Genomic DNA, 56,233 nt, shown 5'->3' with positions numbered 1-56,233 from the left:
TGAGAGCGCGCGCTATTACAGGAAAGGCCGCGCCAAGGCAAGGAAACCCTGCGGATTCGGGCGAAGGCGACGCCCGGCCCGCGATCGCGCCCCGCGCGAACCGCCCGAAAACCGGGCGCTCGAACAACTGTCATACAAAATTGGCGGACAGGTGCTTTGGACGCGCAAAGGCTTGTGCTATCGGGGGTTCATGGGGTTTCGCACGCTCGCTTCCTTGATCGCGGTCACGGCCGCGACTGCGGTCCTCGCCGATCCGGCGGCGGCCCGCGAGGTGATCCGCAAGCCCGACCTGTCGGTCTGGGGCTCGGACGGCCACTTCCAGGGCTATTCCGCCGCCCAGACCCTGGACCTGTCCAGCGACGTCGAGAACGCCACCTTCACCGCCAAGGTGGCCGGCTCCATCGACGATCCGACCTATAATTTCGAGCTGAACCTGAACCAGAAGCCCGACGAGCAGGTCGCCGCGAACCGCGCCCTGGGCGTCGGCGCGTCCTGGAACGCCCGGGAGGCGGCGATCCGCTCGTCCCTGGCCCGCTCGTTCGGCTTCGGCCTGCTGCCCAAGGCCAACTATGTCCGCCTGTCGATGGACATGAACGCCACCCAGCCGGTCTATGTGCGCGGCCGCATGCCCGAGACCCGGGCCAACGTGCGGTCCGAACTGACCCTGGACGGCCGCCCGGTCGCCTCGATCGCCGTCGGCGGCGGCACCACCGGCCAGGAGGGCGTCGACTTCAGCCTGACCCGGCCGTTCGACATCCCCGCCGAGTTCACCGTCAGCCTGCGCGCCGCCGACGAGCGGGTCCAGGACGGGCGGCTGATGGTCAAGCTGGTCCGCTCGACCTGGTAGGGTTCAGGCCGCCTCCGCCATCACCTCGCGCCCCGGACGGCACACCGCCGCCGCGAACCGCTCCAGGTAGCGCGGGTTCTCGGTGCCCATCCATTTGTCCCACCAGGTGAAATAGAGCCCGTAGTTCCAGCCCGCCTGGGCGTGGTGCAGGTCGTGGTGGGTCACCGTCGTCAGCCAGGGCAACAGCGGGCGGCCGTCGCGGGTGGCCGGGAACAGCTCGTAGCCGCTGTGCCCCAGGGTGTTGCGGACGATCTGGTGCAGCATGAACAGGCCCGCCACGGGCCACTGGGTGGGGACCAGCAGCATCCACAGCGGCACGAACAGCGCGTTGATCGCCGCCTCGCCCAGGTCGAAGCTGTAGGCGGTGAACGGCGAGGGGCTGTTGGACCGGTGGTGGCGGCGGTGGAAGGTCCGGAACAGCCGCCGGTCGTGGATCAGCCGGTGCGTCCAGTAGAACCAGGCGTCGTGGGCCACGACCATCAGGACCAGGCTGGTCCAGAACCAGACCGGGCCCAGGCCCCGGGCGATGTACGGGCCGGGCATCAGGCCGGCGCGGAAAAGGGCGAAACTGATCAGGCCGACTGTCGAGAAGATCATGATCGAGCGGATCGAGCAGGCGAACTCGATCAGCAGCTGCCGAGCCGGCGGCCGGCCCTCGCGGATCTTGCGCCCGGCCAGGGGCGCGGCCAGCACGACCCACAGGGTCAGCCAGACGCCGACCGCGAAGGTCACGTAGCGGCTGACGTCGGTGAAGGCGGCATGCAGCCAGTTGTCCGCCATCGCGGCGAGATAGGGGAGCATCGGACTTCCTCGGTTGGACGATGACCCGAGGCAAGAACGGCGCGGCCGGTTCGTCGCGCCGATCGCGAAATCAGGCGGACTTGTCGGCTTTCGGCGAAGGATCGCCGCTTTCGACCAGCCGCAGGCGGGCCGGGGCCGGGGTGTTGGCGGTCCGCCATTCGGTGGGGGTGACGCCGGTGGCGGCCCGGAAGGCGCGGTTGAACGGCCCCAGCGAGGCGAAGCCCAGGTCGTAGGCGATGGTCGAGATCGACTTCAGGGCCAGGTCGGGAGCGGCGAGGGCGGTCTTGGCCGCCTCGATCCGCCGGCCGTTGACGTAGTCGGCAAAGTTGCGATGGCCTAGCACGCCGTTGATCAGCCGGCGCAGGCGATGCTCAGGCGCACCGACCAGGGCCGCCAGGGCAGTGATCGACAGGTCCTCGCCGCGCCAGACCTCGTCATCGTCCATGGCCGTCTCCAGCCGCGACAGCACCAGCCGGTCGGCGGGCGACAGGTCGTGGTCGGCCAGGGGCGCGATGCCAGGCGGCCGGTCCTCGGCCTCGGGGACGGCGGCCAGGGCGGGTTCGGCCCGCAGCAGGGCGACCGAGCCGGCCAGGGCCAGGACGGCCAGCACCAGGGCCTGGGCCAGGCGCCCGTGGCCGAAACCCGACAGCCCGGCGTTGGCGGCCAGGTTCTGGACGCTGAGCAGCAGGATATAGCCCGCGGCGGCCAGCATGATCGGCCCGCGCATCCGCCGGCGCTCGGCCACCAGGTCGCCACGCCAGCCGCGCCAGATCACCAGCAGGGCGTGCAGCACGATCCCGGCCGAAGCCAGGTTGAAGACCAGCCAGAAGGGCTCGCAGATCGGCGGCGGCAGGGAACGCGCCAGCAGCCACCAGGCCGCCAGGCCCACGGCCGGCCACAGGCGGTGGAGCGAAAAGCGCCGCTCGTCGGCGAACAGGGCGTAGGCCAGGGTCCAGAACAGGCCCGTGGTCGCCACCGACATCAGGCACAGCGGCAGCCAGGCCACGAGCACGCCGCCCGGCCGGTAACCCTCGACGACATGGGCGGCCGCGCACAGGAAGAACAGCGCCCCCACCCAGCGGACGGGCGAGGGGCGGCGGTCCACGGCCAGGCCCAGCCCGGTGGCGGCGAACCCGCCAATGGCCACGCCGCGCGCGAGAGTCTCGAGAAGGATCGTGTCGACCATGGCCGTGATCCTAGGATCAGGCGGGCGGGACCGCGCTGGTCCCGCCGCGCCGATTTCGGAAGAGTCTGGCCGAAAGCCGGTCTATTTGTGCTTTCCGGCCTTGTAGGCCTTCACCGCGTCCATGGTCTGGGTCACGTGGCCCTGGAAGTTCAGGTCGCTGTAGGCCAGCAGGATCTTGCCGCTGGGGGCGATGACGTAGGAGGTGCGGTTGGACAGGTTGTCCTTCATCGGCAGCACCACGTCGTAGGTCTTGATCAGGGCTGGATTGGCGGCGGCCACCGCGAACTTGTCGCGGCAGTGCTCCTTGGAGAAGTCCTTGATGCGGTCGACATTGCCGGCCGTGACGCCGATCACCGTCGCGCCCAGCTTCTCGAACTCGGGCGTCGCCTCGGCGAATTCGTGGGCCTCGGCCGTGCAGCCCGACGTGTAGGCGGCGGGGAAGAAGTACAGCACCACCGGCCCCTTCTTCAGCGCCTTGGACAGGGTGAAGCTGAAATCGTTGCCGGCCAGGGCGGCCGGGGCGGTGAAGTCCGGCGCCTTTTCGCCGACCTTGAGGGCGGCCAGGGCGGGAGAGGCGGCCAGCAGGGCGCCGCAGAGGGCGAGACCGGTGAGCAGGCGTTGCATGCGGGAGGCTCCGAGGGAAGGCGAGGCGCAGCCAAGTGCGTCGTCGATTCAATAACCCCATTCTCGCGCCTTCCAAACGCCGACCTTCGTCGAGGCGGCGGATGCTTCGGCCGTCGCGTTCGGCCTCGCGCCATGGTAGAGATGAGCGACAGACGGAGGCGGCTCGAATGCGCGGCGCGATCCTTTCCCCGGCGGTGCTTTCCATAGCGGTGCTTTCCATAGCGGTGCTGGCGGCCGCCGCGACGACCCTGGCCCAGGCGGAGACGCCGACGATCCGATCGTTCCGCGCGGTCTCGTCGTCCCGAGTCGCGATCCCGGCCACGCCGCGCCCGCCGATGACGCCTTCGGTCATGCCCAGGGCGATCCCGGCCGCCACGCCGCCGCACTGTCCGCCGCCCAAGCCGCCGCTGTCGGTCAGCATCCCCAAGCCCGACTACAACAAGCGGACCATGGCGCTGATCCAGCAGAACATCGTCATGATGGCCGCCATGCGGGCCGCCGAGACGCCGCGCCCCTGCGACCCGTCCTGGAGCGCCAAGAAGCTGGCCCGCAAGGGCTGCCCGCCGGTCCAGCTCTCGCCCGAGATGATCGTGGCGAACGCGCACGAGGCCGCGTTCGACCCCGTTCCCGGTCAAAACTGATCCTTGCCCGTGGCGCGGTGATCCCATAACCCTCCCGCCCTTGGATTTGTAACGACGGAGCGGGCCCATGAGCATCGCCTTCATCTTCCCGGGACAGGGCAGCCAGACGGTCGGCATGGGCGCCGATCTCGCCCAGGCCTTCGCCGCCGCCCGCGAGGTCTTCCAGGAAGTCGACGACGCCCTGAACCAGAAGCTGTTCCAGCTGATGACCGAGGGGCCCGACGGCGACCTGACCCTGACCGAGAACGCCCAGCCGGCCCTGATGGCCGTCAGCCTGGCCGTAACCCGCACGCTGGAGAAGGAATTCGGCGTCGGGATCGACCGCGCCGCCTTCGTGGCCGGCCACAGCCTGGGCGAATACAGCGCCCTGGCCGCCGCCGGCGCGATCACCCTGGCCGACACCGCCCGGCTGCTGAAGCTGCGCGGCCAGGCCATGCAGCGCGCCGTGCCGGTGGGCGAAGGCGCCATGGCCTCGCTGATCGGCCCCAAGACCGACCTGGCCCTGGCCGAGGCCGCCGCCGCGGCCGGTTCCGAGGTCGGCGTCTGCGTGGTGGCCAACGACAACAACAACGGCAACGTGGTGATCTCCGGCGCCAAGGCCGCCGTGGACAAGGCCATCGAGAAGGCCAAGGAACTGGGCGCGCGGGCCATCCCGCTGAACGTCTCGGCTCCGTTCCACTGCCCGCTGATGCAGCCGGCCGCCGACGAGATGGCCGAGGCGCTGGCCAAGACCACCATCGTCTCGCCCCGCGCCCCGCTGGTGGCCAACGTCACCGCCGCGCCGGTCCACGATCCCGACGTCATCCGCAAGCTGCTGGTTGAGCAGGTCACCGGCCGCGTCCGCTGGCGCGAAAGCATGACCTGGCTGGCGGGCGAGGGCGGCGTCACCCGCTTCGCCGAGGCCGGCGCCGGCAAGGTGCTGTCGGGCATGGCCAAGCGGATCGCTCCGGACGCCGAAGCCGTTCCCCTGAACAGCCCGGCCGACCTCGAAGCCTTCGCCAAGTCGCTCTAATTCCAGGATATCAGATCATGTTCGATCTCACCGGCAAGACCGCCCTCGTCACCGGCGCCACGGGCGGCATCGGCGGGGCCATCGCCAAGGCCCTGCACGAGCAAGGCGCCCATGTCGTGCTCTCGGGCACCCGCGAATCGGCCCTGGCCGAGCTGAAGGCCCAGTTCGGCGAGCGCGTCTCGACCGTGGCGGCGAATCTCTCGGACGCCGAACAGGTCGACGGCCTGGTCGCCAAGGCCGAGGAAGCCGCCGGCGCGCCGCTGGACATCGTGATCGCCAACGCCGGAATCACCCGCGACGGCCTGATCGTCCGCATGAAGGACGAGGACTGGGACACCGTGATCAAGGTGAACCTGGAAGGCTATTTCCGCCTGGCCCGCGCGGCCGCCAAGGGCATGATGAAGCGCCGTTCGGGCCGGATTATCGGCATCACCTCGATCGTCGGCGTCACGGGCAACCCCGGCCAGACCAACTACGCCGCCTCCAAGGCCGGCATGATCGGCTTCTCCAAGGCCCTGGCCCAGGAACTGGCCAGCCGGAACGTGACGGTCAACTGCGTGGCTCCCGGCTTCATCGCCAGCCCCATGACCGACGCCCTGAACGAGCAGCAGAAGGCCGGCATCCTGTCGACCATCCCCGCCGGACGTCTGGGCGAGGGGAGCGATATCGCCGCTGCGTGCGTTTACCTCGCCAGTGACCAGGGCGGCTACGTCACGGGTCAGACCTTGCACGTCAACGGCGGCATGGCCATGATCTAGACGGGCCGTCTTTTCCTGGGCTCCGCGCCTTTCTGCTTGGAAAGACGAAAGCCCACATTTCTAATCGGACGTGCCGCTAGTCACTCGAAAAGGAACGTGATAGGCGGTGGCCCGACAATTCCCGTGGGGGCGAGGTTCGTCCGAGCCTCCCGCGGTACTGCAAGATTCAAAACGAGGGACTAACAGAATGTCCGACATTCTCGAGCGCGTGCGTAAGATCGTCATCGAGCACCTGGACGCCGATCCGGAAAAGGTCACCGAAAAGGCCAGCTTCATCGACGACCTGGGCGCCGACAGCCTCGACAACGTCGAGCTGGTCATGGCGTTCGAAGAAGAATTCGACATCGAAATTCCGGATGACGCCGCCGAGCACATCCAGACCGTCGGTGACGCCGTGAAGTTCATCACGGAAAAGACCGGCGCCTAAGGCGTCGGGTTCGCGTATTTCAGCGAACGGGACTATCAACCGCCGCGTCGCACGGGCTCTTGCCATCGTGCGCGCGGCGGTTTTCGTATGTGGCCGAGATTCGAGGTCGGGGGGCTGTCCGAGTCGTCAGCATCCCCATATGACCGCGATGCGAAGGTTGGGAGTGATCCATGCGTAGAGTTGTCGTCACCGGGCTTGGCCTCCTGACCCCTCTGGGTCAGGGCGTCGATGTCACCTGGAAGAACATCCTGGCCGGCAAGTCCGGCGCGAACAGGATCTCGGCCTTCGATCCGACCGAATACGCCTGCCAGGTGGCCTGCGAGGTTCCGCGCGTCGACGGTCGCGGCGGCGGCGGTCCGGACGTCGAGGGATCGTTCAACCCCGACCTGACCATGAGCCCGCGCGACCAGAAGCGCGTCGACGACTTCATCCTGTACGGCATCGCCGCCGCGGACGAGGCCGTGAAGGACTCGGGCTGGGTCCCGGAAACGGAAGAGGACAAGTACCGCACCGGCGTGATTCTCGGCTCGGGCATCGGCGGCCTGTCGACGATCGCCGACACGGCTCTCGAGCTGGAAGCCAAAGGCCCGCGCCGCGTCAGCCCGTTCTTCATCTCCTCGGCCCTGATCAACCTGATCTCGGGCCAGGTCTCGATCCGCTACGGCTTCAAGGGCCCCAACCACGCCGTGGTCACCGCCTGCGCCACCGGCGCCCACGCCATCGGCGACGCCACGCGCCTGATCAAGTACGGCGACGCCGACGTGATGATCGCCGGCGGCGCCGAAGCGGCCGTCTGCAAGGTCGGCATGGCCGGCTTCATCGCCTGTCGCGCCGTGGCCACCGCCTTCAACGACACCCCGGAAAAGGCCTCGCGTCCCTATGACAAGGACCGCGACGGCTTCGTGATGGGTGAGGGCGCCGGCGTCGTGGTGCTGGAAGAGTACGAGCACGCCAAGGCGCGCGGGGCCAAGATCTACGCCGAAGTCATCGGCTACGGCCTGTCGGGCGACGCCTATCACATCACCGCCCCGTCGGAAGACGGCGACGGCGGCTTCCGGGCCCTGTCGGCGGCCGTGAAGGACGCCGGCCTGGCGCCGTCGGACATCGATTACGTCAACGCCCACGGCACCTCGACCATGGCCGACGGCATCGAGGCCGGGGCCGTCGAGCGCTTCCTGGGCGACCACGCCAAGAACGTGGTGATGTCGTCGACCAAGTCGATGACCGGCCACCTTCTGGGCGCGGCCGGCGCGGTCGAGGCGATCTTCTCGGTCCTGGCGATCCGCGACCAGATCGCCCCGCCGACCATCAACCTGGACAATCCGGACGTGAGCGTCGCCATGAACCTGGCGCCGAACAAGGCCGTGCCGCACAAGATCGACGTGGCCGTGTCCAACAGCTTCGGCTTCGGCGGCACCAACGCCTCCGTCGTGTTCCGCAAAGTCTCGTGAGCCGGAAGCCCTCGCCGCAACGCCGGACCCCGCGGCCGGCGCCGAAGACGGGGGCTCCCCGCAAGGCCAATCCGCGCCGGCGCGAAACCGCGCCGGTCGGACGCCGCATCGCCGCCACGGGCGCGGGCCTGCTGACCATGCTGGGCCTGGCCGCGATGGTGGTGGTGCTGGCCGCCGTGTGGATCTACCAGGGCCCGGGGCCGGCCGCCCGTTCGGGCGACGTCACCACCGTCGTCTTGCGGCGCGGCGCCAGCCTGCCCGAGATCGCCTCCAGCCTGGAGCAGGCCGGGGTGATCCGCTCGTCGTCGCTGTTCCTGACCGCCGCCCAGACCACCGGCGCGGCCCGCAAGCTGAAGGCCGGCGAATACGAGTTCGCCTCCAAGGCCTCGCTCAGCCAGGTCCTGGCCAAGATCCGCGACGGCAAGATCGTCCGCCACCAGGTGACCATCGCCGAAGGCCTGACCTCGGACATGGTGGTCGACATCCTGATGCGGGCGCCCGAGCTGACCGGTACGGTCGCGACTCCGCCCGAAGGCTCCATCCTGCCCGAGACCTATCAGGTCCAGCGCGGCGAGGACCGTTCGGCGGTGCTGCAGCGGATGATGGACGACCGCGACGCCCTGCTGGACAAGCTGTGGGCCGCGCGCCAGCCGGGCCTGCCGTTCGAGACCAAGGACCAGGCCGTGACCATGGCCTCGATCGTCGAGAAGGAAACCGGCCTGGCCCGCGAGCGCCCGCACGTGGCGGCGGTGTTCATCAACCGCCTGCGCCAGGGCATCCGCCTGGGCAGCGACCCGACGATCATCTACGGCCTGACGCGCGGACGGCCCCTGGGCCGGGGCATCCTGCAGTCCGAACTGCAGCGCGAGACGCCGTACAACACCTATCTGATCACCGGCCTGCCGCCGACCCCGATCGCCAACCCGGGCAAGGCCGCTCTCGAGGCCGTGCTCAACCCGATGAAGAGCGACGACCTCTATTTCGTCGCCGACGGTACGGGCGGCCACGTCTTCGCCTCGACCTACGAGGAACACGAGCGCAATGTCGCCAAGTGGCGGCAGATCGAGCGCTCCAAGGCGGCCGGTCCTGTCACCTCCAAGACCCCGCTCGCCGGAGGGTAGGATGGCGCTGTCAGGCATGACCGGCTTCGCCCGCGTCGAGGGCTCGCACGGGGCCTGGTCGTGGGCGGTGGAGGCGCGCAGCGTCAACGGTCGCAACCTCGAGACCCGCTTCCGCGGCCCGCCGGGCTTCGAGGGCCTGGATCGCGCGGCCCGCGACGGCGCTCAGGCCCGCTTCCAGCGCGGCCAGCTGACCGTCAACCTGCAGGCCAAGCGCATCGAGGCCCAGGCCGCGGTGCAGATCAATGTCGAGGCGCTGGAGCGCTATCTGAAGGCCGGCGCGCCCTATGTGGCGACCGGCATGGTCGCCAAGCCCACCTTGGACGGCCTGCTGGCCCTGCGCGGCGTGATCGACGCCCGCGACGAGGACGACGCCGCCGAGGACCGCGCCGAGGTCGAGGCCGCCATGTCCGCCACGATCGCCCACGCCCTGGACGGGCTGAAGGCCGCGCGGCTGGAGGAGGGGGCCGCCCTGGCCCCGATCCTGACCGGCGCCGTCGACCGCATCGAGGCCCTGACCGTCCTGGCCTCGCAGGAGGCCGCCGGCCAGCCGGCCGTGCTCAAGGAGCGCTACGCCCGCAAGCTGACCGAGCTGATCGGCGAGGCCGCCTCGGAGGAGCGCATCGTCCAGGAAGCCGCCGCCATGGCCGTGAAGGCCGACGTGCGCGAGGAGCTGGACCGCCTGGCCAGCCACGTGACCGCCGCCCGCGCCCTGCTGGCCGCCGACGCGGCCGCCGGCCGTCGCCTGGATTTCCTCTCGCAGGAGTTCATGCGCGAGGCCAACACCCTTTGCAGCAAGTCGGCCCTGACCGCCTTGACCGCCCACGGCCTGGATCTGAAGGCCACGATCGAGCAATTCCGGGAACAGGTTCAGAATGTCGAATAACCCGCATGGACGCACGCGCGGCCTGCTGATGATGGTCGTGGCCCCGTCGGGCGTGGGCAAGACCTCGCTGACCCGCCGCCTGGTGGCCGACCACAACGACCTGCACCTGTCGATCAGCGCCACCACCCGCGATCCGCGCCCGGGCGAGCACGACGGCCGCGACTACCACTTCGTCACCCGCGACAAGTTCCAGGTGATGATCCAGGACGACGCCTTCCTGGAATGGGCCGAGGTCTACGGCAACCACTACGGCAGCCCGCGCGGGCCCGTCGTCGAGGCGCTGGAGCGCGGCGAGAGCGTGCTGTTCGACATCGACTTCCAGGGCGCGATGAAGGTCCACGCCCAGCTGCCGGACGACTCGGTGCTGATCTACGTCCTGCCGCCGTCGCTGGCCGAGATGAGCCGCCGCCTGCACGCCCGCAGCCAGGACAGCGAGGAAGTCATCGCCCGCCGCCTGTCGCGCGCCAAGGACGAGGTCGCCGACTGGGAGCGGTTCGACTACGTCATCCTCAACGACGACTTCGACAAGGCCTATTCGGACCTGGCCCACATCTACCACGCCGAACGCCAGAAGCGGGCCCGCAACCCGTGGATCGGCAACCTGGTGGCCGACCTGCTGAAGGAAGAGGTCTAGAGGGCTCGGCAAGCGTTGCCTTAAGTTCGCGCGTGGGTAGCATGCGAACATGAAAGCGCTTCGAACAATGCTCGCCGCCGCCGCGTTCGCCCTGGTCGCAGCCGGGGCCTGGGCGCAGGGCTTCGACTACGACGCCTTCCAGCCGACGACGCTATCGAAGGCCCGGGCCGAATTCGTCGAGGTCGCGAGCCAGCCCATCCCGGGCCGGCCGGGCGCGTTCCTGACCAGCTACTTCAATCAGGGCGGCCAACGTTGGCGGACCCCGGCGACCTATACCGGGCAATCACGTCCCCTCGACGCGGAAGAGCTGAAGTTCATCCGCGATTGGCTGAAGAGCAGCCAGCGCGAGAACCTCGCCGGCATTTTCACCGACAGCTATCTCTTCACCCTGGACGGCGCGGAGTACTGGCTGCCGGTCCAGGCTCCGGTCGCGACGTTTTTCCCGAAGGAACTCAGGGCTGGGGACAAGATCGACCTCTATCTGGTCGAGATCGGCGGTACGCGGCGCGGCGATCGCTGGCTCTGGCTGCCCCTGGTCTCCGAATTCCGGGCGATCGAGGAGGGGCGCTAGCTCGCCGATCAGGCCTCCAGCAACGCCCGCGCCAGGTCCTGGAACCCGGCCACGTCGATCGTCTCGGCCCGGGCGTCGGGATTGATCCCGGCCTTTTCGCACAGCGCCGCGCCGCCCAGGCCCTTGAGGCTGGAGCGCAGCATCTTGCGGCGCTGGCCGAAGGCGGCGGCGGTGATCTTCTCCAGGGCCGCGACCAGGGCCTTGTCGGGCGCCGGCTCCAGCGGGACCAGGCGCACCACGGCCGAGGCCACCTTGGGCGGCGGGGTGAAGGCGCGGGCCGGCAGGTCCATGACCACCTTGGCGCTGCAGACGGTCTGTGACACCACGGCCAGGCGGCCATAGGCGTCGTCATCCGTATCGGCGGCGATGCGGTCGGCGACCTCCTTCTGGAACATCAGGGTCATCGACAGCGGCCGATACGGGCCCGTCAGCCAGTTGATCAGCAGCGGCGTGCCGACATTGTAGGGCAGGTTGGAGACCATGTGGGCCGGGCCGCCGGCGATGGCGGCCATGTCCACCTTCAGGGCGTCGCCCTGGACGATGGTCAGGCGGCCGTCCGCCGCGGCGCCCAGTTCCTCCAGCAGCGGGATGAACCGCTTGTCCATCTCCACCGCCACGACGCGGGCGCCGGTCTCCAGCAGGGCGCGGGTCAGGCCGCCGGGACCGGGGCCGACCTCGATCACCACGTCGCCTTCGCCCACCTCGGACAGGCGGGCGATCTTGCGGGTGATGTTCAGGTCCAGCAGGAAGTGCTGGCCGAAGCTCTTGTTGGCCAGCAGGTCATGCTCGGCGAGAACCTCGCGGAGCGGCGGCAGGTCGGCGAGGCTCATCGGGACTCGAGGGTTCTAGCGGCTCAGATATCTGGAGACTCAGGCGATCGAGCGCCGGTCGGCGATCTCGGCGGCCAGGCGGATGGCGGCGATCAGGCTGTCGGCCCGGGCCAGGCCCCGACCGGCGATGTCGAAACCCGTACCATGATCGGGCGAGGTGCGCACGATCGGCAGGCCCAGGGTGACGTTCACCCCGGCCCAGAAGTCCAGCATCTTGACCGGGATCAGGGCCTGGTCGTGGTACATGCACAGCACCGCGTCGTAGGTGGCGCGGGCCTCGGCGTGGAACAGGGTGTCGGCGGGGGCGGGGCCCTTGACCTGCACGCCCTGCGCGCGAAGGGCCTGGACCGCCGGCTCGATGATCGCCGCCTCCTCGCCGCCCAGCGCGCCGCCTTCGCCGGCGTGGGGGTTCAGGGCCGCCACCGCCAGGCGGGGGACGGCGATGCCGAAGTCCTTGCGCAGGGCCTCGACCGTCACCAGGCCGGCGTTGACGATCGCCTCGACCGACAGGGCGGCGGGCACGGCCGACAACGGGGTGTGGATCGTCACGAGGGTGGCGCGCAGGTCGCGGGCCGCCAGCATCATGATCGGCCCGTGCGGCGGCTGGCGCTCGCCCACATGGGTCAGCTCGGCCAGGAACTCGGTGTGACCCGGAAAGGCGAAGCCGGCGTCGTAGAGCGGGGCCTTGGCGATGGGGGCGGTGACCAGGCCGGCGACGGCGCCGGACAGGGCCAGGCCGGCCCCGGTCTCGATCCAGCGGATCACCTGGGGCGCGTGGGCGCTGGACGGCTGGCCGGCCACGACGGGCGCCTGCAGCGGGATGTCGAGGACGGGTAGGGCCTCGCCGAACACCTTGATCGCCTCGACCGGTCCGGTGACGGGACGGACCTTCACCCCGCCGCCGGCCGAGGCCAGCAGCTGGGCGTCGCCCACCACCATGAACGTCGGCCCTTCGGCGCGCAGGACCGACCAGGCCTTGGCGATGATCTCCGGCCCGATGCCGGCCGGATCGCCCGCGCTCAGGGCAAGGGCGGTCGTCTTCACCGGGTCTCGATGGTCGCCGAGTTGCGCAGGTCTCGCAGGTAACGTTTGGAGATCAGCGCAAGCTGTTGGCCGCGCAGGCGATTTTCGATCTGATCGTGGGTTGGGGCCTGGGCGCCCGACTGGCGCTTGCCGCAGACCGCGATCAGGTGGAGGCCCGCGTCCGTGCGGATCGGGTCGGAGACCTGGCCGACCTTGAGGCTGTTGGCGGCTTCCTGGAAGGCGGGCGCCAGATCGGTGATCTCGGCTTCGCCCAGGTCGCCGGCGACCGCGCCGTCGACCTTGCCGGCCGTGGCTTCCAGGGTCTCGCAGCTGGTGATCTTCGGCTTCAGGTCGACCAGCAGCTTGTTGGCGGCGTCGACCTGGGCCTGGGGTGCGTCCTTGGGCAGGGCCACGGCCACCTGCTTGAGGTCGACCAGGGCCGTCTTCGCGCCCGAGCGCTTGTCGCGCAGATACAGGATGTAGACGCCGTCGCGCACCGGGATCGGGGCCGACAGCTGGCCGGGACGCAGCTGATCCAGCGCCGCGTCGACCTCGGGCGGCATCTCGCCGGGGCTGACCCAACCGGCGTCGCCGCCGTTGGCCGCGGTCGGCGAGGCCGAGAACTGACGGGCCACGGCCGGGAAGGGGGCGCCCTGCTGCATCTGGGAGATCAGCTGCTTGGCGCCGTTCTCGGCCACTTCCATGCCGCCCACGCGCTGGGCGTCGATGAACACTTCGCTGACCTGGTACTGCGGCTTGCTGGCGGCTTCCGCCTGGCGGCGCTCGAAGGCCTTGATCTGGTCGTCGCCGATGCGCAGGCGCGAGCCGTAGCGGCCGCTGATCCAGGCCTGCCAGCTGCTGTCGGCGCGGATCTGCGCCTTCCAGGTGTCGATTCCGACACCTTGGGCGGCCAGCTGCTGGGTCAGCTGGTCGGCCGTCATGTTGTTGCCCTTGGCGATGTCCTGGATCTGCTCCGCGACCTCCTGGTCGGTGGAGATGATCGTGATCTTCTGAGCCTTCTCGACCCGACGCAGTTCCTGCATCTGGACGTGCTCGTCGATCAGCGAGCGCAGGGCTTCCTGCTCCAGCTGGGGCAGGTTCTCCTGGGTCGGCTGCATGCCCGAGGTCACCATCAGCAGGCGCATGCGCTGCATCAGATCGTAGCTGGAGATGATGTCGTCGTTGACGACGGCGGCGACGCTTTCCGACAGCGGGTTGGCGCGCGGCGCGGCGGCCGCGGCGGGGGCGTCCGCCGACGGAGGCGCGGCCTCCTGGGCCTGGACCGCCGAACCAAGGCTCGCCACGGTCAAGGCGAGGATGGAAGCGGTGCAGGCCGCCAGTTTCGTCACGCTACGCGCAGACCGCATCGGTATTGTCGTTCCTCTAGACGCGTCCAAAGGAAGGCGCGCGCTTAATCGCGCGTCCCCCGACGCGGTGACATTCTAATCGCTGTACAGTGTGTCGCCCAATGTGGCGAGCGTTAGGCGCAGGACCACGGATTGATCCGCCCTCAGTTTCAGGCCGGCATTGGACGTCTGGGTGTAGCGATCCTCGTTCTGGTAGATCACATCCAGCCGGATGCAGTCGTCCTTGTAGTAGACGCCCAGGTCCCGCCGGGTCCACGACCACTTGCTGGCGTTGGCCGAAAGACCGAAGGCGCGGGCGTCCTGATAGGCGAGACGTCCGAGGGCGGTCACGCCCCAGTGCTCGCTGACCATGTAGTCGCCGATGAAGTCCAGGTTCTCCTGGCGCAGGCCCGAGGTGTCCTTGTTGTCCTTCAGGTAGCGCAAGGAGGCGAAACCTTTCGCGCCGGAATAGTCGAGGCCGGCCTCGAGGCGGTTGAGCTTGCTGGTGTCGTCGTCGAAACGCGCGCGGGTGAAGGCCGTGACGCCTCGGATCGGGGTGACGGTAGCCGCCACGATCCAGTCGGACGCCTTCTGGTCGAGGCCCGCGCGGGTGGGCATCAGCGGATCGACCTTGGTGCGCAGGCTGCGCCCGACGAGGACGCTGCCGCCGCGGCCGTCGGCGAACTTCACCGTGGCGCGGCCGCCAAGGTTCATGCGCGTGCCGCCTTCGTAGAGGTCGAAGCCGGGCGACTTGTTGACGTCGAACAGGTTGGTTTCGTCGAGCTCGAAGTTGGTGCTGTCTTCGTTGAAGTAGATCGGATTGCCGGCGGGATCGCGCGCCACGACGATCGGCACGCGCGAGCTGTCGGAGCCGGTGGCCAATTGGGCCAGAGGTTCGAGGACGATGCTGCCGCCACCCTTCAGGGGCTTGAAGAAGGGCATGCTCAAGTCAACGCCGGCGACGCCCAGGCCGCGCGAGTAGTTGATGTTGGTCGTCGTGTCGCCCGCGGCCAAGGCGCTGGGCGGCAGGAAGACGTCGCGGACGCGGTAGCTGTCGCCGCGCGCCTGCGCGAAGGGCTCCACGCGCACGCCCGGCCCCACGACGACGCTGGCGCGCCAGTCGCCCTCGATCGTGCCGCGCGCCGAGTCGACGCCGTCCTGGCCTTTGTAGGCCGCGTAGGCGTAGGGCGGCTCACCGAACTGGGATTCCGAACGGGTCAGGACCACGCCCGAGCCCTGGACGCGCAGGCGTCCGCCCAAAACGGGCGACTCCGGCTCCCAGCGCCCTTCCACCAGCGGGCCGATCAGGGGGAAGGCCCCGCTGTTCTCGAACTGGTTCGCCAGGCCGGTGGAGCTGACCTGCACGACGCGCAGCCCCTGGACGGACACCATCGAGGCCGAGAACCAGGACCGGTCCGACTGACGCGTGGCGTAGATCTGCGACATCAGGCGATGGTCGTCGCCCGTGAACATGCCGCGCTGCTGGTAGACGTCGCCGATGTCGTAGTCGTCGAAGATCAGCGCCTGCGAGGCCCGCTCGGCGGTGAAGCCCCACTTCCACTTCTCGTCGATGTCGAACGCGCCCTTGGCCAGGATGTAGCTCTTGGCCGTGGCCTCGCCGAAGCGGTCGCCGTGGTTGTCGAAGTCCTTGTCGTAGGTGGCGCCGACCCGCGCCTCGACGTAGCCCGAGTAGAAGCGCTTGCGGTAAGTCGCGTTCAGGAAAGGATTAACTTTCGTGTTGATTTGGGGACTTACGACCAAATCCTGAGACGGCGAGATCACGAACAGATAGGGCTGCTGGTAGACCAGGCCGCGCTTCTTCGAGACGCCGATCTTGGGCACCAGGAAGCCGGAGCGCCGCTCGGTCTCGGGATCCGGGTGCCAGAACACCGGCAGGTACATCAGGGGCGCGCCCCACATGCGGATCGTCGCGCCGTGGTAGTAGACTAGGTGCTTGGTCTTGTCCTGGACCACCTTGTCGGCCTGGATGCTCCAGGTCGGCTTCGGCTTTTCGGCGCACACCTCGCAGGGCGTGTAGATCGCCTTGTTCAGTTCGGTGATCTGGTCGTTGCGACGCACGGCGCTGTCGGCCGCGATCTTGATGTTCTTGTCCAGGCGGGCCGACACGTGGCGGGCGAAGCCGGCCTTCATGTCCTTGTCCATGGTCATGTCGTCGGCGAACTGGGCGGTGCCGTCGGCGTTGATCAGGGTCACGTGGCCGTGGGCGGTGATCACCTCGCTCTTGGTGTCGTAGACCACCTCGTCGGCGCGCAGGGTGCGCCCCTGGTAGCGGGCCTCGACGTCGCCGCGGGCGATCATCTTCTGATTGGCGTCGTCGCGGATCAGAAGGTCCGATTCCAGGTAGTAGCCGGTGTCGCCCAGGCCGTCGTCCACGGCCGGGGGCGGCGCGGGCGCGGCCGGGATCGTGGCGAGCGACTGCTGCGCCTGCGCCGAGCCGCTCAGGGCGAGCCAGGCCGCACCGGCCAGCAGGACCGCGCGGCTCTTCTCTTTCGCCCCCCAGCGAAGCTCCAACATCAACGACCTCGATCCCGACACAGACTCAACCATCCTCGGTATAGCAAAGCAGAGTCAGACCCGCCAAAAGCGCCACCACCGGCGGCGTCCAGGCGGCCATGACCGGCGTCAGCACGTCGGCCTTGCCCAATGCGCCACACAGCTCGTTAAAGAAGAAGAAACCAAAGCCCAGCGTCACGCCAGCCCCGGCCAGTCCCGCCAGCCCGCCCAGCCGCATCAGCCGCAGCGAGAAGGCGGCCGCCAGCACCGACATCGCCGCGAACAGCAGCGGCGTGGCCAGGACCTGCTGCAGCCGCAGACGGAAGGGGATCGACGAGAAACCCGCCGCTTCCGTGCGCTTGATCGTGTCGGGCAGCCGCCAGACGGCGATGGCCTGCGGGTTGTTGAACCGCTCGGACGCCGTGCGGTCGTCCAGGTCGGACGGCATGGTGTAGGTCTCGGAACGGATCGCGCCGGCGCCCGGCATGGCCACCCGCACCCCCGACAGCTGCCAGAAGCCCGGCTCCAGCCGCGCCTCGTCCGCCTCGATGCGGCGGGAGAACTGCAAGGTGCCGTCCGGCTGCACCGCGTATTCGAACAGCGAGACGCCGCGCAGGCGGACGCTGCCGTCGACCTGATCCCGGGCCCGCGCCCGGATGACCACCTGGGTCTTCTCGTTGCCCTGGCGCAGCCACAACCCCTTGGGCGCGGCCTTCAGGTAGGTCTCCATCAGCGCGTCGCGGGAGGCCTCGAACTGGGCGCTCATCGCCGAGGTCAGCGGGTTGAGCAGGGTCAGGGTCACCAGGCCCATCACGAAGGCGGCGACGGCGGCGGGCATGATGAAGCGCCAGGCCGACACCCCGGCCGCCCGCATGGCGATCAGCTCGCTGCGCCGGTTCAGGCCGACGAAGGCGCCCAGGGTCCCGAACAGGAAGATGAACGGCGTCAGCACCAGGATCGTGGCCGGCGCCTGCAGCACGGTCAGGAACAGCAGCTGGGCGAAGCCCACCTCGGCCCGGGTGCCGACGTTCTTGGAGATGTCGACGAAGGCGATCAGCATGACCAGCACGCTGACGACCGCCAGGGCGGCGGCCAGCCCCCCCAGGGTCTTGCGGAGCACATAGCGCTCGATCATGCCGATGCCGATCATCCGACCCCCAGCGGCTGGAGATCTTCGTGCGCCCCGATCGCGATGTAGCGCTTGACCTTCTGGCGGAAGATCTGGGCCAGCCCCCACCAGATCGCGGCCAGGGGCACCGCGTACTGCAGCGGGTTGAGCCAGAGGTCGTTGTCGCAGGCGGCCTTCACGCCGAAGCCCAGGATCTGGACCATGGCGGCGGCCGCGCCGACCAGGGCGATCCGCTTGCCGTAGCCCATGCGGCTGAACGAACCGCCGATCACCGCCGCCACGGCCATGGACATCATGGCCAGGTTGTAGAGCGGGCTGGCCAGCCGCCAGTGGCCTTCCGACAGCAGCTTCTCGCGGTTCTGCTTCTCCCAGTCCTGGGTGAGGTCGGGGAAGAACAGCTCGTGCGGATAGCGGTCGCCGATCTTGTAGTGCAGCAGCTCGTCGCTTTGGAACAGCGAGCTGAGGTCGAAGGTGTATTCGTCCCAGGACAGGTACTGCAGCACGCCCGCGCTGGAGAACTCCTGGTTGGAGCCCTTGCGCAGGATCAGCACCGGCAGGCCCTTGCGTTCGGCGATGACGCCTTCGCGGGCGGTGTAGGTGACGGCGCCGCCGTTGGCCTTTTCCTGGTGGATGAAAAGGTTGTGGATGATCTGGTCGCGGTCGATCGTCTGGGCGTAGACGGTCAGGCCCGGGCCCGGCTCGGTGAACTCGCCCGGACGCACCAGGGTCGAGGCCAGGTCGGACTTGATGTCGAAGAAGGTCTCGCGAATCGCCCGCGAGCTCCACGGCGCCGCCCACAGGCTCATGACCAGCGAGATCAGGGTCGCGAACACGGCCAGCCGCATGGCCGGCGAGATCACGCGCCAACGGCTCATGCCGCCCGCGAAACAGACCACGATCTCTTGCTCGGTGTGCAGACGATTCAGCGCCACCAGGGTGGCCACGAACAGGGCGATCGGTAGAATCATCGACAGCAGCTGGGGCAGGGCCAGGGCGATGATCTTCAGGAAGACCGTCGCGCTCTGGCGCTGCTCGATCAGGACGTCGAACTCCGACAGGCTGCGCGCCAACAGGGCGAGCGCCACCAGGGCCAGGGTCGCCAACAGCGTCGGGCCCAGCAGCTGGCGGAAAAGATAGCGTTCGATCAGGCGCATCGACGTTGGGGCAGGGGACCGGCTCGAAGGGGGACGACTGGGGCGGGAAAGACGGAGTCGCGCGGCGCGCCCCCAGGACGGGTCCCTTCTACACGGCGTGTTCGCGTGCGCACAACCGCTCAAGTCAGGCGAGAAAGCGGCGTTCGTTGCCATTCGGCGCCCGCCGCGCCGACGAGCCCGACGATTGGTGCTTTTCTTCGGTTCGGGTTTGCGTCAATCCAACGGCTGAAGGTCCCGCCAGGGCTCCATCGGTTTTCAGGAGCGCGCCATGCGTATCGAGTTCGTCACCGCCGACACCCAAGCCGGCGCCAACGCCGCCCTGGCGGTCCTGGCCTACGAGGCCGCCGCCCTGTCGCCGGAGGCCAAGGCCGTCAACGAGGCCACGGGCGGCGCCCTGGCCCGCGCGATCGCCGGCGGGCGCTTCACCGGCGCCAAGGGCCAGACCCTGGACCTGATCGCCCCCGCCGGCCTGGACGCCGCCCGCGTGCTGCTGGTCGGTGTCGACGGCGATGGCGCGGTCGAGCCCGAAACGGTCGAGGTCGCCGCCGGCCACGCCTTCCAGGCGCTGAAGGCCTCGGGCGTCACCGAGCTGGTGTTGAAGCTGGGCGGCGACGCGGAGACGGCGGCCCGCGCCGCCTTCGGCGTCAAGCTGGCGGCCTATCGCTTCGACAAGTACCGCACCACCGAGAAGGCCGAGAAGAAGCCCTCCGTCGGCGTGGTCAAGGTGGCCGCCGCCGATCCGGCCAAGGCCCAGAAGGCGTTCGCCGGCCTGGAAGCCCTGGCCGACGCCGTCCTGTTCAGCCGCGACCTGGTCTCCGAGCCGGCCAACATCCTGCACCCCGAGGAATTCGCCGCCCGCGTGAAGGGCCTCGAAAAGCTCGGTCTCGAGGTCGAGGTCCTGGGCGAGGCCGAGATGGCCAAGCTGGGCATGGGCTCGCTGCTGGGCGTGGGGCAGGGCAGCGTCCGCGAGAGCCAGCTGGTGGTGATCAAGTGGCTGGGCGCCTCCGACAAGTCGGCCCAGCCGGTGGCCTTCGTCGGCAAGGGCGTCTGTTTCGACACCGGCGGCATCTCGATCAAGCCGGCCGACGGCATGGAGGACATGAAGTGGGACATGGGCGGCGCGGCCGCCGTGGCCGGCGTCATGCACGCCCTGGCCGGCCGCAAGGCCAAGGTCAACGCCATCGGGATCCTCGGCCTGGTCGAGAACATGCCCGACGGCAACGCCCAGCGCCCCGGCGACGTGGTCACCTCGATGTCGGGCCAGACCATCGAGGTCATCAACACCGACGCCGAAGGCCGCCTCGTCCTGGCCGACGCCCTCTGGTACTGCCAGGACCGCTTCAAGCCCAAGTTCATGATCGACCTGGCCACCCTGACCGGCGCGATCATCATCTCGCTGGGTAACGACCTGGGCGGTTTGTTCAGCAATAACGACGGCTTGTCGGAAAAACTTCTCGCCGCCGGCAAGGCCGAGCGCGAGCCGCTGTGGCGCCTGCCCATGCCGGCCGCCTACGAGAAGCAGATCGAAAGCCCGATCGCCGACATGAAGAACATCGGCGGTCGCCCGGCCGGTTCGATCACCGCCGCCCTGTTCCTGCAGAAGTTCGTCAACGGCCTGCCGTGGGCCCACCTGGACATCGCCTCGGTGGCCTGGAAGAAGCCCTCGACCGACCCGACCGTCCCGGACGGCGCCGTGGGCTTCGGCGTGCGCCTGCTGAACCGCCTGGTGGCGGACTCCTACGAAGGCTGACCTTGACCGACGCGTCCTGCGACATCTGGTTCTACCACCTCGAGCGCAGCCCCTTGGAAGAGGTGCTGCCCGGGCTGCTGGAGAAGACCCTGGGACGCGGCTGGCGGGCCCTGGTGCGCGGCGGCGACCCCGCCCGCCTGCGCGCCCTGGACGCCCATCTCTGGACGTTCCGCGACGACAGCTTCCTGCCGCACGGCCTGGACGACGAGCCGATGGCCGACCGCCAGCCGGTGCTGCTGACCGACAAGCTGGACAACCCGAACGGCGGTCAGGCGTTGTTCCTGCTCGACGGGGCCGAGCCGGGCGATCTTTCGGCGTTCGAACGCTGCATCCTGCTGTTCGACGGTCGTGACGAGGAGGCCCTGCGCCTGGCGCGGGGTCGGTGGAAGGCCTTCAAGGGCGCGGGGCATCCCGTGTCCTACTGGCGCCAGGGCGCCGAGCGCGGATGGGAGAAGCAGGCATGAAGCGTTTCGCGTTGGGTGGCGTCATCCTGATCCTGGCCGCCTGCTCCAGCGCGCCGCCGCCGCCCGCACCCATGCCGCCGCCGGCCACCCCGACCGCGCCGCCGGCCATCGCGTTGCCCAAGCCGCCCGAGCCCGAGAAGGACCAGTGCGGCCTCAAGGACGCCCAGGCCTTCGTCGGCAAGAACCGCACCGAGCTGCCCGCGCCGGTCGATCCCTCGCGCTGGCGCGTGGCCTGCACCACCTGCCCGGTGACCATGGACTACCGGCCCGACCGGCTGAACATCCTGTTCAACCCGGACACCGGCGTCGTCCAGCAGGTGAAGTGCGGCTAGGACCGCCACGCTTTCAATCAAGGGCCGTTCGCGACGCCAGGCGTGGGGCTAGACCCTAGGGTACGTGGGTGTTTCGCCCGATGGCTCAGCCCCGGGTGAAGTGGCAGCGTGGCCGTTATGGGCTTCGCGTTCCGTCATCTCCTGTGGCTTCCGCTCGCGGCGATCGCGGGCGCATCCCCCGCCTTGGCGGAGATCGATCAGGACATCCTGGCGGTGCGGACCGAGGTCCGCCCGCAATGCCGGGTCCAGGCCGGCGACCTGGACCTGGGCCTCTACCATCCCGACCAGCCCTCGCGGGCCACGTCCTCGATCGAGCTGCAGTGCACGCCGGGCGTGGCCGCGCGGATCGCCCTGAGCGGGGGGCAGACCGGCGACCCGATGAACCGCGCCATGCAGGCCAAGGGCCAGCTGCACTACCAGCTCTACAAGGACGAGGCGCGCACCCAGGTGTTCGCCGATCGCAACAGGACCGAGATGCAGGACCTGAAGACGACGGGGCTGCCGCAGCGCGTCCTGGTCCACGGCGAGGCGCCGGCCGGACAGCCGGTCCCCGAAGGGACCTACGTGGACATCGTCGTCGTCACGGTCACCTATTGAAAGGACATGCCATGCGATCCCTAACCCTGCCGGCGTTCCTGGCCATGGTCCTGAGCATCCTGGGCCTGCTGCTGGGCGCCCGCCAGGCGGCGGCCCAGACCGCCACCGACACCTTCCAGGTCAGGGCCCAGGTCACCAAGACCTGCACGGTCGTGGCCAACGACCTGGACTTCGGCATCTACAATTCCTCGCAGCAGAGCCGCGCCTCGTCCGACATGACGGTGCAGTGCACCCCGCTGACGCCCTTTGCGGTCGAGGTCGGCGCCGGCGGTTCCGGCAACCGCAACGACCGCTGGATGAACGGTCCCGGCGTCAACCGGCTGCGCTACGGTCTCTACAAGGACGGCGGCTACACCCAGCCGATGATGACCACGGGGTCCGACTTCACCGGCCAGTCCGATCCCCAGGGCACCCCGATCCGGTACCAGATCTACGGCCAGATCGTGGCCAACCAGAGCGTTCCGGCCGGTGACTATCTCGACACCGTGACCGTGACCGTCACCTACTGAGGGAGAAGGGCGATGAAGGCATTTTGGGCTGGCGCCGCCGCGGTCGCCCTGTTCGCCTCGACCCTGGCGGCCGCGCCCCCGGCCGCCCTGGCGGGCTCTGTCGAACTGTCGCCGATCACCCTCCAGATGGTGGGCAAGGAGCGCACCACGACCTTGCGGGTCCGCAACACCGAGGCCCAGCCGATCACGCTTCAGCTGCGCGCGGTGGACTGGGATCAGCCGAAGGGCGAAGACGCCTACACCCGGTCCCAGACCCTGGCGGTCAGCCCGCCGGTGTTCACCCTCAAGCCCGGCGAGACCCAGACAGTGCGCGTCGTCGTCGAAGGGGTGGACGCGGTCAAAACCGAGAAGGCCTATCGCCTGATCCTGGACCAGATCCCGGAGAGCCACCTCAAGGGCGACGCGGGGGTCGTCGTGCCGATCCGGGTGCTGCTGCCGGTGTTCCTCACCCCGTCGGCCAGCTCGCGGCCCAAGCTGTCCTGGTCGCTCAGCGCCTCGCCATCGGGCGGCGTGCTGACCGCGAAGAACACCGGCGACGCCCGCGAACGGCTGGTCGGCCTGAAGGTGACCAGCGGCGCGACGGAGATCTCGAACGAGCAGGGCCTGAGCGGCTACGTCCTGGCCGGCTCCAGCCGGACCTGGCCCTTGAGCGGGGCGGGGGCGGGGACGGCCAAGGTCTCGGTCACCGGAGAGGGTCTCTTCGAGCCGATCAAGGCCGACGTCTCGCCCTAAGCCGCACCGATGGGATCGTGGCGGCGCGGGGCCTTGGCGATGAGCTTGTGGGCGGTCGCCGCCGTCGCTGGGCGGGCCCAGGTTCCGCCCCAGCTTCCGCCGACCTCGGCGATCCCGGAGGCGACGATCGATCCCACCGCGCCGATGACCTACTATCTCGACGTGCGGATCAACGACTGGCCCGTGCGGCTGGTGGCCAGGTTCCGGGACGAGAAAGGCCGTCTTTCCCTGCCCGCCGACCAGTTCGAAGGCCTGGGCTTCCGCCTCGACGAGGCCTGGGTGACCCGGGAGGGCGAGGCGCGGCGGGTCTATCTCGACAAGGTTCCCAACCTGTCCTGGCGGGTCGATTCCAAGGCCCAGACCATCGCGATCGCCGCGCCGTTCGAGATCCTGTCGCCCGAACAGCTCGCTGTCGCGCCCGCCCCCCAGCACGTCCAGGCGCAATCGGGACGCGGCGCGCTTCTCAGCTACGACCTGTACGGCGAATGGGCCGCCAAGCCCAACGAGGGCAGCTATGGCCGCAGCCTGAGCTCGGCCCTGGAGGCGCGCCTGTTCTCCTCGCGCTACACCCTGGTCTCGACGGGCGCCGTCAGCTGGTCGGAAGCCGCCGCCCAGGCCATCCGCTACGAAAGCTACCTGGCCTTCGACGACCAGGACCGGGCGCGCACCCTGCGGATCGGCGACGGCACAAGCCGCGCCCTGAACTGGAGCCGGAACCTGCGTTTCGGCGGCGTCCAGTATCAGCGCAACTACAGCCTCCGCCCGGACCTCGTCATGACGCCGCTGCCGGAGTTCACCAGCGGCGTGACGACGCCGTCGACGCTGGACCTCTACATCAACGGCGTGAAGCGCTATTCCGGCAACGTGCGGCCGGGCGCCTTCCAGCTGGGCCAGCTGCCGGTCCTGACCGGCGCCAACAGCGTCACGGTCGTCGTCACGGACGTCGACGGGCGCGAGCGCGCCGTGAACCTTCCGTTCTACATGAACACCCAGATGCTGGGGCGGGGGATCACCGACTTCAGCTTCGAGGCCGGAGCGGTGCGCGAGGACTTCGGCATCGCGAGCGGACACTACGGCCAGACCTTCGCCTCGGGCGTCTGGCGACGGGGCCTGTCCGACGCCCTCACCCTGGAGCTCCACGGCGAGGCCGCCAAGGGGCTGGCCATGGGCGGCCTTTCGTTCGGCGGAGCCGTGCGGGACCTGTTCGCGGTCGGCGGATCGTTCGCGGTCAGCCACAGCCCGGACGGCGACGGGACCCTGTGGGCCATCGGCTTCGACCGCACGACGCCCAGGTTCAGCTTCATCGGCCGCCACGAAGAGGCCTCGGCCGGCTTCAAGGACATCGCCGCCGTCGCGGACGAACCGCACACGCGCAAGCGCGACAGCGCGGCCATCGGCCTGACCCTGGGCAGGAGCGGGACGCTCAACGTCGCCTATGTCTCCGAGACCCGGGCCGACGGCGTGAAGACGCCCGTGGCCACCGCCAGCTACTCCGCCGACCTGTTCCATCGCCGCGCCCGCCTGATGGTCACCGGCTACGGCGTCCTCGACGAGCACGACCAGTGGGGCGTCGGGGTGACCCTGTCTGTGCCCCTGGGCCAGCGGGGCCTGCTCACCGCCGGCGCGCACGAGCGGCCGGAAGGCCGGTCCTATGAACTGGAGGCGCGGGGCACGACGATGGACGACCGCCTGATCTGGCAGGTGCGCGACGTGGAGGGGCCGGCCCCGAACCGGTCGGCGGAGCTGCGCTGGGACGGCTCGACCCTCGACGGCCAGGTGCGGGTCCGCAACGACGAGGTCACCACCACCCTGCAGGTCGAGGCGGCCCAGTCCCTGGTGCTGTTCGACGGCCGCGTGTTCGTGGCCGATCGGGTCGACGACGCGTTCGCGGTCGTGCGGGTGGGGAAGAACGCCGGCGTCGAGGTGTTCCGCGAGAACCAGCCGGTCGGCCGCACCGACGCGAGCGGCCGGCTGTTCGTGAACCATCTGCGCGCCTACGAGAGCAACGGCCTGTCGATCGATCCCGCCGGCCTGCCGCTGGACGCGGTCCCGGAGACCACCAGCAAGACGGTCGCGCCCCGCCGCGGCGCCGGCGCGCCGTTGGTCTTCGAGGTCGTCGAGGAACGCTCGGCCCTGGTGACCCTGATGACCAAGAGCGGATCCGCGCCGCCGGCCGGCGCCGAGGTCTATCTGGGCGACCGCATGTTCCCCCTGGGCTACGGCGGCGAGGTCTACTTGCGGGGGCTGGCGGTCGGGCGCAACGTGATCCGGGTGCTGTGGCGCGAGCACGATTGCGAGGTGGTCGTCACGGTTCCGGATCAGCCGGGCGAGATCGTCAAGCTGGGACCCTACACATGCGCGCCTTGATCGCCCGAACAGCGTCCGCCGCAGCCGTGGTCCTGGCGCTTGGCCCCGTCCTGGTCCCGGGGTCCGCCGCCGCCCAGTCCCACGCCGGAGCCTGCAACATCACGGTCCTGGAGCTGTCGTTCGGCGAATACGACGTCTTCGCCTCCAACCGGACGCGGGCCGTCGCGCGGGTGAAGGTGGACTGCGGGGGAGCGAGCACCAAAATCCGGCCGACGATCGAGCTCAGCGCCGGCATGTCGCAGGATTTCGGCCGCCGGACCCAGGTCTCGGGCGCCAATGTGCTGGTCTACAACATCTACGCCGACCAGGCCCTGACCCGGATCGTCGGCGACGGCTCGTCCGGAACGACCGTCCTGTTCCCCGAGCTTGCCGGCGGCCCGGGCGGGAGCGTCAGCAGCGTCGACCTGTACGGCGCGATCGAGCCGCGACAGTTCGTACCACCGGGTTCATACTTCGACACCGTATACGTGACGTTGACCTTCTAGGAGGTTGGATGAGCCATGATCTCGGTTCTCGTCTCCGTCCTCGCCGTCGCCGCCGTCGCCGGCTCCGGCGCCCAGCCTTCCAGGCCCGCCGCGGCTTCTGGCTTGATCGGCACAGGCCAGATGACCGTGCGGGCGAAGGTCGTCGATCGCTGCACGGTCGGTCCCGGCGGCGCGGTCTGCCAGGGCGGCGCGACAGTCAGGCCGCTGCCCGTCGACCAGCCCACGACCGTGCGGGTCGACATCGTCTTCTGACGATCTAGACAACGTTGTCATCGACGACCTAAAGTGGCCTGACCAGTTCGCCCGCGAGAGGCGACGTCGGGAGGTCCGTCCAGATGAAAGCCTTGTTCGCCGCCGCGGCTTCGCTCGCGCTCCTGTCCGCCCTGGGGTCGAGCGGGCCGGCCCTGGCCGACGGCTACCTCCGGGCCAAGGACAAGCGGATCGTCGACGAGACCGGCCGGCCGGTGATCCTGCGCGGCATGGGCCTGGGCGGCTGGATGCTGCAGGAGGGCTACATGCTGCGCCTGGGCGACCTGGGCCGAGGCCAGGAGCACGTGATCCGCGCCGAGACCGCCAAGCTGGTCGGCCCGCAGCGCGAGGCCGCCATCCACCAGGCTTGGCTCGACAACCACACCACCAAGGCCGACATCGACGCCATGGCCGCCATGGGCTTCAACTCGGTGCGCCTGCCCATGCACTACGGCCTGCTGACCCTGGCCGCCGACCAGGAGCCGGTCCCCGGCCAGGACACCTGGAAGGAGGACGGCTTCAAGCGGATCGACGACCTGCTGGCCTGGACCAAGGCCAACGGCATGTACCTGATCCTGGACCTGCACGCCGCGCCGGGCGGGCAGGGCAACGACCTGCCGATCGCCGACCGCGATCCCGCCAAGCCCTCGCTGTGGCAGAGCCCCGAAAACCGCCGCAAGGTGGTGGCCCTCTGGCGCAAGCTGGCCGCCCGCTACAAGGACGAGCCGGCGATCGGGGCCTACGACCTGCTGAACGAACCCAACTGGGACTTCGACGGTCAGTATGGTCCAGGAGGGGGAGGCGACCACGGCTGCAAGGACGAGAAGCAGACGGCCCTGTGGGACTACTACAAGGAACTGACGGCGGCGGTCCGCGAGATCGACAAGCGCCACATGATCATCCTCGAGGGCAACTGCTGGGGCAATAACTACAAGGGCCTGCCCGCCGTTTGGGACAACAACATGGCCCTGTCGTTCCACAAATACTGGAACGTCAATGACGAGGCCTCGATCGCCACGGTCCTGAAGCTGCGCGAGGACACGGGCCTGCCGCTGTGGCTGGGCGAGAGCGGCGAGAACTCCAACGCCTGGTTCCGCGACGCCATCGCCCTGGTCGAGAAGCACGAGATCGGTTGGGCCTTCTGGCCGCTGAAGAAGATCGGCTTCAACCAGCCGCTCGAAGTGACGCCCAATCCCGGCTACGCCAAGCTGGTCGACTACTGGACCAAGGAGGGCCCCCAGCCGACCGCCGACGAGGCCTATGCGGCCCTGATGACCCTGGCGTCCAAGGATGTCCGGTTCGAGAACAACATCCGCCACGACGACGTGGTCGACGCCATGATCCGCCAGCCGCACGACGAGACGACGCGGCCGTTCAAGGATCACCGGATCGGCGCCAAGGGCGAGACCTTCGCGGCCGTCGACTACGACCTGGGCGCCCTGGGCCAGGCCTATGCGGACAAGGACACGGCCAACTACCACGTCTCGACCGGCGGCCAGCGCACGTCGTGGAACAACGGCCGCACCTATCGCAACGACGGCGTCGACATCGCCCGCGAGGCCGACGGGACGCCGTATGTCGAGGACTTCGTCGACGGCGAGTGGCTGAAGTACACGGTCGTGGTCGACAAGGCGGGGACCTACGACCTGGCCGTCTCGGCGCGCGGCGAGGGCGGCAAGCTTTCGGCCGCGGTCAACGGCGAGGCGGCGGGGGCGACGGTCACGACGCCCGCAGCGTGGACGACGGTTCGCCTATTGAAGGTGAACTTGCTGGCGGGCCGGAACACCGTGGTGTTGCGTGCGAACGGCGCGGCGGGGCAGGTTCGAAACCTGTCCCTCAAACCCCACTAACACCGCTCATCCCGGCGAATGCCGGGACCCAGATGGAATGGCTTTGAGGCTGACGCCAAAAGCGCTGAAGCCATCCAATCATCCACCCAGCCATAGGATCTGGGTCCCGGTGTTCGCCGGGATGAGCGGATGGAATAAAGGAAGCCCTAGCGCGTTCCCACGCCCGGATAGAGCGCCGGTTCGCCGTCGAAGACACCCAGATAGCCCAGCTCGCCCAGCAGCGGGGTCATGGTGTCGGCGTAGTCGTCGGCGTGCTTGAGCAGGGGCGCCGGACGGCCGGTCTGGTCCTGCAGCCGGTAGACGGTCCACATCTTGCCGCGCGGGGCCGGGGCGCCGGGCTGCAGGTAGCGATGCTCCCAGCCGACCAGGGCCGGGCTGCGACCGACCTCGACGTCGAACGGGCGATCGCGGAAGGCCAGGTCCATGTCCAGGCGCATGGCGTCGGCCAGACGCTGGTCCAGCCATTCGCCAAAGGCCGCCAGCACCGAGGTGGCCGACAGGCCTTCGGGATTGGCGACGATGTGGTTTCGGGACGCGGTTCCTGAACTCATGCGAGCAGGAATACGCCTGGGGTCTCTCGTTTTGGCTAAGAGACGTGGTTCACGGCGATTAACCAAGGGTTGTGCAGAAACCGCCCCCGCGATTTTGCCCAAGCTGGGCAATAAACGCCGGCCAAGCTTGCCTGGTCATACAACGTCGCGTTGATTTTCCGATGGATTTTCCTCGGCACGACCATTGCCCCCGTCCGGCCAGCGAAACCGGAGATCGAGCGATGACGATCGGCGCGACGAATTCGACGAGCGGCCTTGCGCGGATCCTCGCGGCGGCCGGCTCCTCGCCCAGGGATGGGATTCCGGTCAGGGAGCTGAAGCGCATCGACGCCTCCATGATCAAGCCGCTGTCCGCCCGCATGGCGCCGGTGGCGGTCGCGCCGTCGCTGATCGATCCGACCAGCATGCTCAATGCGATGAAGGACGCCGGCGTCACGTCCGACGACGATCCATCCAAGCTGTTCGCCGAGGTCTACAAAGACGGCAAGGTGGTGGCGCGGCTCTACAACGGCGGTTCGGCGACCACCTACGGCCAGGCCCAGGGGATCGTCACCGGCGAGAACGAGCCCTACGAGGGCGGTCCGCAGCTGGCCCAGTGGCGCGCCGCCAAGATCGCCAAGGCCCTGGGCGGAACCGTCAAGATGGCCGACACCGCCCAGACCCAGTCGCAGTGGGCGGTCACCTTCGCGGCCGAAAGCGCCAAGCGCGACCAGGCCATGGCCCCGTACCGCGCGGCCATGGAGGCCTTCCGCGCCCAGATGGACGCGTGGGCCTCCCAGACCTCCCAGGCCTCGACGACCGCCTAGGCCTAGCCTTCGGCTTCCGCCAAGGCCTCGGCCAGCTCCATCCAGGTCGCCTCGGCCTCGTCCAGCTTGGCCTTGGCGTTGTCGCGGCGCTTGGTCAGCTCGGCCACCTTGGCCGGGTTCTTGTAGAGCTCCGGATCGGCCAGCTGGGCGTCCAGCTCGCTGAGCTGGCGGGTCTGGCGGGTGACGACCTGCTCGGCGGCCTCGATCTTGCGCTTCAGCGGCTCGACGGCGACGGACTTCTTCGCCGGCGCGGCGGGCTCGGCCTTGGCCGGTTCGCGGTCCACCTGGGTGGGCTTCACCGCCTGCTTGGCGCGCTCCAGCACGAACTTGGCGTAGTCGTCCATGTCGCCGTCGAACGGCTTGACCGAGCCGTCGGCGGCCAGCCACAGGCGGTCGGCGACCAGCTCCATCAGCGAGCGGTCGTGGGTGATCAGGATCACCGCGCCCTCGTAGTCGTTCAGGGCGTCCAGCAGGGCCCGGCGGCTGTCGATGTCCAGGTGGTTGGTCGGCTCGTCCAGGATCAGCATGTGCGGCGCGTCCATCGCCACCAGGTTCAGCAGCAGGCGCGCGCGCTCGCCGCCCGACAGGCTGTCGACCTTGGTCTCCTGCTTCTCGAAGCCCAGGCCGAACTGGGCCAGTTTCGAGCGGCGCGAGCTCTCCGAGGCTTCCGGCATGGCGCGGCGGATGATCTCCAGCGGCGTGTCCTCGGGGTCCATCGCCTCGATCTGGTGCTGGTGGAACCAGCCGACCTTCATCTTCTTGTCGCGGTGGAACTCGCCGGTCTGCACGCCCAGCGCCCCGGCGATCATCTTGGCGAAGGTCGACTTGCCGGCGCCGTTGACGCCCAGGAGACCGATGCGGTCGTCCAGGTCCATGCGCAGGTTGAGGTTCCTGAGGATCGCGCGGCCCGCCTCGTAGCCAACGGCGGCCTTCTCCAGCCGGATCAGCGGCGGGGGCAGGGGCTTGGGCGGCGAGGGCAGGGTGAAGGGCGCGACGCGCTCCTCGATCGTGGTGGCCACCGGCTCCATCTTGGCCAGGCGCTTCATGCGCGACTGAGCCTGGGCGGCCTTGGAGGCCTTGGCCTTGAAGCGGTCGACGAAGGCCTGCAGGTGGGCGCGCTCGGCGTCCTGCTTGGCCTTGGCCGACAGCTGCAGGCGCGCCTTCTCGGCGCGGCGCTTCTCGAAGTCGTCGTAGCCGCCGGTGTAGAGCTCCAGCTTGCCGCCGGCCAGGTGCAGCATGTGGGTGCAGCTGTTGTTGAGCAGCTCGCGGTCGTGGCTGACGATCAGGGCGGTGTGCGGGTACTTCTGGAGCCTGGCTTCCAGCCAGAGCGCGCCTTCCAGGTCCAGATAGTTGGTCGGTTCGTCCAGCAGCAGCATGTCCGGCTCGGCGAACAGGGCCGCGGCCAGGGCCACGCGCATGCGCCAGCCGCCCGAGAACTCGGCCATCGGCCGGCTGAGATCGTCCTGGGTGAAGCCCAGGCCCACCAGGATTTCCGAGGCCTTGGCCGGGGCGGCGTCGGCGTCGATCTCGATCAGCCGGGCCCAGATCTCGCCCATCTCCTCCGGCTCGGCCGTCTCCAGGCGGGTCAGCAGGCCGTGGCGCTCCTCGTCGGCCTCCAGCACCGTCTCCAGCAGGGTGAAGGGCGTGGCCGGGTGCTCCTGGTCCACGGAGCCGACGCGGGCGCTCTTGGGCAGGCTGATCTCGTCGTCGCCGGCCTGCAGGTGGCCGAGGATCAGCTTGAACAGCGTGGACTTGCCCACCCCGTTGCGGCCGATCAGTCCGACCTTGGCCCCGGGGGGCAGAGTCACGCTGGCGTGGTCGAAGAACCGCCGACCCCAGGCGTCGAAGGTCAGGTCGTTGATCTGCAGCATTTGATTTTAAGGTTACGCGGCGGGTTGGCGGGGAGGAGGCGCCCGGCTATAAGCCCGCAACCTCCCAATCTACAAACTTTCTCTGTGAGATTTTCGGATCATGACCGAACGCACCTTCTCGATCATCAAGCCCGACGCCACCCGTCGCAACCTGACCGGCAAGATCAACGCCGTGATCGAGGAAGCCGGCCTGCGCATCGTGGCCCAGCGCCGCGTGAAGCTGACTGAGGCCCAGGCCAAGAAGTTCTACGAAGTCCACGCCGAGCGCCCGTTCTACGGCGAACTGGTCGCCCAGATGACCGCCGAGCCGGTGGTCGTCCAGGTGCTGGAAGGCGACAACGCCGTCCTGAAGTACCGCGAAGTGATGGGCGCCACGAACCCGGACAACGCCGACGAAGGCACGATCCGCAAGCTGTTCGCCCTGTCGATCGGCGAGAACTCGGTCCACGGTTCGGACAGCCTGGAAAACGCGGGCATCGAAATCGCCCAGTTCTTCAAGGACGAAGAGATCGTCGGCTAAGGCTTTTCGCCTTATCGACACCGAAGAGGCCGGCGGAGCGATCCGCCGGCCTTTTTGTTTGGCCGCTGGACATCCGCCCCCGGCTTGTCCTCCAATCCGCATCAGGGAGCAGCGTGGGGCGACGAGATTGCTGGGGCGGGCGATGATCATGCGGGGCGTGCTGGCCGCCGCGTTGCTGGCCGCGCCCGGCGCTGCCCTGGCCCAGGCCACGCCCAAGGCCACGCCCGTCGAGGCGGTGGCCGTCTCGCCCCAGGGCTTCGGCCGCTGGCTGCGGGCCGAGGGCGACCACGTCATCGTCTATTCCGACGAGAGCGCCGAGGTCGCGCGGCGCACGGTCGAGGACCTGGAGGCGCTGGACCAGACCCTGCGGTCGATCTACGGCAAGCCCCGCGATCCGACGGCGCGCAAGTTCCCCATCTATCTGATCCGGCCGGTCGGGCGCGGCGCGGCGGTCAACGAGACCTACCAGCGCTTCCTGCCAGGCGCGACGACCGGCTCGCTGTCGATGGACGTGGCCACCACCGACGACATCTTCGCGGTCGTGGTGCGCGACAATTTCCGCTTCTTCGGCGTGACCGACCGGACGGCCGGCGACGACAGCGTGCTGTGCGCCTACGCCTTCCACTTCTTCAGCGAGAACTTCGCCTTTCGCCAGCCGCGCTGGCTGAGCAAGGGCGCGGCCATCTACTACAGCGCCGTCGACATCCGGCCCGACAGCGTGGTGGTCGGCGCGACGCCGGCGCTGTTCGGCGACGACCGGATCGCGCGCGACCTGGACAGCATGCCCAGCCTGATCGCCGAGGCCGGCGACGACCGCACCGATCCGGGCCGCTACGACGCGCGTTCGGCCCTGCTGGTGCGCTACCTGTGGGCCGATCCCGACCGCAAGGCCCGGCTGGCGACCTATCTGGATCGTCTCGAGGCCGGCGCGCGCGACCCGAAGGCCACCTGGGCCGAGGTCTTCGGGCGGCCGGTCGGGAAGCTGGAGCCGGACCTGCGGGCCTTCCTGCGCGGACAGCCGGTCATGACGACCCTGGCCCGCCCGCAGGGGCCGCCGCCCGCCGTCGCGATCCGCCGGATGCCGGCGGGCGCCGACGACCTGATCCTGGAGCTCCAGCGGCTGAAGGCCGATCCCTATCGGGGCCGGACCGACCTGCTGCGGCGGATCCGCAAGGCGGCGGCGAAACGGCCGGACGAGCGCTACAGCCGCCAGGCCCTGGCCCGGGCCGAGATCACGCTGGGCGACCGCGACAAGGGCGAGCGCCTGCTCGAGACGCTGCTCCACGAGGACGAGGGCAATCTGGAGGCCCTGCGGCTGATGGGGACCAGCAAGCTCTATCGCTCCGCCGCCGACAAGACGCACGCCGCCCCGCTGCTGGCCGAGGCCCGCGCCTACCTGACCCGCGCCGACGCGGCGGAGCCGAACGACTACCAGACCCTGTTCCTGCTGGCCCAGACGATGTCGCCCGACGAGACGCCCTCGCCGGAACGGCTGGCCCTGCTGCGGCGGGCCGTGACCTTGGCGCCGGACGTCGCCGAGATCCGGATCGTGGCGGCGGTCGCCTTCCTGCGCGCCGACGACAGCGAGACCGCCTTCTCGCTGCTCAAGCCGATGTCGGCCGACCCCAACGGCGGGCTCGCCTCGGTCCAGGCCCGCAAGGTGCTGGAGCTGATGGCCAAGGCGGGCGAGGGCTCATGAAGGACTATCGCCGTCGCGAGATCGCCCTGGCGGCCGGACTTTCGGCCGTGGCGGGCTATGTCGACGCCATCGGCTTCCTGAAGCTGGGCGGGTTCTTCGTCTCGTTCATGAGCGGCAATTCCACGCGGCTGGGCGTGGGGATCGCCACCGGCGACTGGGCGATGGCGCGCACCGCCCTGATGCTGATCGGCCTGTTCGTGGTCGGAGCCACGCTGGGGGCCCTGGTCGCGCGGGCGGCGGGCGAGGGGCGGCGGTCCTGGGTCCTGGCCCTGGAGGCCGCCCTGCTGGCGACCGGCGCCGGCCTGATCGGCCTGGGCTTCGGCCCGGCCGGCGCGGGGGTCGTGGTCCTGGCCATGGGGGCCGAGAACGCGGTGTTCCAGCGCAACGGCGACGTCGGCCTGGGCCTGACCTACATGACCGGGACCCTGGTGAAGATCGGCCAGCGCATCGCCGCGGCCCTGACCGGCGGCGACCGCTGGGCCTGGGTCCCGTTCGCGTGCCTGTGGCTGGGCCTGGCCTGCGGTGGAGCCCTGGGGGCGTTCGCCTATCTGCGCTGGGGCGTGCTGGCGCTGTGGGCGGCGGCCGCGCTGATCGCGGTCCTGGCCGCCGCCACGGCCTGGCGGGACCGCGCCGCCGAACCCTAGGCCGCCGGCGCCTTGGCCGCCTCGGCCGCGCGCAGCAGGCGCAGGACGTTGCCGCTCCAGATCTTCTCCAGGTCGGCCTTGGTGTAGCCCTCGGCCAGCAGCGCCTGGGAGATCTTCCAGTAGTCGGAAGCGTCGTTCAAGCCGGTCACGCCGCCGCCGCCGTCGAAATCGATGCCGATGCCCACGTGATCGACCCCGGCCACCTTCAGGGCGTGGTTGAGGTGGTTCATGAAGTCCTGGAAAGTCGCCTTGGTCACCGGCCACTTGGCGTCGATGGCGTTGCGCTCGGCCATGAAGGCGGCGCGCTGTTCCTCGGTCATCTTGCTGCGCGCCCCGACCTTGGCCATCAGGGCGGCCATGGCGGCTTCGCGCTCGGGATTCTTGGGCGTGTCGATCAGGTAGCTGGAATAGGCGTCGACCTGGATCACGCCGCCGCTGTCGGCCAGGGCCTTGATGCGGGCGTCGTCGACGTTGCGCGGGTGGTCGAACACCGCCTTGCAGCCCGAATGGGTCAGGATCACCGGGGTCTTGGACAGGGCGATCAGTTGGTCCAGCACCTCGTCGGACGAGTGCGAACCGTCCAGCACCACGCCCAGCCGGTTGGCCTCGGCCACGAACGACTTCCCCAGCGGCGACAGGCCATGCCATTCGGGCTTGTCGGTGGCGCTGTCGGCCATGTCGTTGTTCTTGAAGTGCGCGAGACCCGAAATCCGCACCCCCATCGCATAGAAGCTGGACAGCAGGGTGACGTCGCCGTCCATCGGATAGCTGTTCTCGACGCTCATGAAGACCACGCGCTTGCCCTGGGCGGCGATCACGGCGGCGTCGTCGGCCTTCAGGGCCAGGCCGAACTTGTCGCCGTGCTTGGCGACCATCTCGCGGATCTCGACGCCGCGGATCAGGGCGCCGTCGCGGGCGGCCCGGGTGGCCTCGGGCGTGCGCAGCCCCTGGGGCGTGTAGATAGCGAAGAAGCCGCCGTCGAGGCCGCCCTCGACCATGCGCGGATAGTCGATCTGCGAGCCGTCCTTGGCCGCGTCGTGGCGGTCGAGGATGTCCCAGCCGGGCCGGCCGAAATTGGCCGGGGTGTCCAGGTGGGTGTCGAGGGTCAGCAGGCCCTCGTGGATCTTGCGGGCCGAAGCGGCGGTCTCGGCCGCTTGCGAGGCGGTGGCGAAGGCAAGGGCCGAAACGGCGGCCAGGAGCAGGGGACGGGTCATGCGAGCACTCGAAAACTGTCCGGCCAGCCTCTCGCGAGGCTGGCCGGAGCGTGGACCTAGAAGTCGGCGGAGAGGGTGAACTGGATCGTGCGGTGCGAGCCGGGCCGGAAGCTGGCCGGGGTGTTCACCGTGGTGCTGATCGTGCCCAGATAGTCCTTGTCGAAGATGTTATCGACATTGACCCGCGCCTTGACCTGCTCGAACGGCCCGGCCCCGAAACCGTCGCCGAGATCCAGATAGGCGTTCCAGATCGTGTAGCCGCCGGTGGTCTCGTTGTTGACGAAGTTGGTGAAGCGGTCGTCGATGTGGCGGGCCGAGAGGTTGAACACCACGCCGTCGGTCGGCTGGACCGTCACCCCGCCCTGGAACAGCCATTCGGGGAAGTCGGGCACCGACTTGCCCTTGGTCAGCAGGGTGATCGGCGCGGCCGTGGCGCTGGCGCGGTAGCCCGGGACGTCGTCCTGGAACTCCGACTTGTTGTACGAGACGTTGGCGTTGAAGAAGATCTTGCCGTCCAGCAGCGCCGGCTTCCATTGGCCGCTGAACTCCACGCCCTGCGCTTCGACCGCGCCGACGTTCTGGTAGAAGCTCTCGATCGTGCCGCCGCCGCCCGGCACCTCGGTGTTGAACTGCTGCAGACGGTTCTTGAACTCCGTCTTGTAGGCCACGATCGAGGCGTTGAAGGTCTGGCGGTTGGCGCGATAGCCCAGTTCCAGGTTCTTGGAGGTCTCCGGCTTGGGCGCGACCACCGTCGGGCTGGCGGCCGAGAACACGTCGTCGGCGCCGCGGGGCAGGGCCATGTTCTCCGAATAGGACGAGAAGATCTGGTCACGGCTGTTGATGTCGTAGACGAAGCCGACCTGCGGCAGGAAATCGTCCTTCCATTTGGCCGTCAGGGTCGGCTTGCGCTGGGCGATGTAGTCGCCCGGATTGCGATAGCCGGTGATCTTGTAGTCGATGTCGGTGGCCTTGAAGCCCAGCTCGACCTTCAGCTTGTCGTCGACCAGGCTCAGCGTGTCCTTCAGGAACAGCTGGGTGGTCTCGCGGGTCGAGACGTAGTTGCGCTGCAGGTGGACGGGCTCGTTGAACAGCGGCGCGCCGTCCGGGTTGCCGTCCTGCACGTTGTAGCGCGCCTGGGTGCGGTGATAGTCGTCGTCCTCGAGCCAGACGCCCGCCTCGAACTTGTTGAAGCCGGCGCGCCAGGCGACCTTGCCGGTCACGCCCTTGCGGGTGCCGTCGATGCCCGAAAGGCCGTACTGCAGGCCCTTGGGCGCGGTCAGGCCGGCCACGATCAGCCGCTCGGCGTTGTAGCTGGCCAGCGAGGTGGCGTAGGCCTCGGGCGAGACGCCGTAGCCTTCCTTGTCCTCGTAATAGCCCGTGGCGGTGACGTCGATCGCGTCGGTGATCGGCGTGTTCAGGGTCAGGCCGTAGAGGTGGTCCTGCCGGCTGTTGACCGCGAACTTGTAGTACTGGGCGTAGTTGGCGTTGGAGTAGGGCACCCCGGCCGTGGTCTGGGGCAGGCTGGAATCCGTGGCCGCCGTGCCGAACGGCGTCGAGAGCGGCACATTGCCCAGATAGGCGAAGCTGCGTCCCTTGCGGCCGAACACGTCGCCCGCCGTGCCGGCGTACTGGGCCTTGGTGATCGACGGGCTATCGTAGTCGAAATAGTCGTTGTGCACGGTCTGGAAGCTGATGTTCCCGCCGTTGGGCAGGGCGTAGTTGATCTTGCCCTCGTAGTGCTTGCGATCGATCGTGCCCGGGCCGCGCCACAGGTCGCCCTTGATGATCGAGCCCGAGACATAGGCCGAGAAGCCGGCGTGCTCGCCGGTCTCCAGGCGCAGGAAGGTGCGGCGCAGGCTGTCGCTGCCCAGGGTCTGGCTGAGCGAACCGCCGGCGGTCTCGGACGGCTTCTGGGTGAAGTAGTCGACGATCGGGCCCAGCGAGGCGTAGCTGGGCAGGGAGACGTCGCCGGCCCCGGCCGAGGCGGTGACGCGCAGCAGGTTCTCGTTGTCGACATAGCGATAGATCGGGCTGCCGCCGAACTGGTCGCTGCGGCCCATCGGGATGTTGTCGAGCAGGAAGCCGATCTGCTGGAAGTTGAAGGCCCGCACCGAGACCGAATTGCCGAACTCGTACATGCCCAGGGCGTCGTTGGCCTGGACGTTGAAGCCCGGCAGGCTCTCCAGCATCTTCAGGCCGGTGATGCCGGCCGGGGCCGACAGCAGCGCCTCGCGGGTGATCGAAACCGTGGCGGTGGCGTGGTCGGTGCCGATGGCGACGCTGGCTTCGGAAACGCGGGCCCCGGTGACCACCAGTTCATCGACGGTCGAGGCCTTGTCGGCCTCCTGGGCCAGGGCGGGCGTCGCGCCCCCCAGGATCGAAGCGGCGAGCAGCAGGGCTCGGAACCGGCCCGAGGCCGGCGAAAGGCGCGTGTTCGTCATGACTATCCCCAATCATTTTTGACTAGGGACAAGCTCGACGGTTGGTCTATCGCGGTAAATTCAGAAAAGCTGCTTTCGACGACAAAATATACTTAAGTTCAGAGGATGCGCATTGATGTATAAATTATAAACATTGAAAATGTCGAGTATTTATAGATCAAATGGGTATCTCACGAAAACCGCATAGGTCTTCGTGTGACGGTCGAGCGAAGCTTTCTGAACGGGGTCGTAGGGACTGGGTTTTCAGATCATCGGCAGCCAAGAGGTGTCGTGGCGGACCGCCATGGCCCGCCTTCCGCACCCCCGCTGTCCTTGGCGCCTGAGAGATTCAGCGACCACCCCATGGACGGGGATCGCCTTGCTCCTTCGGCGAGGGCGCACGCAGACACGCCCTGCTTTCCAGCGTTTCGAGGCCGTCGCGGTCCTTCTGCTTGAGCGTTTCCGGGGTGGTTTCGCCTTCAGCGCCGGGCCGGGCCCGATCTCTCCCGCGAGAGCCCCGACAGGAGGATCCGCAACAGGCTTTGCGTCAATTGTGGGAAGCGCCGACGCCTCGGCTTGCCGCGGGGCGCCGCCGCGGGACGCAGCCCACGCTGCTTTTCCCGGCGTCCCATGGGGCGAAAGTTCGCCCTGGTGCAAGTCGGGGCGTCAGAGCCCGCGGACGAACTCGGCCAGGGTGGCCGGATAAAGCTGGTGCTCCTGCTCCAGCACACGATCGCTCAGCATATGCTCGGTGTCGCCGGGCAGGATCGGCACGCGGGCTTGGCCCAGGACCGGGCCTTCGTCGACGCCGGCGGTGACCAGGTGGACCGTGCAGCCGGCCTCGACCTCGCCGGCGGCCAGGGCGCGGCCGTGGGTGTCCAGGCCCGGATAGGCGGGCAGGAGGGAGGGGTGGATGTTCAGCATCCGGCCTTCCCAGGCCTCGACCAGGAACGGCGTCAGGATGCGCATGTAGCCGGCCAGGGCCACGACCTGGATCCCGCGGTCGCGCAGGGCCGCGTCGATGGCGCGCTCGTGGGCCTCGCGGTCCTTGCCGAAGTCGCGCTGGTCGACGGCCAGGGCCTCGATCCCGGCGGCGGCGGCGGTGACCAGGCCGCCGGCTTCCGGCTTGTTGGAGAGCACCAGGGCGATCTCGAACGGGCAGGCGGGGTCCTGGGCGGCCCGGACCAGGGCCTCCATGTTGGAGCCCCGGCCCGAGATCAGGACGGCGACCTTGATCTTCATGACGCTAGGCCTGGACCAGCTGCCCGCAGATGAAGGCGTCCTCGCCCGCGTTCAGCAAGGCGGCCAGCACCGGTTCGGCGTCCGAGGCGGCGACCACCAGGATGAAGCCGACGCCGCAGTTGAAGGTCCGGCGCAGTTCGTGGTCGCTGATGCCCCCCTCGCGCTGCAGCCAGTCGAAGACCGGGGGCAGGGGCCAGGCGTTCCAGTCGAACTCGGCCTTCAGGCCCTCGGCGATGCAGCGCGGCGGGTTCTCGATCAGGCCGCCGCCGGTGATGTGCGCCCCACCTTTCACGCGTCCCGACTGCAGCAGCGGCAGGATCGACTTCACATAGATGCGGGTCGGGGCCATCAGGGCCTCGGCCAGGGTCTTGCCTTCGGCGAACGGGGCGGGGGCGTCCCAGGCCAGGCCCGAGCGCTCGACCACGCGGCGCACCAGCGAATAGCCGTTGGAATGCGGGCCCGACGAGCCGATGCCGATCACCAGGTCGCCGGCCCGCTGCTTGTCCAGCTTGGGCAGCACGCCGTCGCGCTCGACCGCGCCGACCGAGAAGCCGGCCAGGTCGTACTCGCCGTCGCTGTACATGCCCGGCATCTCGGCGGTCTCGCCGCCCACCAGGGCCGAGCCGGCCAGCTTGCAGCCCTCGGCGATGCCGGCGACCACGCTGGTGGCGGTGGCCACGTCCAGCTTGCCGGTGGCGAAGTAGTCGAGGAACAGCAGCGGCTCGGCGCCCTGGGCCAAGAGGTCGTTGACGCACATGGCCACCAGGTCGATGCCGACCGTGGCGTGCATGCCGGTGTCGATGGCGATGCGCAGCTTGGTGCCGACGCCGTCGGTGGTGGAGACCAGCAGCGGGTCTTCGTAGCCGGCGGCCTTGAGGTCGAACAGGGCGCCGAAACCGCCCAGTCCGGCCTCGGCGCCGGGGCGCCGGGTGGCCTTGGCCAGGGGCTTGATCGCCTCGACCAGGGCGTTGCCCGCATCGATATCGACGCCGGCCTGGGCGTAGGTGAGGCCGTTCTGGGGGTCGCTCATGCGTTCGCTCTGGCTCGAAAACGGCCCAAGGGACCGTTTAGACAAGGAAAAGTTGACGCCCAACTCATGCTTTAGCTTGCAGACTCGGGGGTGCGCGAGGCTATTAGCAGCCGATGACGACGATCACCACTACCGCTGAGCTGGCGGCGTTCTGTAATGAGCTGAAGGGACAGCCCTTCATCGCCGTGGACACCGAGTTCATGCGCGAGACCACCTACTGGCCCAAGCTGTGCCTTATCCAGGTGGCCTCGCCGGACACCGAGGCCTGTATCGATCCGTTGGCTGACGGCATCGACCTGACGCCGCTGCTCGACGTGCTGCGCGATCCCTCGATCCTGAAGGTCTTCCACGCCGCCCGTCAGGACGTCGAGATCTTCAACAACCTCAACGCCATGCCCACGCCGCTGTTCGACACCCAGGTGGCCGGCATGGCCGCCGGGTTCGGCGAGCAGATCGCCTACGACGCCCTGGTCCGTCAGATGCTGAAGGTCGAGCTGGACAAGTCCAGCCGCTTCACCGACTGGGCCCGCCGTCCGCTGAGCGAGAACCAGCTGACCTACGCCATCGCCGACGTGACCCACCTGGCGACCCTGTTCCCCATCCTGCGCGACCGCCTGGAAAAGGCCGGCCGCCTGGCCTGGGTGGAAGAGGAGATGAAGGCGCTCAACGATCCGGCCGCCTACGACGTCGATCCCGAGAAGGCCTGGCGTCGCCTGCGTCCGCGCAAGACAGCCGCCAAGTACCTGGCGGTCTTCAAGGCCGTGGCCGCCTGGCGCGAGCGCACCGCCCAGACCCGCGACCAGCCGCGCGGCCGCATCCTGAAGGACGAGGCCATCGACGAGCTGGCCACCCAGGCCCCGACCTCGCTGGAGGGCTTGAACACCCTGCGCAGCGTGCCCAAGGGCTTCGGCGGCTCCAAGTTCGGTCCCGACCTGCTGGCCGCGATCAAGACCGCCCTGGCCGATCCGGAAGGCTACGCCCCGGTGCTGGAGAAGTCCGGCCCGCCGCCGCCCGCCTCGGCCGGCGCCGTGGTCGAGCTGCTGAAGGTGCTGCTGAAGGCCCGCGCCGAGGAAGCCGGTGTGGCGTCCAAGCTGATCGCCACGGTCTCGGACCTGGAGAAGATCGCCGCCAACGACGAGGCCGACACGCCCGCCCTGCAGGGCTGGCGCCTGGAGGCCTTCGGTTCGGACGCCCTGAAGATCAAGCGCGGCGAGCTGGCCCTGGTGCTGGACGGCACGCGCGTGCGGGTGGTCGAGGTCCGCCGGGCGACTCCGAAAGCGTAACAATCAATCCGCTCATCCCGGCGAATGCCGGGATGAGCGGTGCCTTTCCTAGACCGCCCCGCGTTCCATCGCCGCGGTGATCGCCTCGATCAGCTTGCCGGCGTCGACGGGCTTGGCGACCACGCCGTCCATGCCGGCCTGGGCGTATTCCGCCACCTGGTGGTTCATGACATTGGCCGACAGGGCCAGGATGGGGGTCGGCGACAGGCTGTGGGCGCTTTCGCGCTCGCGGATGGCCCGCGTGGCCTCGATGCCGTTCATCACCGGCATCTGCACGTCCATCAGGATCAGGTCGAAGTCGTCGGCGTGGAAGGCGTCCACGGCCTCGCGGCCGTTGGCGACGGTGTGCAGGTCCACGCCCGCCGGCTCGAGCAGGGCGCGCAGGATGAACTGGTTGGTGGCGTTGTCCTCGGCCGCCAGGATGCGCAGGGACCGGATGTCGCCGTCGGCCTGGACGGAGGGCAGGCAGTCGTCGACGTCTGCGCGCACGAACGGCAGGCGGAAGACGAAGGTCGAGCCCTTGCCCGGGGCGCTGTCCATCCGCAGAGTCCCGCCCATGCGCTCGACCAACTCGCGCGAGATGGCCAGGCCCAGGCCCGTGCCGCCGAACCGCCGGGTGGTCGAGCTGTCGGCCTGGACGAATTTCTCGAACAGGGCGGCGATGCGCTGGGGCGCGATGCCGATGCCGGTGTCGGCCAGGGTGAAGGTCAGCCCCTCGGGCGTCGCCTCGACCGAGAGCCGGATCCGGCCCTCCGGCGTGAACTTCACGGCGTTGGACGCCAGGTTCGACAGCACCTGACGCAGCCGCACGCTGTCGCCGCACCAGGTCCCCTGGGCGTCGGGCGCGATCTCGGTGACGAAGGCCACGTCCTTCTGGTCGGCCAGCAGGGCGAAGGGCCGGCAGGCGGCGGCGACCGTCTGGCCCAGGTCGAACACGTGGTCGTCCAGCTCGAAACGGCCGGACTCGATCTTCGACAGGTCCAGCACGTCGTTGAGGATGGCCAGCAGGGTCTCGCCGCTGTCGCGGATGATCTTCAGGTGCTCGCGGTGCGGCGAGCCCAGGCCGCTCTGCTCCATCACCTGGGCCATGCCCAGCACCCCGTTCAGGGGCGTGCGGATCTCGTGGCTCATATTGGCCAGGAACTGCGACTTGGCGAGGTTGGCGGCCTGGGCCCGGTCGCGGGCCTCGACCACCTCGGCCAGGGCCTTCTTCTCGCCGACCTCCGAGGCGTCCAGCTCGCGCAGGACGCGGCGGACCCGGAGCGCCAGGGCGGCGCCGGCCGCCACCAGCAGCAGGACGCCGGGCAGGACCAGGGGCGCGGCTTCGCGGACCGCGTCGAGGCCGGGCTGCTTGGGCGACCAGGTCAGCCAGCCCAGCGGCTCGCCGCTCGGACCGGTCAGGGCGATGGCCGCGCCCCGCGCCGGCTGGGCGCCAACCAGACCGGGACGGCGGATACGCATCTCCTGGGCCAGGGCGGGCAGCAGGTGGCGATCGGCCCGCTGGGCGCAGATCACGATCATCGCGGGCGTGTCGGCCCGAGGCCGCGCGGCCTTCTCCGGCGTGACCGTCGAAAGGGCGACCAGATACACACGGCCGTCCGCCCGGACGACGCCGTGGGCGGTCTCGGCGATCGTCGCGACCGTGGGATCGGTGGGGCGAGGGCGCTTGGCCGCCGCCTTCTCCTGGCGGCGGACCTCGGCGATCAGGGGCGCGACCGCGGCGACCAGCCCCGCCTGGCTTTCCGGCGCCGCCCGGCCCTGGTCCACCCAGGCGTAGAAGGGCCGGTTCGCGGAATCCAACACGATCGACAGGTCGTCGCCGCGGTTGTTGGCGTAGTAGGAGCCCATCTCGGAATCCATCCACGCGGGATCGACGCCCGGGCGGATGGTCTCGAAGGCCTGGTCCCAGACCGCGGCGGCGGCCACGTCGCTGTCCAGGCGCAGCAGCGACCGCTCCAGGGTCTGCCGGACGACGACATGCTCCTCGCGCGCCTGCAGGCGGTCGACGGACACGGCGGCGAAGGCCAGCAGGGCGCAGCCGCCCAGGACGACGATCGTCACGACGATCGCCCCCAGGACCAGCAGGCTGCGCACCGCGCGACGTCCCGCCGGCATGCCGTCCAAGATGTCTATCCCCCTGCCCATGGCCCCAGATTGCATGCGCGCGTGTTCAAACAGTAAAGGTTGCGCGCTTGCGTAACGCTGTTCCGCCGCCGGTGTTCCGGAGGGTTAACGCACGATCTGCGGAAGGAGGCCGCCGGCCGCCAGGGCCAGCGAGCCCAGGACCGCCACGTGGAAGACCAGGCCGACGATCACCGTGCGCTTGACCGACCAGCGGGCGTCGGCGGCGAAGGCGTGGGCCAGGTCGTCCTGCAGGCGGCGGGCCGGTCCGATCACGGACACGTCGCTGTCGTCGGCCAGTCGCGGCGCGGGCCGCGCCCGCGGCGGCGGAAAGGCCAGGCTAGGGTCCTCGAGACGTTCGACTTCGAAAATCCGCTGCTTCTGCATGGATGCGCTCCCCGTTTCTGAGGTGGAGCTTGCGACGCGTGTGGATAACAAACCGTGCTCATCGACCGCGGTTCGGTGCGGCGGCGTGTCGCGGACCCGACGGAGCCGGGGCGAAGGGGCAAAAAGAAAGGGCCGGCTCCTTTCGGAACCGGCCCCCTTCAGGCGATGGCTTCGAGCCTAGTACTCGAAGCGGACGCCCACCTTGAACGTCCGGCCGACCAGACCCGGATAGTGGAAGGTCGTCAGGAAGTTGGGCGCGCTGGCGTAGGCGGCCGGAGCCACCGGCGCGCGGGCGTCGAACAGGTTGCCGACGTTGCCGTACACCGTGAAGCCTTCCTTCACGCGCGCGGAGGCGTTCAGGTCGACGTTCACGAAGCGCTTGATGTAGCAGAACTTGTTCCCGATCGTGGCGTTGCCCGGCGAGTACAGATTGTTGGTCGCGCAGTCGGTGCCGGCCCGTTGGTCCTGGGCCACTTCGGCGATCTTGCCGACCCAGTAGGTGGTGGCCGACACGGTGTAGCGGCCGAACTCGACCGAGTTCTGCCAGTTGCCGCGCCAGTCGGGCGTGCCGTTGCCCGACGACAGCTGGTACGGACCCAGGGTGCCCGCGTACTTCTGCACGCCCTTGCTGGTGTGCAGGTCGTACTGGAGCACGTGCGTCACCTCGATCCGGCTGGTGAACTTGCCGTCATAGGGCAGGTTCACCTTGGCCGTGGCCGAGAAGTCGACGCCCGAGGTCAGCGAGTAGTTCGCGTTGACGAACGGGGCGTTGATGATCAGCACGCGGGGCAGGGCGGTCGGGTACAGCGGGTCGATGGCGTCGACCAGGTTGCACGAATAGCCCGCGCCCACCGCCGCGACGGCCGCGCAGGCGTCGGTGACGTTGGTCTTGGAGTAGTAGGCCGCGCGCGCGTCGGCCATCAGCGGGCCGGCGACGATCAGGTCTGACTTCTTCACGTTGTAGTAGTCGACCGTCATGCTGAGCCACGGGAAGGGCTCGGCGATCATGCCGACGGTGTAGCTGCGCGAGGTTTCCGGCTTCAGGTCCGGATTGCCCACGTAGCCGCCGCCCAGATTGTACTGCTGGGCGTAGGGGTTGGTGTTGCCGGCCGAGACCAGGCCGCCGTGGGCGTTCTGGAACGAGTTCGGCGGGGCGTAGGTCGAGAAGCCGGCGTACTGGCTGCGCGGACCGGATTCAGCGAAGGTCGGCGCGCGGAAGCCTTCCGAATAGGTGCCGCGGAACGCCACCTGCTTCACCGGCGTGTATTTCACGCCGATCTTCGGCGAGAAGTGGCTGAAGCCTTCCGAATAGTGGTCGTAACGGCCGCCCAGGTTGACTTCCAGGTTGTCGAGCACCGGCGCCAGCAGTTCGGCGTAGGCGGCCGACACCGTGTGCTCGCCGAAGGCCGACGAGGTGGTCAGGGTGTAGGTGTCCAGCTTTTCGTTCTGGTTGTTGTTGACCAGCTTTTCCTTGCGGACCTGGGCGCCGACGGCCAGTTGCATGTCGCCGCCGGGCAGGGCCCACAGGCGCTTGGTGACCGAGGCGTCCAGCGACACCATCGACGAGTGCGACGGGGTGGTGATGGTCGGCGAGATGAAGTTGCGGACCGCCGCGGTGTTCTGCGACGGGTTCACGAAGTTGTAGGCGCCCGTGTTGATCGCGTTCATCAGGTTCGCGATGTTCAGGAAGCCGAACTGGTCGATGCTCAGGTTGTCCTTGGCCCCAACCGCTTCAACGCGCCAGTTCCAGTCGCCGTCGATGTCGCCCTTCAGGCCCGCGGTGCCGCGGTACACTTCGTTGGTGCGGTCGCTGCCGGCCGGCAGGTCGCCGAACAGGTAGTAGATCCGCGCCGCGCCGTTGGCCGGGTCGTTGGCGAAAGCGGCGGCGTAGGGGTTGTTCGGGTTCAGGCGACGGCCGGCCGCGGTCGGGTCGGCGCAGTTGGCGCCCGAGGTGCAGATCCACACCGGCAGCACGATGCCCGGGTTGTTCGAGGCCAGGGCGGCGGCGCCGCCGAAGGGCTGCGTGTTCCGGATGGCGCGCGGCTGGTTGATGATGCTGACGAAGTCGTACGAGTAGCTGCCGGTGACGTAGCCCTCGACGTGATCGCTGAAGCGCTTGCTGATGCGGCCGTTGACCGCGTAGCGCTTCTGCTTGGGCGCGATCTGGTTGTACTGGTCGACCAGATTGTACTTGCAGCCCGTGCCGCGCGCGCCGCCGCTGGTGACGGTGTAGCTGCCGTTGGCGCAGTTCGTGTTCAGCGAGGTGTAGTTGCTGTACGGCTGGGTCGCGCCCGAAGAGTCGACATAGGTGCCGTCCGGGAACGCCAGGACGCCGCCCGAGAGCGGGTTGTTCAGGTTGCTCTGGGTGGTGCGGACCACCACGGCGTTCGGGCTGGCGGTGTTGATCGAGTCATCGCCGCGGTTGTTGTCCAGGCCGCCGATCGAGGTCAGATCCTGGGTGTTGTAGGGGAAACCCCGGTCGTGGCTGGCCACGCGGCCGTCCGTCTGGAATTCGCCGTTGATGTAGACGTTGAAGCCGCTGGCCGAATAGTCGCCATAGCCCAGCGTCAGGTCGAAGCGCTTGTGCTCGGCGTCGCCGCGGTCGGATTCACCGACTTCCGCGCTGCCGGCAATGCCTTGGAACTGCGGCTTGAGGATCAGGTTGACCACGCCGCCGATGGCGTCGGCGCCGTAGGTCGACGACGCGCCGTCCTTCAGCACCTCGACGCGGTCGATCAGGCTGAACGGGATGCTGTTGAGGTCGACATAGGCGTTGTGGCCGTCGTCGTTGATCGGGAAGTTGGTCGAACGCAGGCCGTCGATCAGGACCAGGGTCGAGGACACGCCCAGGCCGCGCAGCGAGACGGCCGAGCCGCCGGCGCTGAAGCCGCTCTGGAAGCCGGTGCCGATCGAACCGGCGCCGTCGGCCGAGACCGAGCGGATCGCGTCGGTCGCGGTCGTGAGGCCGGCGCGCTGCAGGTTCTCCGAGGTCAGCACGGTGACGGGCGAGGGGGTTTCGGTGTCCGTGCGACGGAACAGCGAACCGGTGACGACGATCTCTTCGACCTCGGTCTGGTCGGCGGCCGGAGCGGCGGTCTGGGCGGTCGCCGAGCTCGCGGCGAACAGGCCGGCGGCGACGCCGCAGATCATCGACGACGCAAGCAGGCGCTCACGCAAGAGTTTAGTTGTCAAGATACATCCCCAATGTAGTGACCACGCCGTTGGAGGCGCGAACGAGTCACCGACTCAGCTTTTCTGACCCCGGCGTTAGAACGGCTACAGATCAACGAGACGCACGGTCAACAATCATTGCATTAATGAAATGTAACGTGGTTCTTTTGTCACATAATCGAGACTTATCGTGTCACGATAGAAACATCCGACAAGTTATCGTTTGTCGATAGCCCAACGCGCGCGGACGTAGAGCGGGCCGGGGCCGGCCAGCCGGTACAGCCTATGCGCGTGACCAGGCTGGCCGGCTAGAGCGCGGTGATCTTGAGTTTCAGGCCCAGCAGGGCGGCCAGGGCGCCCGCTCTTTTGGCGGTCTGCTCCCCCAGAAGCAGGTCGGCGTAGCCCGGCTCGGCGGTCAGCAGCAGGTCGCCCTTGTCGATGGACAGGCGCGAGCGGGCCAGCAGGGGCGCGCTTCGGCCGGACAGGTCGCAGCCCAGGCGGATGGCCGCGCCCACGGCCCGGGCCCGCTTCAGCCGGGCCGGCGTGAGCAGGCGCTCCAGCACGTCCACCTCCGGCGGCGTGAAGGCCGTGGCGTGGCGCGCGAAGGCCGCAGCGGCCAGGAAGGCCCGTTCGGCGTGGGTCTGGCCGGCGATCGGGGCGCGCAGCACCTGCTCGAACACCAGGTCGGCGCGATGGTCCGGGTGCAGGCGCGCGCCCAGGTCGGCCAGACGGCAGGCGGCCGAGACCAGGACCGCGTCGCGCTCGCCGAAACAGGGCGGCAGCTGGTCCAGGGCCGGCGTCAGCCATGTGTCGAGCGCCGCGCCCAGTTCGTCGGCGACGCCTTGTCGAGCCCCCAGCGACGCGCAGCCCTCGATCAGCGGATCCAGCCGACGCACGCCGGGCGGCATGGCCTCGAATAGCAGGCCCTCGCGCACGCCGTAGGCCGAGATCTCGATGCGCTTGAGGTCCAGGCTCTCGATCAGCTGCTCCAGCACCACGGCGGCGTAGGGCAGGGTCTCCGAGCGCTTGCGGCTCATGCCCTCGATGCGCTCCAGCGAGCTCTTGGACTGGTGGGCGACCAGGCGGGCCGCCTCCAGGGCCTCGGCGCGGCCGATGCTGTACTGGTGGACGACGTGCAGCGGATAGCCCGTCAGGCGCATGTGCAGCAGGGCCAGGTTGCGCCAGGCGCCGCCCACGGCGTGGAAGACGTCGGTCTTGAACGCCTCGGCCACCGGGGCTAGGCGCTGGGCGCACAGGCGGCGCACCTTCTCCAGGTCGAAGCCGTCCGAAACGCCCAGGCTGAACGGGCCCAGGGGCAGGGTGACGCCCAGGCCCGCGCCGGTGGCCTCCAGGCGGATCAGCTCCAGGCTGGCGCCGCCCAGGTCGCCGACCACGCCGGTGGCGTCCGGCGCGCCGGCCAGCACGCCCAGGGCGGCGTAGCGGGCCTCTTCCTCGCCCGACAGCACGCGGGTAGAGAAGCCGGTCTCGGCCAGGATCTGCTTGACGAAGGCCGCGCCGTCCTTGGCCTCGCGCACGGCGGCGGTGGCGGCGATGAAGGTCTCGGCCGGCTTGACGGCCTCCAGCACGGCGCGGAAGCGCTTGAGCGCCGCCAGGGTCTGGGCCACGCCCTCGGGGTTCAGCTTGCCGCCGTCGCCCAGGTCACGGCCCAGCCCCGCCAGGACCTTCTCGTTGAAGACGGTCCAGATGGCGCGGCCTTCCAGCCGGTACACCACCAGGCGGACCGAGTTGGAGCCGATATCGATAACGGCCGCGTCGCGCGGCGCCGCAAAAGGCATGGGGGTGGTTTAGCGCATTGGGCGGGGAGGGGAAGGCGCCGCACGGAAAAAGCTGTCGACCGTCGCGTGCGCCGCCTCCTCTAGGACAGCGGATGCGCCGTGACCAGCGGCAGGGGCTCGTTCAGGGTCTTGCGGCAGGCCCGCACGCGCCAGCCCGACGGGCCCTTCTCGTAATAGCAGGCGCCGAAGCTGACCGGCCGGCCGTGCTCGCGGCGCCCGCCCTTGGTCATGGCGTAGGTCGCGTCGGGGCTGACCAGCAGGTGCTCGATCGGCTTGGGGCGACCTGGTCCTTTGGCCGGACAGCGGCCCCACGGGCGGCCGTGCTCCATGACCTTCCAGCCGGAGCGGTAGATCACACCGGACTTGAACAGCGCCCGCTCGTGGACCTTGGCCCAGGCCAGGTCGGCGGCGTCGCCGGCCTGGGCGTCGCCGGGCGCGGCGGGCAGGGCGAAGATCGCGCAGATGTCGGCCTGCTCGGCCAGACGCGGTCCGCAGGCGGTGAGACCAAAGGCCGCCAGGACGGCTATGAGAGACCGCCTCATCCCCGCTTGCGCGGACCCACGTGGTCGAACGCCTGCGGCAGGTCCTTCACCTTGTGGCCCCGGCCCGACAGGCTGGGATTGGTCATGAAGTACTCGTGGGCCGAGAAGGCGCCCTTGCGGTCCCAGGCCGGGTCGCGAGCGTAGTGGCCTTCCGGGTCGAGGTTCCAGCTCTGGGCCTCGTCGTTGAGGTTGGCGACCATGATCTGGTTCAGCACCTGCTGGTGCACGGTGGGGTTCTCGACCGGCACCAGGCTCTCCACCCGGCGGTCCAGGTTGCGCGGCATCCAGTCGGCCGAGCTGATGAAGACCCGGGTCTGCGGGCTGGGCATGGCCCCGCCGTTGGCGAAGGCCACGATGCGGGCGTGCTCCAGGAACCGGCCGACGATCGACTTGACCCGGATGTTCTCCGACAGCCCCTTGATGCCCGGCCGCAAGCAGCAGATGCCGCGCACCACCAGGTCGATCTGCACGCCGTCCTGGCTGGCCGAATAGAGCGCGTCGATGATCTGCGGGTCGACCACGGCGTTCATCTTGGCCCAGATCGCCGCCGGCTTGCCCTCGCGGGCGTTGCGGGCCTCGGCCGCGATCATGGTCAGCAGGTCCGGCTTCAGCGTCTCGGGCGAGAAGCTCAGCTTCTCCAGCCGCCCGGGCTGGGCGTAGCCGGTGATGAAGTTGAACAGCTTGCCGCCGTCGCGCCCCAGGGCCGGGTCGCAGGTGAACAGCGACAAATCCGTATAAACGCGGGCCGTCTGGGGGTGATAATTCCCGGTGCCGAAGTGGCAGTAGGTGCGCAAGGAGCTGTCGCCCTCGCGCCGCACCACCACCGACAGCTTGGCGTGGGTCTTCCAGTCGACGAAGCCGAACACCACGTGCACGCCCGCCCGCTCCAGGTCGCGGGCCCACTTGAGGTTATTCTCCTCGTCGAAGCGCGCCTTGATCTCGACCAGGGCGGTGACGTTCTTGCCGTTGTCGGCCGCCTCGATCAGGGCCGCCACGATCGGGCTGTCCTTGGACGTGCGGTACAGGGTCTGCTTGATCGCCAGCACGTTGGGATCGCGCGCCGCCTGGCGGATGAACTGGACCACCACGTCGAAGCTCTCGAACGGGTGGTGGACCAGGATGTCCTTCTCGCGGATCGCCGCGAAGCAGTCGCCGCCGTGGTCGCGGATGCGCTCGGGGAAGCGGGCGTTGAACGGCTTGAACTTCAGGTCCGGACGGTCGGGCGGGATCAGCTCTGCCATCTGGGCCAGGCCCAGCTTGCCGTCGACCAGCACCACGTCCTCGGGCAGGGCGCGCAGGCCCTCGATGATGAAGGCGCGCAGGTCCTCGGGCATGGTGGTCTGGATCTTGACCCGCACCACGCGGCCCAGGCGGCGCTTCTTCAGCCGCGCCTCGAACTCGCGCACCAGGTCCTCGGCCTCTTCCTCGATCTCCAGGTCGCTGTCGCGGATCAGGCGGAACAGGCCGCGGCCCTCGACCTCGTAGCCGGGGAACAGGTGGTCCAGGAACAGGATGATGAAGCTTTCCAGCGCCACGATCCGCCGCTCGCGCTTGCGCGTGCTCTTGGCCGGGGTCTGGCTCAGCTCCCAGAACCGCTGCACCTGGCTGGGCACCGGCACCAGGGCGTACAGGTGCTTGTCGTCGGCGATGCGGCGCAGCTTCAGCGCCAGGCAGAACCCCAGGTTCGGGATGAACGGGAACGGGTGGGCCGGATCGATCGCCAGGGGCGTCAGCACCGGGAACATCCGGGTCAGGAAGATCTCCTCGGCCCGCTCGCGGTCGGCGCCGACGATGTCCTTGGCGTCCAGCAGCTTGAGGCCTTCGCCCCACAGCTCGGCCCGCACCTCGCGCCAGATCTTCTGCTGCTCGGCCATCAGCTCGGCGGCCGAGGCGTTGATCCGCGCCAGCTGCTCGCCCGGCGTCAGCCCGTCCTGGCTGACCACCCGCACGCCCTCGCGCACCTGGCCCTTCAGGCCGGCCACGCGGACCATGTAGAATTCGTCGAGGTTGTTGGCCGAGATCGACAGGAACCGCAGCCGCTCCAGCAGCGGGTGGCGCGGATTGCCGCTCTCCTCCAGCACCCGCCAGTTGAAGGCCAGCCACGAGGTCTCGCGGTTGAAGAACCGCTCCGGCGCGGCCAGCAGCTCGTCGTCCAGCCGCAGGCCCGCCAGGTCCGGCGCGGCCGGCGAAGGCGCGGCGGGCAGGTCGAGGGCTGTGGCGTCGTCGGGCATGGGGAACTCCGTTTACCGCGTACAGAGTGAAGGACGGTGGTGACAGGAGCAAGACAAAGACAGGTCTTGGCGCCCCTCACGCGCGCGGCGTCGCAAGCTTTGCCTGGAAGAAGTTCCCAAAGGTTTGCGTTCGGCCAAGTTCCTCCACGCCCGCCCAAAGGTTGTCATCCCGGAAAGCGCGCAGCGCTTGTCCGGGACCCAGGAGACTGGGCGAAGGCGGTGCGGTTCACCTGGGTCCCGGCTCTACGCTTCGCTTCGGCCGGGATGACAACCATTTGGGGGCGATGAGGAAAGACGCGGCGGACCTCAGTCCTCGCCGTCGTCGTCCCCGCCGAAATCCAGCACCGACAGGGCCAGCGCCTTGTTCACCTCGCGTCCCTGCTCGATGGACGCCTCGTCCAGGGCCGCCACCGCCGCCAGGACCTCGGCCGCCGAGCGGGGCAGGCGGGCCATCAGGTAGGGATAGAGGTCGCCCGCCGGCCGGATGCCCGCCGCCTCGAAGGCGCGGCGCAGCACGGCCTCCAGCACGATGTCGTCGGGCTCCATGACCCGGGCCACGGTCAGGGCGTTCAGCCGCGAGCGCAGGTCGGGCACCGCGGCCTCCCAGGCCACGGGGGCCAGGCGGCCGGTCAGCAGCAGGCTGCCGCCGTCGACCCCGGCCATGTTGATCAGGTGGAACAGGGTCTCGTCGTCGACCAGGTCGCCCTCGGACCGGCGGTCGGCGTCCTCGACCAGCAGCGGCCGGCCGCGCAGGGCGGCCAGGTCCAGCGGCTTATTGCCCGTGGAAGCCGCCTCGATGGTCACGGCCCCGGTCCGCGCCGCCCAGTCGCGCGCCAGGTGCGACTTGCCCGTGCCCGCCGGCCCGACCAGGGCCATCCGCCCGTCGGGCCAGGCCGGCCAGGCGTCCAGCCCCTCCAGCGCCTCGAGATTGGTCGGCGACGACGCGAACGACTCCCGATCCCAGCAGGGCGGGGCGGTCAGCGGCAGTCGGAACTGACGGGGCAAGGCGGCGTCCGGGGCGGTTTACTCTGTTGCCGGAGATATAGGCCGGGTTGTGGGGGAGGGCGAGGGCGTGCGGCGGGTTGGCTGGGGATGAGGGGCGGGGAGGTGTGGATGGGATGGCATTAGGTCGAAACAGGCCTACTTGCATGCATCAATGAACTGATCTTGAATTGATAAAAAGTTCGGCAATCTTGCTTTCCGAAAAACATGGAGAGGGGAGTTGATAATATCCAACTTAACGATCGCGAACGAGAGCGACGCACTGCATCACGTTTGGCTTCGACTAAAAAGATATCAAAATATACAATATACCTATGAAATTCTTCGCAAACATCACGATATACCTGAACGGTATAAAAAGTTCGCAAAAAAGCAATCGGAGCAAATTAGGCACTGCCTAATCCAAGCGGAAGAATACGCCACCGCCGCCAATGCGGTTAGCTACGCCACAAATCCACTTTTATACTATTATTCAATTATGTCTCTAGCTCTAGCCGAGGTTCTGTACAAGCAAGATGGCGACAGCAGTCTTGACCGCGTTCGCAACAGCCACGGCCACCACGGACTGGAATTGAAGGGAGTGGACACCCTGCCGGTTGGGGCCCCCCTTGAAGTTTCTGCCGCCGCCCTTCGGGCCGTGCCGCATCAAAATGGAACGGGACGAGCCGGCACCTTTGAGCTGTGGCATAGAAGCGCCCGGGAACTCCCCATAGTCGGAAAACACACCACATATTTCTTGGAGGGAACGCGAAATGAAACCTACGCCACACTTGGAATTGGCGCAGACAAGAGATTCCCACTTTTGAGATGCGAGGGAATGACCCTCCTGGATTGTTACTCAAATATGCCAAGGATGGCAAAATTCCTGGAAGATCATCAACTAAGGAGTAAAATTTGCCGATCAACAATGTCAGTTGACACAAGACACGCAGAAAGAACAAATATAACATGCCTATCCATACACCCTCAAAACAGAGAGACTATAGAAAATACCGTAAAATCATTCGGATTTGGGCCTAACTCGTTCGAATCTCTACAAATAGACACCATGTATTCAGGGTACATAATAAGACTTAGAGATCGAACAGATATGCCGCCGTCAATATTTCAATTGCCAAATGCAATACAAGAGAATTGCTCAAATATATGGTTTTGCGAAGATAATCAAAGTTTAAACGAGTTTGGGTTGTATTATTTAGCTTTGTATATTGTTGGAATGTACGCGAGATACTATCCAGATAAATGGATGCTGGAAATCGAGAAATCGACACCGCTCGCACTATCGGTAATGGAACTTATTGCGGCGGCAAACGATCGAGTTCCAGTAATAATACTCGGAGAATTTTCTAGATCCATGATAGTTCGCCGGTGACCATTCAGGAATTTACTCAATCCATCGCCGCCTGGCGCGCCCGCATCACCAAGCCCGCCGGGCCGTTGGGCAACGCCTCGCGGGCCGTGCAGCGGAAGATCAACACGATCATCCCCGAGAAGGTCCACGCCGCGATCACCGCCGCCATGGAGGCGATGACCAAGGCGATCCTGACCGGGGCCGACTTCGCCACGGCCTCGCCGTTGCGGGACGCCACGCTGGAGCAGCGCGAGGCCAAGGTCGCGGCCGCCATCCAGGGCTGGAAGACCGCCGCCGGGGCCGAGGGCGGGGTGGCGGGGGCGGGCGGGTTCCTGCTGGCGGCGGCCGACTTCCCGCTGCTGATGAGCTTCAAGCTCAAGTTGCTGTTCGAGATCGCCGCCCTCTACGGCCATGACGGGAGCGTGCTGAGCGAGCGGCTCTATATCCTGCACATCTTCGAGCTGGCCTTCTCCGACGTCGAGCACCGCGTGAAGGTGCTGGAGGCCATGGACGACTGGGACACGCGCGAGCATCCGACCGACCTGAAGGCCTTCGATTGGCGGTCGTTCCAGCAGCAGTACCGCGACCACATCGACCTGGCCAAGCTGGCCCAGCTGCTGCCCGTGGTCGGCGCCCCGGTCGGGGCCGTGGTCAACTGGCGGCTGACGGCGCACCTGGGGAAGACGGCGATGATGGCGTACCGGATGCGGTGGCTGGCGGCGGAAGGCGAGGGCGCCTGACGACCTTTCCCTCCCCCTCGTGGGGAGGCTGGCCCTGGCGGAGCCAGGGTCGGGTGGGGTTTGATGCGCCAATCGGCCTGGACGCCGGAGGCCCCACCCACCAGCTTCGCTGGTCCCCCCTCCCCACGAGGGGAAGGGAAGGATTGAAAGACACATGCCGCTACCCACCACCCGCGCCAGCCGCCTGATCCCCGCCGCGCCAGACGCCGTCTGGAACGCCCTGATGGACCCCGAGATCCTGGTCCGATGGCTGCCGCCCGGCGACATGACCGGCCGGATGCACGCTTTCGACGGCCGGGTGGGCGGCGGGTTCGAGATGTCGCTCTACTATCCGGAAGGCGAGACCGGACACGTCGGCAAGACCGCCGAGCGCGAGGACCGCACCCGCGTGCGTTTCGCGGCCATCACGCCGGGCCGCCGGGTGGTCTGGGCGGTGCTGTTCGATACCGACGCCCCGGCGCTGAAGGGCGAGATGACCATCACCGTCTCGCTGGAGCCGGCCGAGGGCGGCACGCGGGTGACCTTCCTGTCGGAGAACCTGCCGCCGGGGCTGCGGCCGGCGGACAACAAGGAGGGCTCGAAGGAGAGCCTGAAGAAGCTGGCGGGGTGGTTCGGGGGCTAGGGCACGCCTCGCATCAAGGCGCCGCCGCCTAAATCCCCTCTCTCATAGAGAGAGGGAGGGGCCCGCCGCGAAGCGGTGGGAGGGTGAGAGGTTACAATCTCTCAGGAAAAGGCTCCGACGAGGAGCGGCATGACTTGGCGGCCGCGATGAGGGTGGAAGTCTGGACTCCCCTGGCGGCGCTCGGCGGCGCGGGGTTTGCCGGCAGGCGGTGAAACCTCTCACCCTCCCACCGCCTGCGGCGGCGGGCCCCTCCCTCTCTCAAAGAGAGAGGGATTTGGATGCGTCTATCCTATGCGGATAGCGAACGAACCTCAGCGATTTCAACGCCTTGAACTTTCTCAACCCCGATCTGTCCCCACCTTCCAAACCAGCCGTATCCTTTACCCACCTCGCCGCACCGGAAAGGGCGCATGGCCAGCGACCGATGCGGCGGCGGGGGGCGATCGAGCGGGACTGGGCTGGAGGGGGTTACTCCAGCGTGTCCGGGGACTCCCATCGTTGGGGAGCCCGCCCGCCGTCGGCGTCGAACGGGGACAAAGCGCGTGTTTGCCCTTAGGCCCGCGCCCCCGGCGGCCGGGAAAGCTGGAAACAGCCGCCCCGGGTCCGGCTAAGCCTCAACAGGGCTGCCCACCGGACGCTGGCGGATAACGCATCGCGCGGAGCGACTGGCTTCGTCGAAACGGTACACACTTTTGCACTCCGG

Annotated in this window: 50 protein-coding genes and 1 riboswitch; of the genes, 28 read left to right on the top strand and 22 right to left on the bottom strand. The window is 68.6% G+C overall.

The window, feature by feature from the left end:
- The first annotated feature begins 190 nt into the window (after positions 1 to 190).
- Positions 191 to 847, top strand: coding sequence for a hypothetical protein (locus BR39_RS0117665; RefSeq protein ID WP_029914643.1), 657 nt, complete (start codon positions 191 to 193; stop codon positions 845 to 847).
- A gap of 3 nt (positions 848 to 850) precedes the next feature.
- Here BR39_RS0117665 and BR39_RS0117660 read toward each other — a convergent pair whose 3' ends face one another.
- The 3 genes from BR39_RS0117660 to BR39_RS0117650 all read right to left on the bottom strand — a co-directional run bounded on the left by BR39_RS0117660 (position 851) and on the right by BR39_RS0117650 (position 3,458).
- Positions 851 to 1,648, bottom strand: a complete 798-nt coding sequence (locus BR39_RS0117660) for a sterol desaturase family protein (RefSeq protein WP_029914641.1) — start codon at positions 1,646 to 1,648, stop codon at positions 851 to 853.
- Between the two features lie 70 nt (positions 1,649 to 1,718).
- A complete protein-coding gene (locus tag BR39_RS0117655) occupies positions 1,719 to 2,834 on the bottom strand; it encodes an AraC family transcriptional regulator (protein WP_029914639.1) in 1,116 nt (371 codons plus the stop codon).
- A gap of 81 nt (positions 2,835 to 2,915) precedes the next feature.
- Positions 2,916 to 3,458 carry a peroxiredoxin gene (locus BR39_RS0117650; RefSeq protein ID WP_029914637.1) on the bottom strand — a complete coding sequence of 181 codons (543 nt, stop codon included), beginning with the start codon at positions 3,456 to 3,458 and terminating at the stop codon, positions 2,916 to 2,918.
- 167 nt (positions 3,459 to 3,625) lie between these two features.
- On the opposite strand from BR39_RS0117650, the gene BR39_RS0117645 reads away from it, so the two are divergent.
- From BR39_RS0117645 to BR39_RS0117605, 9 genes are all read left to right on the top strand, one after another.
- On the top strand, positions 3,626 to 4,099 hold the full coding sequence (locus BR39_RS0117645; RefSeq protein WP_029914635.1) for a hypothetical protein: 474 nt from the start codon (positions 3,626 to 3,628) through the stop codon (positions 4,097 to 4,099).
- Positions 4,100 to 4,166: 67 nt separating this feature from the next.
- Positions 4,167 to 5,111, top strand: a complete 945-nt coding sequence (gene fabD, locus BR39_RS0117640) for an ACP S-malonyltransferase (protein ID WP_029914633.1) — start codon at positions 4,167 to 4,169, stop codon at positions 5,109 to 5,111.
- Between the two features lie 17 nt (positions 5,112 to 5,128).
- Complete coding sequence (gene fabG / locus BR39_RS0117635; RefSeq protein WP_029914631.1) at positions 5,129 to 5,869, top strand: 3-oxoacyl-[acyl-carrier-protein] reductase; 741 nt, start codon at positions 5,129 to 5,131, stop codon at positions 5,867 to 5,869.
- 187 nt (positions 5,870 to 6,056) lie between these two features.
- Positions 6,057 to 6,296, top strand: a complete 240-nt coding sequence (locus BR39_RS0117630) for an acyl carrier protein (RefSeq protein WP_007672577.1) — start codon at positions 6,057 to 6,059, stop codon at positions 6,294 to 6,296.
- Positions 6,297 to 6,466: 170 nt separating this feature from the next.
- Complete coding sequence (gene fabF, locus BR39_RS0117625; protein ID WP_029914628.1) at positions 6,467 to 7,747, top strand: beta-ketoacyl-ACP synthase II; 1,281 nt, start codon at positions 6,467 to 6,469, stop codon at positions 7,745 to 7,747.
- Entirely contained in the window at positions 7,744 to 8,868 is a 1,125-nt protein-coding gene (mltG, locus tag BR39_RS0117620; RefSeq protein ID WP_029914626.1) for an endolytic transglycosylase MltG, read from the top strand. The genes fabF and mltG overlap by 4 nt, the downstream gene beginning before the upstream one ends.
- A gap of 1 nt (position 8,869) precedes the next feature.
- Positions 8,870 to 9,751, top strand: coding sequence for a YicC/YloC family endoribonuclease (locus tag BR39_RS0117615; protein ID WP_029914624.1), 882 nt, complete (start codon positions 8,870 to 8,872; stop codon positions 9,749 to 9,751).
- Entirely contained in the window at positions 9,741 to 10,385 is a 645-nt protein-coding gene (gene gmk, locus BR39_RS0117610; protein ID WP_029914622.1) for a guanylate kinase, read from the top strand. Before BR39_RS0117615 ends, gmk begins: the two co-directional genes overlap by 11 nt.
- A 67-nt stretch (positions 10,386 to 10,452) precedes the next feature.
- Entirely contained in the window at positions 10,453 to 10,956 is a 504-nt protein-coding gene (locus tag BR39_RS0117605) for a hypothetical protein (RefSeq protein ID WP_029914619.1), read from the top strand.
- Between the two features lie 8 nt (positions 10,957 to 10,964).
- On the opposite strand, the gene rsmA is transcribed toward BR39_RS0117605, so the two are convergent.
- The 6 genes from rsmA to lptF all read right to left on the bottom strand — a co-directional run bounded on the left by rsmA (position 10,965) and on the right by lptF (position 18,952).
- The gene (gene rsmA, locus BR39_RS0117600) at positions 10,965 to 11,786 is read right to left on the bottom strand and encodes a 16S rRNA (adenine(1518)-N(6)/adenine(1519)-N(6))-dimethyltransferase RsmA (protein WP_029914618.1); all 822 of its coding nucleotides are present in this window, start codon (positions 11,784 to 11,786) and stop codon (positions 10,965 to 10,967) included.
- 39 nt (positions 11,787 to 11,825) lie between these two features.
- Positions 11,826 to 12,830 carry a 4-hydroxythreonine-4-phosphate dehydrogenase PdxA gene (gene pdxA, locus BR39_RS0117595; protein WP_029914616.1) on the bottom strand — a complete coding sequence of 335 codons (1,005 nt, stop codon included), beginning with the start codon at positions 12,828 to 12,830 and terminating at the stop codon, positions 11,826 to 11,828.
- On the bottom strand, positions 12,827 to 14,176 hold the full coding sequence (locus tag BR39_RS0117590) for a peptidylprolyl isomerase (RefSeq protein ID WP_029914613.1): 1,350 nt from the start codon (positions 14,174 to 14,176) through the stop codon (positions 12,827 to 12,829). Before BR39_RS0117590 ends, pdxA begins: the two co-directional genes overlap by 4 nt.
- Positions 14,177 to 14,251: 75 nt before the next feature.
- Positions 14,252 to 16,690: an LPS-assembly protein LptD gene (locus tag BR39_RS0117585; RefSeq protein ID WP_156035821.1), complete on the bottom strand. Its 2,439-nt coding sequence runs from the start codon at positions 16,688 to 16,690 to the stop codon at positions 14,252 to 14,254.
- Positions 16,691 to 16,715: 25 nt separating this feature from the next.
- A complete protein-coding gene (lptG, locus tag BR39_RS0117580; protein WP_029914609.1) occupies positions 16,716 to 17,819 on the bottom strand; it encodes an LPS export ABC transporter permease LptG in 1,104 nt (367 codons plus the stop codon).
- A complete protein-coding gene (lptF, locus tag BR39_RS0117575; protein ID WP_029914608.1) occupies positions 17,816 to 18,952 on the bottom strand; it encodes an LPS export ABC transporter permease LptF in 1,137 nt (378 codons plus the stop codon). Before lptF ends, lptG begins: the two co-directional genes overlap by 4 nt.
- A 268-nt stretch (positions 18,953 to 19,220) precedes the next feature.
- Here lptF and BR39_RS0117570 point away from each other — a divergent pair, with 268 nt between their 5' ends.
- The 10 genes from BR39_RS0117570 (at position 19,221) to BR39_RS0117525 (ending at position 28,287) form a co-directional block, all read left to right on the top strand.
- Positions 19,221 to 20,702, top strand: a complete 1,482-nt coding sequence (locus tag BR39_RS0117570; protein WP_029914606.1) for a leucyl aminopeptidase — start codon at positions 19,221 to 19,223, stop codon at positions 20,700 to 20,702.
- Between the two features lie 2 nt (positions 20,703 to 20,704).
- On the top strand, positions 20,705 to 21,166 hold the full coding sequence (locus BR39_RS0117565) for a DNA polymerase III subunit chi (protein ID WP_029914603.1): 462 nt from the start codon (positions 20,705 to 20,707) through the stop codon (positions 21,164 to 21,166).
- Positions 21,163 to 21,498 carry a peptidase inhibitor gene (locus BR39_RS0117560; RefSeq protein WP_029914601.1) on the top strand — a complete coding sequence of 112 codons (336 nt, stop codon included), beginning with the start codon at positions 21,163 to 21,165 and terminating at the stop codon, positions 21,496 to 21,498. Before BR39_RS0117565 ends, BR39_RS0117560 begins: the two co-directional genes overlap by 4 nt.
- 183 nt (positions 21,499 to 21,681) lie before the next feature.
- Positions 21,682 to 22,095: a spore coat U domain-containing protein gene (locus BR39_RS25880; protein ID WP_197026726.1), complete on the top strand. Its 414-nt coding sequence runs from the start codon at positions 21,682 to 21,684 to the stop codon at positions 22,093 to 22,095.
- Positions 22,096 to 22,106: 11 nt separating this feature from the next.
- Positions 22,107 to 22,604, top strand: coding sequence for a spore coat U domain-containing protein (locus BR39_RS0117550; RefSeq protein ID WP_051695873.1), 498 nt, complete (start codon positions 22,107 to 22,109; stop codon positions 22,602 to 22,604).
- Between the two features lie 12 nt (positions 22,605 to 22,616).
- Positions 22,617 to 23,336, top strand: a complete 720-nt coding sequence (locus tag BR39_RS0117545; RefSeq protein ID WP_029914595.1) for a molecular chaperone — start codon at positions 22,617 to 22,619, stop codon at positions 23,334 to 23,336.
- 39 nt (positions 23,337 to 23,375) lie between these two features.
- Positions 23,376 to 25,703 carry a fimbria/pilus outer membrane usher protein gene (locus tag BR39_RS0117540; RefSeq protein ID WP_197026725.1) on the top strand — a complete coding sequence of 776 codons (2,328 nt, stop codon included), beginning with the start codon at positions 23,376 to 23,378 and terminating at the stop codon, positions 25,701 to 25,703.
- Positions 25,691 to 26,188: a spore coat protein U domain-containing protein gene (locus BR39_RS25875; RefSeq protein WP_081916876.1), complete on the top strand. Its 498-nt coding sequence runs from the start codon at positions 25,691 to 25,693 to the stop codon at positions 26,186 to 26,188. The genes BR39_RS0117540 and BR39_RS25875 overlap by 13 nt, the downstream gene beginning before the upstream one ends.
- Positions 26,189 to 26,203: 15 nt before the next feature.
- Complete coding sequence (locus tag BR39_RS0117530) at positions 26,204 to 26,440, top strand: hypothetical protein (RefSeq protein WP_029914589.1); 237 nt, start codon at positions 26,204 to 26,206, stop codon at positions 26,438 to 26,440.
- An 83-nt stretch (positions 26,441 to 26,523) separates the two neighbouring features.
- Positions 26,524 to 28,287: a cellulase family glycosylhydrolase gene (locus BR39_RS0117525; RefSeq protein WP_029914587.1), complete on the top strand. Its 1,764-nt coding sequence runs from the start codon at positions 26,524 to 26,526 to the stop codon at positions 28,285 to 28,287.
- 146 nt (positions 28,288 to 28,433) lie between these two features.
- On the opposite strand, the gene BR39_RS0117520 is transcribed toward BR39_RS0117525, so the two are convergent.
- Positions 28,434 to 28,838, bottom strand: coding sequence for a hypothetical protein (locus tag BR39_RS0117520; protein ID WP_029914585.1), 405 nt, complete (start codon positions 28,836 to 28,838; stop codon positions 28,434 to 28,436).
- 335 nt (positions 28,839 to 29,173) lie between these two features.
- Between BR39_RS0117520 and BR39_RS0117515 the strand changes: the two genes are divergently transcribed.
- Complete coding sequence (locus tag BR39_RS0117515) at positions 29,174 to 29,644, top strand: hypothetical protein (protein ID WP_231499498.1); 471 nt, start codon at positions 29,174 to 29,176, stop codon at positions 29,642 to 29,644.
- 2 nt (positions 29,645 to 29,646) lie between these two features.
- Here the strand turns inward: BR39_RS0117515 and BR39_RS0117510 are convergent, their stop codons facing one another.
- A complete protein-coding gene (locus BR39_RS0117510; RefSeq protein ID WP_029914581.1) occupies positions 29,647 to 31,515 on the bottom strand; it encodes an ABC-F family ATP-binding cassette domain-containing protein in 1,869 nt (622 codons plus the stop codon).
- A gap of 100 nt (positions 31,516 to 31,615) precedes the next feature.
- Here BR39_RS0117510 and ndk point away from each other — a divergent pair, with 100 nt between their 5' ends.
- The 3 genes from ndk (at position 31,616) to BR39_RS0117495 (ending at position 34,378) form a co-directional block, all read left to right on the top strand.
- Positions 31,616 to 32,035, top strand: a complete 420-nt coding sequence (gene ndk, locus BR39_RS0117505) for a nucleoside-diphosphate kinase (RefSeq protein ID WP_029914579.1) — start codon at positions 31,616 to 31,618, stop codon at positions 32,033 to 32,035.
- A 142-nt stretch (positions 32,036 to 32,177) separates the two neighbouring features.
- A complete protein-coding gene (locus BR39_RS0117500) occupies positions 32,178 to 33,734 on the top strand; it encodes a hypothetical protein (RefSeq protein WP_029914573.1) in 1,557 nt (518 codons plus the stop codon).
- The gene (locus BR39_RS0117495) at positions 33,731 to 34,378 is read left to right on the top strand and encodes a YoaK family protein (protein WP_029914572.1); all 648 of its coding nucleotides are present in this window, start codon (positions 33,731 to 33,733) and stop codon (positions 34,376 to 34,378) included. The genes BR39_RS0117500 and BR39_RS0117495 overlap by 4 nt, the downstream gene beginning before the upstream one ends.
- On the opposite strand, the gene BR39_RS0117490 is transcribed toward BR39_RS0117495, so the two are convergent.
- The 4 genes from BR39_RS0117490 to purM all read right to left on the bottom strand — a co-directional run bounded on the left by BR39_RS0117490 (position 34,375) and on the right by purM (position 40,284).
- The gene (locus tag BR39_RS0117490) at positions 34,375 to 35,592 is read right to left on the bottom strand and encodes a dipeptidase (RefSeq protein WP_029914570.1); all 1,218 of its coding nucleotides are present in this window, start codon (positions 35,590 to 35,592) and stop codon (positions 34,375 to 34,377) included. The two genes, BR39_RS0117495 and BR39_RS0117490, sit on opposite strands and share 4 nt — an antisense overlap.
- 56 nt (positions 35,593 to 35,648) lie before the next feature.
- The gene (locus BR39_RS0117485; protein WP_035018636.1) at positions 35,649 to 38,045 is read right to left on the bottom strand and encodes a TonB-dependent receptor; all 2,397 of its coding nucleotides are present in this window, start codon (positions 38,043 to 38,045) and stop codon (positions 35,649 to 35,651) included.
- A gap of 284 nt (positions 38,046 to 38,329) precedes the next feature.
- Positions 38,330 to 38,446, bottom strand: a riboswitch (glycine riboswitch).
- Between the two features lie 232 nt (positions 38,447 to 38,678).
- Positions 38,679 to 39,254, bottom strand: a complete 576-nt coding sequence (gene purN / locus BR39_RS0117480; protein WP_029914566.1) for a phosphoribosylglycinamide formyltransferase — start codon at positions 39,252 to 39,254, stop codon at positions 38,679 to 38,681.
- A 4-nt stretch (positions 39,255 to 39,258) separates the two neighbouring features.
- Complete coding sequence (gene purM, locus BR39_RS0117475) at positions 39,259 to 40,284, bottom strand: phosphoribosylformylglycinamidine cyclo-ligase (RefSeq protein WP_029914564.1); 1,026 nt, start codon at positions 40,282 to 40,284, stop codon at positions 39,259 to 39,261.
- 113 nt (positions 40,285 to 40,397) lie between these two features.
- Here purM and rnd point away from each other — a divergent pair, with 113 nt between their 5' ends.
- The gene (gene rnd, locus BR39_RS0117470; RefSeq protein ID WP_029914562.1) at positions 40,398 to 41,567 is read left to right on the top strand and encodes a ribonuclease D; all 1,170 of its coding nucleotides are present in this window, start codon (positions 40,398 to 40,400) and stop codon (positions 41,565 to 41,567) included.
- A gap of 48 nt (positions 41,568 to 41,615) precedes the next feature.
- On the opposite strand, the gene BR39_RS25870 is transcribed toward rnd, so the two are convergent.
- From BR39_RS25870 to BR39_RS0117435, 7 genes are all read right to left on the bottom strand, one after another.
- Entirely contained in the window at positions 41,616 to 43,682 is a 2,067-nt protein-coding gene (locus BR39_RS25870; protein WP_231499512.1) for an ATP-binding protein, read from the bottom strand.
- A 114-nt stretch (positions 43,683 to 43,796) separates the two neighbouring features.
- Entirely contained in the window at positions 43,797 to 44,075 is a 279-nt protein-coding gene (locus BR39_RS0117460; RefSeq protein WP_051695865.1) for a hypothetical protein, read from the bottom strand.
- A 177-nt stretch (positions 44,076 to 44,252) separates the two neighbouring features.
- Positions 44,253 to 47,267 (bottom strand): TonB-dependent receptor domain-containing protein, encoded by a 3,015-nt coding sequence (locus tag BR39_RS0117455; protein ID WP_231499497.1) that lies wholly within the window; start codon positions 47,265 to 47,267, stop codon positions 44,253 to 44,255.
- Positions 47,268 to 47,554: 287 nt separating this feature from the next.
- Positions 47,555 to 49,042 (bottom strand): Ppx/GppA phosphatase family protein, encoded by a 1,488-nt coding sequence (locus tag BR39_RS0117450; RefSeq protein WP_029914557.1) that lies wholly within the window; start codon positions 49,040 to 49,042, stop codon positions 47,555 to 47,557.
- Positions 49,043 to 49,122: 80 nt separating this feature from the next.
- Positions 49,123 to 49,584, bottom strand: coding sequence for a hypothetical protein (locus tag BR39_RS0117445; protein WP_029914556.1), 462 nt, complete (start codon positions 49,582 to 49,584; stop codon positions 49,123 to 49,125).
- Positions 49,581 to 51,815: an RNA degradosome polyphosphate kinase gene (locus BR39_RS0117440; protein ID WP_029914555.1), complete on the bottom strand. Its 2,235-nt coding sequence runs from the start codon at positions 51,813 to 51,815 to the stop codon at positions 49,581 to 49,583. Before BR39_RS0117440 ends, BR39_RS0117445 begins: the two co-directional genes overlap by 4 nt.
- Before the next feature lie 306 nt (positions 51,816 to 52,121).
- The gene (locus BR39_RS0117435) at positions 52,122 to 52,820 is read right to left on the bottom strand and encodes a chromosomal replication initiator protein DnaA (RefSeq protein WP_029914553.1); all 699 of its coding nucleotides are present in this window, start codon (positions 52,818 to 52,820) and stop codon (positions 52,122 to 52,124) included.
- A gap of 217 nt (positions 52,821 to 53,037) precedes the next feature.
- Between BR39_RS0117435 and BR39_RS26575 the strand changes: the two genes are divergently transcribed.
- The 3 genes from BR39_RS26575 to BR39_RS0117425 all read left to right on the top strand — a co-directional run bounded on the left by BR39_RS26575 (position 53,038) and on the right by BR39_RS0117425 (position 55,530).
- A complete protein-coding gene (locus BR39_RS26575; protein WP_156035817.1) occupies positions 53,038 to 54,189 on the top strand; it encodes a hypothetical protein in 1,152 nt (383 codons plus the stop codon).
- Complete coding sequence (locus BR39_RS0117430) at positions 54,186 to 54,908, top strand: EcsC family protein (protein ID WP_231499496.1); 723 nt, start codon at positions 54,186 to 54,188, stop codon at positions 54,906 to 54,908. The genes BR39_RS26575 and BR39_RS0117430 overlap by 4 nt, the downstream gene beginning before the upstream one ends.
- Positions 54,909 to 55,062: 154 nt before the next feature.
- A complete protein-coding gene (locus tag BR39_RS0117425; RefSeq protein ID WP_029914551.1) occupies positions 55,063 to 55,530 on the top strand; it encodes an SRPBCC domain-containing protein in 468 nt (155 codons plus the stop codon).
- Positions 55,531 to 56,233 lie beyond the last annotated feature (703 nt).

This window comes from Caulobacter sp. UNC358MFTsu5.1, from assembly GCF_000712075.1.
Classification (GTDB): domain Bacteria; phylum Pseudomonadota; class Alphaproteobacteria; order Caulobacterales; family Caulobacteraceae; genus Caulobacter.
The sequence above is the reverse complement of the archived record's forward strand: the minus strand, read 5'-3'. Positions and strand labels throughout refer to the sequence as shown.

Coding starts and splice junctions, on each gene's coding strand:
- BR39_RS0117665 (WP_029914643.1), top strand. CDS start 191: ATGGGGTTTCGCACGCTCGCTTCCTTGATCGCGGTCACGGCCGCGACT.
- BR39_RS0117660 (WP_029914641.1), bottom strand. CDS start 1,648: ATGCTCCCCTATCTCGCCGCGATGGCGGACAACTGGCTGCATGCCGCC.
- BR39_RS0117655 (WP_029914639.1), bottom strand. CDS start 2,834: ATGGTCGACACGATCCTTCTCGAGACTCTCGCGCGCGGCGTGGCCATT.
- BR39_RS0117650 (WP_029914637.1), bottom strand. CDS start 3,458: ATGCAACGCCTGCTCACCGGTCTCGCCCTCTGCGGCGCCCTGCTGGCC.
- BR39_RS0117645 (WP_029914635.1), top strand. CDS start 3,626: ATGCGCGGCGCGATCCTTTCCCCGGCGGTGCTTTCCATAGCGGTGCTT.
- fabD (WP_029914633.1), top strand. CDS start 4,167: ATGAGCATCGCCTTCATCTTCCCGGGACAGGGCAGCCAGACGGTCGGC.
- fabG (WP_029914631.1), top strand. CDS start 5,129: ATGTTCGATCTCACCGGCAAGACCGCCCTCGTCACCGGCGCCACGGGC.
- BR39_RS0117630 (WP_007672577.1), top strand. CDS start 6,057: ATGTCCGACATTCTCGAGCGCGTGCGTAAGATCGTCATCGAGCACCTG.
- fabF (WP_029914628.1), top strand. CDS start 6,467: ATGCGTAGAGTTGTCGTCACCGGGCTTGGCCTCCTGACCCCTCTGGGT.
- BR39_RS0117615 (WP_029914624.1), top strand. CDS start 8,870: ATGGCGCTGTCAGGCATGACCGGCTTCGCCCGCGTCGAGGGCTCGCAC.
- gmk (WP_029914622.1), top strand. CDS start 9,741: ATGTCGAATAACCCGCATGGACGCACGCGCGGCCTGCTGATGATGGTC.
- BR39_RS0117605 (WP_029914619.1), top strand. CDS start 10,453: ATGCTCGCCGCCGCCGCGTTCGCCCTGGTCGCAGCCGGGGCCTGGGCG.
- rsmA (WP_029914618.1), bottom strand. CDS start 11,786: ATGAGCCTCGCCGACCTGCCGCCGCTCCGCGAGGTTCTCGCCGAGCAT.
- BR39_RS0117590 (WP_029914613.1), bottom strand. CDS start 14,176: ATGCGGTCTGCGCGTAGCGTGACGAAACTGGCGGCCTGCACCGCTTCC.
- BR39_RS0117585 (WP_156035821.1), bottom strand. CDS start 16,690: ATGTTGGAGCTTCGCTGGGGGGCGAAAGAGAAGAGCCGCGCGGTCCTG.
- lptG (WP_029914609.1), bottom strand. CDS start 17,819: ATGATCGGCATCGGCATGATCGAGCGCTATGTGCTCCGCAAGACCCTG.
- lptF (WP_029914608.1), bottom strand. CDS start 18,952: ATGCGCCTGATCGAACGCTATCTTTTCCGCCAGCTGCTGGGCCCGACG.
- BR39_RS0117570 (WP_029914606.1), top strand. CDS start 19,221: ATGCGTATCGAGTTCGTCACCGCCGACACCCAAGCCGGCGCCAACGCC.
- BR39_RS0117560 (WP_029914601.1), top strand. CDS start 21,163: ATGAAGCGTTTCGCGTTGGGTGGCGTCATCCTGATCCTGGCCGCCTGC.
- BR39_RS0117550 (WP_051695873.1), top strand. CDS start 22,107: ATGCGATCCCTAACCCTGCCGGCGTTCCTGGCCATGGTCCTGAGCATC.
- BR39_RS0117545 (WP_029914595.1), top strand. CDS start 22,617: ATGAAGGCATTTTGGGCTGGCGCCGCCGCGGTCGCCCTGTTCGCCTCG.
- BR39_RS0117540 (WP_197026725.1), top strand. CDS start 23,376: ATGAGCTTGTGGGCGGTCGCCGCCGTCGCTGGGCGGGCCCAGGTTCCG.
- BR39_RS25875 (WP_081916876.1), top strand. CDS start 25,691: ATGCGCGCCTTGATCGCCCGAACAGCGTCCGCCGCAGCCGTGGTCCTG.
- BR39_RS0117530 (WP_029914589.1), top strand. CDS start 26,204: ATGATCTCGGTTCTCGTCTCCGTCCTCGCCGTCGCCGCCGTCGCCGGC.
- BR39_RS0117525 (WP_029914587.1), top strand. CDS start 26,524: ATGAAAGCCTTGTTCGCCGCCGCGGCTTCGCTCGCGCTCCTGTCCGCC.
- BR39_RS0117520 (WP_029914585.1), bottom strand. CDS start 28,838: ATGAGTTCAGGAACCGCGTCCCGAAACCACATCGTCGCCAATCCCGAA.
- BR39_RS0117515 (WP_231499498.1), top strand. CDS start 29,174: ATGATCAAGCCGCTGTCCGCCCGCATGGCGCCGGTGGCGGTCGCGCCG.
- BR39_RS0117510 (WP_029914581.1), bottom strand. CDS start 31,515: ATGCTGCAGATCAACGACCTGACCTTCGACGCCTGGGGTCGGCGGTTC.
- ndk (WP_029914579.1), top strand. CDS start 31,616: ATGACCGAACGCACCTTCTCGATCATCAAGCCCGACGCCACCCGTCGC.
- BR39_RS0117500 (WP_029914573.1), top strand. CDS start 32,178: ATGATCATGCGGGGCGTGCTGGCCGCCGCGTTGCTGGCCGCGCCCGGC.
- BR39_RS0117495 (WP_029914572.1), top strand. CDS start 33,731: ATGAAGGACTATCGCCGTCGCGAGATCGCCCTGGCGGCCGGACTTTCG.
- BR39_RS0117490 (WP_029914570.1), bottom strand. CDS start 35,592: ATGACCCGTCCCCTGCTCCTGGCCGCCGTTTCGGCCCTTGCCTTCGCC.
- purN (WP_029914566.1), bottom strand. CDS start 39,254: ATGAAGATCAAGGTCGCCGTCCTGATCTCGGGCCGGGGCTCCAACATG.
- purM (WP_029914564.1), bottom strand. CDS start 40,284: ATGAGCGACCCCCAGAACGGCCTCACCTACGCCCAGGCCGGCGTCGAT.
- rnd (WP_029914562.1), top strand. CDS start 40,398: ATGACGACGATCACCACTACCGCTGAGCTGGCGGCGTTCTGTAATGAG.
- BR39_RS25870 (WP_231499512.1), bottom strand. CDS start 43,682: ATGCCGGCGGGACGTCGCGCGGTGCGCAGCCTGCTGGTCCTGGGGGCG.
- BR39_RS0117460 (WP_051695865.1), bottom strand. CDS start 44,075: ATGCAGAAGCAGCGGATTTTCGAAGTCGAACGTCTCGAGGACCCTAGC.
- BR39_RS0117450 (WP_029914557.1), bottom strand. CDS start 49,042: ATGCCTTTTGCGGCGCCGCGCGACGCGGCCGTTATCGATATCGGCTCC.
- BR39_RS0117445 (WP_029914556.1), bottom strand. CDS start 49,584: ATGAGGCGGTCTCTCATAGCCGTCCTGGCGGCCTTTGGTCTCACCGCC.
- BR39_RS0117440 (WP_029914555.1), bottom strand. CDS start 51,815: ATGCCCGACGACGCCACAGCCCTCGACCTGCCCGCCGCGCCTTCGCCG.
- BR39_RS0117425 (WP_029914551.1), top strand. CDS start 55,063: ATGCCGCTACCCACCACCCGCGCCAGCCGCCTGATCCCCGCCGCGCCA.